The sequence below is a fragment of the Spirulina subsalsa FACHB-351 genome, from assembly GCF_026130165.1.
In the GTDB taxonomy this organism is placed as follows: Bacteria; Cyanobacteriota; Cyanobacteriia; order Cyanobacteriales; family Spirulinaceae; genus Spirulina_A; species Spirulina_A subsalsa_A.
The window spans coordinates 1-49,462 of the sequence record NZ_JAIHOM010000027.1; the positions used below are offsets into that span (position 1 = coordinate 1).

At 47.7% G+C, this 49,462-nt stretch carries 37 protein-coding genes, 1 tRNA gene and 2 pseudogenes; 17 read left to right on the plus strand and 23 right to left on the minus strand.

Translation table 11 applies throughout. The annotated features are described in order from the left end of the window. Positions 1-122, minus strand: a pseudogene (locus K4A83_RS22870) (photosystem II q(b) protein); the annotation flags it as partial. Between the two features lie 129 nt (positions 123-251). Here K4A83_RS22870 and cofG point away from each other — a divergent pair. After that, complete coding sequence (cofG, locus tag K4A83_RS07210; RefSeq protein WP_265263792.1) at positions 252-1,226, plus strand: 7,8-didemethyl-8-hydroxy-5-deazariboflavin synthase subunit CofG; 975 nt, start codon at positions 252-254, stop codon at positions 1,224-1,226. Here the strand turns inward: cofG and lnt are convergent. From lnt to larC, 4 genes are all read right to left on the minus strand, one after another. Then, positions 1,170-2,747 (minus strand): apolipoprotein N-acyltransferase, encoded by a 1,578-nt coding sequence (lnt, locus tag K4A83_RS07215; protein WP_265263793.1) that lies wholly within the window; start codon positions 2,745-2,747, stop codon positions 1,170-1,172. The two genes, cofG and lnt, sit on opposite strands and share 57 nt — an antisense overlap. Then, positions 2,747-3,160 (minus strand): ribbon-helix-helix domain-containing protein, encoded by a 414-nt coding sequence (locus K4A83_RS07220; protein WP_265263794.1) that lies wholly within the window; start codon positions 3,158-3,160, stop codon positions 2,747-2,749. Before K4A83_RS07220 ends, lnt begins: the two co-directional genes overlap by 1 nt. 203 nt (positions 3,161-3,363) lie before the next feature. Beyond that, positions 3,364-4,398, minus strand: a complete 1,035-nt coding sequence (locus tag K4A83_RS07225; protein WP_265263795.1) for an endonuclease/exonuclease/phosphatase family protein — start codon at positions 4,396-4,398, stop codon at positions 3,364-3,366. A gap of 100 nt (positions 4,399-4,498) precedes the next feature. Next, entirely contained in the window at positions 4,499-5,686 is a 1,188-nt protein-coding gene (larC, locus tag K4A83_RS07230; RefSeq protein ID WP_265263796.1) for a nickel pincer cofactor biosynthesis protein LarC, read from the minus strand. 124 nt (positions 5,687-5,810) lie between these two features. Here larC and K4A83_RS07235 point away from each other — a divergent pair, with 124 nt between their 5' ends. Both K4A83_RS07235 and K4A83_RS07240 read left to right on the plus strand, forming a co-directional pair. Next, entirely contained in the window at positions 5,811-6,464 is a 654-nt protein-coding gene (locus K4A83_RS07235) for an L-threonylcarbamoyladenylate synthase (protein ID WP_407809936.1), read from the plus strand. A 381-nt stretch (positions 6,465-6,845) separates the two neighbouring features. Continuing rightward, positions 6,846-8,033 (plus strand): HetZ-related protein, encoded by a 1,188-nt coding sequence (locus K4A83_RS07240; RefSeq protein ID WP_265263798.1) that lies wholly within the window; start codon positions 6,846-6,848, stop codon positions 8,031-8,033. A 97-nt stretch (positions 8,034-8,130) separates the two neighbouring features. Here the strand turns inward: K4A83_RS07240 and K4A83_RS07245 are convergent, their stop codons facing one another. Further along, entirely contained in the window at positions 8,131-8,661 is a 531-nt protein-coding gene (locus K4A83_RS07245; RefSeq protein ID WP_265263799.1) for a hypothetical protein, read from the minus strand. 291 nt (positions 8,662-8,952) lie between these two features. Between K4A83_RS07245 and K4A83_RS07250 the strand changes: the two genes are divergently transcribed. Then, positions 8,953-12,801: a pentapeptide repeat-containing protein gene (locus K4A83_RS07250; protein WP_265263800.1), complete on the plus strand. Its 3,849-nt coding sequence runs from the start codon at positions 8,953-8,955 to the stop codon at positions 12,799-12,801. A gap of 34 nt (positions 12,802-12,835) precedes the next feature. Here the strand turns inward: K4A83_RS07250 and K4A83_RS07255 are convergent, their stop codons facing one another. Beyond that, a complete protein-coding gene (locus K4A83_RS07255) occupies positions 12,836-13,129 on the minus strand; it encodes a hypothetical protein (protein WP_265263801.1) in 294 nt (97 codons plus the stop codon). 327 nt (positions 13,130-13,456) lie between these two features. Then, positions 13,457-13,690: pseudogene (locus tag K4A83_RS07260) on the minus strand (IS630 family transposase); the annotation flags it as partial. A gap of 229 nt (positions 13,691-13,919) precedes the next feature. On the opposite strand from K4A83_RS07260, the gene K4A83_RS07265 reads away from it, so the two are divergent. Both K4A83_RS07265 and K4A83_RS07270 read left to right on the plus strand, forming a co-directional pair. Then, the gene (locus K4A83_RS07265; RefSeq protein ID WP_265263802.1) at positions 13,920-15,089 is read left to right on the plus strand and encodes a soluble NSF attachment family protein; all 1,170 of its coding nucleotides are present in this window, start codon (positions 13,920-13,922) and stop codon (positions 15,087-15,089) included. An 8-nt stretch (positions 15,090-15,097) separates the two neighbouring features. Next, a complete protein-coding gene (locus K4A83_RS07270) occupies positions 15,098-15,679 on the plus strand; it encodes a YbjN domain-containing protein (protein WP_265263803.1) in 582 nt (193 codons plus the stop codon). 65 nt (positions 15,680-15,744) lie between these two features. On the opposite strand, the gene K4A83_RS07275 is transcribed toward K4A83_RS07270, so the two are convergent. From K4A83_RS07275 to hypE, 5 genes are all read right to left on the minus strand, one after another. Next, positions 15,745-17,004: a hypothetical protein gene (locus K4A83_RS07275; RefSeq protein ID WP_265263805.1), complete on the minus strand. Its 1,260-nt coding sequence runs from the start codon at positions 17,002-17,004 to the stop codon at positions 15,745-15,747. Between the two features lie 128 nt (positions 17,005-17,132). Next, positions 17,133-21,137, minus strand: coding sequence for a pentapeptide repeat-containing protein (locus K4A83_RS07280; protein WP_265263806.1), 4,005 nt, complete (start codon positions 21,135-21,137; stop codon positions 17,133-17,135). Positions 21,138-21,520: 383 nt separating this feature from the next. Further along, positions 21,521-22,069 (minus strand): Uma2 family endonuclease, encoded by a 549-nt coding sequence (locus K4A83_RS07285; protein ID WP_265263807.1) that lies wholly within the window; start codon positions 22,067-22,069, stop codon positions 21,521-21,523. A gap of 242 nt (positions 22,070-22,311) precedes the next feature. After that, positions 22,312-23,091 carry a peptidoglycan-binding domain-containing protein gene (locus K4A83_RS22875; protein WP_321161004.1) on the minus strand — a complete coding sequence of 260 codons (780 nt, stop codon included), beginning with the start codon at positions 23,089-23,091 and terminating at the stop codon, positions 22,312-22,314. A gap of 325 nt (positions 23,092-23,416) precedes the next feature. Then, the gene (hypE, locus tag K4A83_RS07295) at positions 23,417-24,460 is read right to left on the minus strand and encodes a hydrogenase expression/formation protein HypE (RefSeq protein ID WP_407809937.1); all 1,044 of its coding nucleotides are present in this window, start codon (positions 24,458-24,460) and stop codon (positions 23,417-23,419) included. Positions 24,461-24,621: 161 nt separating this feature from the next. Here hypE and K4A83_RS07300 point away from each other — a divergent pair, with 161 nt between their 5' ends. Further along, positions 24,622-25,863, plus strand: a complete 1,242-nt coding sequence (locus tag K4A83_RS07300) for a BaiN/RdsA family NAD(P)/FAD-dependent oxidoreductase (protein ID WP_265263809.1) — start codon at positions 24,622-24,624, stop codon at positions 25,861-25,863. A 142-nt stretch (positions 25,864-26,005) separates the two neighbouring features. Further along, positions 26,006-26,623: an RNA-guided endonuclease InsQ/TnpB family protein gene (locus tag K4A83_RS07305; RefSeq protein ID WP_407809935.1), complete on the plus strand. Its 618-nt coding sequence runs from the start codon at positions 26,006-26,008 to the stop codon at positions 26,621-26,623. A 145-nt stretch (positions 26,624-26,768) separates the two neighbouring features. Here K4A83_RS07305 and crtO read toward each other — a convergent pair whose 3' ends face one another. Further along, positions 26,769-28,451, minus strand: coding sequence for a beta-carotene ketolase CrtO (crtO, locus tag K4A83_RS07310; RefSeq protein ID WP_407809938.1), 1,683 nt, complete (start codon positions 28,449-28,451; stop codon positions 26,769-26,771). A 541-nt stretch (positions 28,452-28,992) separates the two neighbouring features. On the opposite strand from crtO, the gene K4A83_RS07315 reads away from it, so the two are divergent. After that, a complete protein-coding gene (locus K4A83_RS07315; RefSeq protein ID WP_265263811.1) occupies positions 28,993-29,319 on the plus strand; it encodes an STAS domain-containing protein in 327 nt (108 codons plus the stop codon). 17 nt (positions 29,320-29,336) lie between these two features. Here K4A83_RS07315 and K4A83_RS07320 read toward each other — a convergent pair whose 3' ends face one another. Then, complete coding sequence (locus K4A83_RS07320) at positions 29,337-30,473, minus strand: PP2C family protein-serine/threonine phosphatase (protein ID WP_265263812.1); 1,137 nt, start codon at positions 30,471-30,473, stop codon at positions 29,337-29,339. 589 nt (positions 30,474-31,062) lie between these two features. Here K4A83_RS07320 and K4A83_RS07325 point away from each other — a divergent pair. From K4A83_RS07325 to K4A83_RS07335, 3 genes are all read left to right on the plus strand, one after another. Then, positions 31,063-31,545, plus strand: a complete 483-nt coding sequence (locus K4A83_RS07325) for an ATP-binding protein (protein ID WP_407809939.1) — start codon at positions 31,063-31,065, stop codon at positions 31,543-31,545. A 20-nt stretch (positions 31,546-31,565) separates the two neighbouring features. After that, positions 31,566-32,402: a sulfurtransferase gene (locus tag K4A83_RS07330; protein WP_265263815.1), complete on the plus strand. Its 837-nt coding sequence runs from the start codon at positions 31,566-31,568 to the stop codon at positions 32,400-32,402. Between the two features lie 203 nt (positions 32,403-32,605). After that, complete coding sequence (locus tag K4A83_RS07335; RefSeq protein WP_017304645.1) at positions 32,606-33,124, plus strand: LabA-like NYN domain-containing protein; 519 nt, start codon at positions 32,606-32,608, stop codon at positions 33,122-33,124. A gap of 161 nt (positions 33,125-33,285) precedes the next feature. Here the strand turns inward: K4A83_RS07335 and K4A83_RS07340 are convergent, their stop codons facing one another. From K4A83_RS07340 to K4A83_RS07350, 3 genes are read right to left on the minus strand one after another with little or no spacing between them, the layout of a single operon-like run. Then, positions 33,286-33,882 carry a Spy/CpxP family protein refolding chaperone gene (locus tag K4A83_RS07340; protein WP_265263816.1) on the minus strand — a complete coding sequence of 199 codons (597 nt, stop codon included), beginning with the start codon at positions 33,880-33,882 and terminating at the stop codon, positions 33,286-33,288. 24 nt (positions 33,883-33,906) lie between these two features. Next, complete coding sequence (locus K4A83_RS07345; RefSeq protein ID WP_265263817.1) at positions 33,907-34,296, minus strand: hypothetical protein; 390 nt, start codon at positions 34,294-34,296, stop codon at positions 33,907-33,909. Between the two features lie 17 nt (positions 34,297-34,313). Beyond that, on the minus strand, positions 34,314-34,889 hold the full coding sequence (locus K4A83_RS07350) for a sigma-70 family RNA polymerase sigma factor (RefSeq protein ID WP_265263818.1): 576 nt from the start codon (positions 34,887-34,889) through the stop codon (positions 34,314-34,316). Between the two features lie 740 nt (positions 34,890-35,629). On the opposite strand from K4A83_RS07350, the gene K4A83_RS07355 reads away from it, so the two are divergent. The 4 genes from K4A83_RS07355 (at position 35,630) to K4A83_RS07370 (ending at position 43,220) form a co-directional block, all read left to right on the plus strand. Then, complete coding sequence (locus K4A83_RS07355; protein WP_407809940.1) at positions 35,630-36,481, plus strand: class I SAM-dependent methyltransferase; 852 nt, start codon at positions 35,630-35,632, stop codon at positions 36,479-36,481. Positions 36,482-36,573: 92 nt separating this feature from the next. After that, positions 36,574-36,646, plus strand: a tRNA-Thr gene (locus K4A83_RS07360). A 213-nt stretch (positions 36,647-36,859) separates the two neighbouring features. After that, entirely contained in the window at positions 36,860-42,334 is a 5,475-nt protein-coding gene (locus K4A83_RS07365; RefSeq protein WP_265263820.1) for a trifunctional serine/threonine-protein kinase/ATP-binding protein/sensor histidine kinase, read from the plus strand. Between the two features lie 52 nt (positions 42,335-42,386). Next, positions 42,387-43,220: a carbohydrate ABC transporter permease gene (locus tag K4A83_RS07370; RefSeq protein ID WP_265263821.1), complete on the plus strand. Its 834-nt coding sequence runs from the start codon at positions 42,387-42,389 to the stop codon at positions 43,218-43,220. Positions 43,221-43,253: 33 nt separating this feature from the next. Here the strand turns inward: K4A83_RS07370 and K4A83_RS07375 are convergent, their stop codons facing one another. Further along, positions 43,254-44,156 (minus strand): pentapeptide repeat-containing protein, encoded by a 903-nt coding sequence (locus K4A83_RS07375; RefSeq protein WP_265263822.1) that lies wholly within the window; start codon positions 44,154-44,156, stop codon positions 43,254-43,256. A 435-nt stretch (positions 44,157-44,591) separates the two neighbouring features. Between K4A83_RS07375 and K4A83_RS07380 the strand changes: the two genes are divergently transcribed. Then, on the plus strand, positions 44,592-45,512 hold the full coding sequence (locus tag K4A83_RS07380; protein ID WP_265263823.1) for an AEC family transporter: 921 nt from the start codon (positions 44,592-44,594) through the stop codon (positions 45,510-45,512). On the opposite strand, the gene K4A83_RS07385 is transcribed toward K4A83_RS07380, so the two are convergent. The 4 genes from K4A83_RS07385 to K4A83_RS07400 all read right to left on the minus strand — a co-directional run. After that, the gene (locus K4A83_RS07385) at positions 45,501-47,132 is read right to left on the minus strand and encodes a mechanosensitive ion channel family protein (RefSeq protein ID WP_265263824.1); all 1,632 of its coding nucleotides are present in this window, start codon (positions 47,130-47,132) and stop codon (positions 45,501-45,503) included. The genes K4A83_RS07380 and K4A83_RS07385 overlap by 12 nt on opposite strands. A 50-nt stretch (positions 47,133-47,182) precedes the next feature. Next, positions 47,183-47,944, minus strand: a complete 762-nt coding sequence (locus tag K4A83_RS07390) for a Uma2 family endonuclease (RefSeq protein ID WP_265263826.1) — start codon at positions 47,942-47,944, stop codon at positions 47,183-47,185. A 177-nt stretch (positions 47,945-48,121) separates the two neighbouring features. Continuing rightward, the gene (locus K4A83_RS07395) at positions 48,122-48,904 is read right to left on the minus strand and encodes a Uma2 family endonuclease (protein ID WP_265263827.1); all 783 of its coding nucleotides are present in this window, start codon (positions 48,902-48,904) and stop codon (positions 48,122-48,124) included. A gap of 78 nt (positions 48,905-48,982) precedes the next feature. Continuing rightward, positions 48,983-49,462: Uma2 family endonuclease (locus K4A83_RS07400; RefSeq protein WP_265263828.1), on the minus strand; the 480-nt coding region annotated here is incomplete at its 5' end.

Below are 49,462 nucleotides of genomic sequence, written 5' to 3' on the forward strand. Positions count from 1 at the left end.
AGAGTGGGGATCATGAGAACACCGAACCAACCGATGTAAAGACGGTTATTGGTGCTGGTTACCCACTGACAGAACCGCTCCCAAACGTTGGCGCTTTCGCGCTGTTGAATGGTGGTTGTCATGGTTTGATAATTTCTAAATCTAGATAATGGATGATGATGGGAAAGTCCTAGATTAGCTTTCCGCTAGGTTTCATTATAGGGGGTGCATTACAATTTGTAAAGTGTTTCTGAGAATTTTTTGAGGGGAGAATGGAAGAGGGGAGGAAAATTACTTATAGTCCGGCTTATACTCTAGTTCCGACTTATGAGTGTTTTAATTGCTGTGGTTATTGCAATTTCCGCGAGGATCCGGGGGTGGGGGATTGGTTGAGTTTGAGGGAGGCGGAGGGGATTTTGCGATCGCTCCAAAATTCGGGGGTGGTGGAAATCCTGATTCTCAGTGGGGAGGTTCACCCCCAAAGTTCCCGTCGTGGTGCTTGGTTTGAGCGGATTTATCAGTTATGTGAGTTGGCGTTAAGTTTGGGCTATCTCCCCCATACCAATGTGGGGCCGTTGAGTCGGTGGGAAATGGCAAGGTTACGAGAGGTCAATGTTTCCATGGGGTTAATGGTGGAACAGGTGACTCCTCGCTTGTTGGAGACGGTGCATCGACTAGCACCCAGTAAGCGGCCGGAGGTGCGGTTACAACAGTTGATTTGGGCGGGGGAGTTAAGGATTCCCTTTACCACGGGCTTATTGTTGGGGATTGGGGAGCAGGAGGAGGATTGGGCTGACAGTTTAAGGGCGATCGCGTCCATTCATGAACAATACCAACATATTCAAGAGGTGATCCTGCAACCCCACAGCCAAGGGGCAACCCAGAGTTATGAGGGGGAGGCAAGGGAGGAGGGGCAATTGTTGCGGGCCGTTGCCTTAGCCCGGGAAATTTTACCCCCAGAGATTACCCTGCAAATTCCCCCCAATTTAGTGGGGGATGGGGCAATGTTGCGGGCCTGTTTAGCGGCTGGTGCGCGGGATTTGGGGGGAATTGGCCCCAAGGATGAGGTCAATCCCGATTATCCCCATGTTCAGGTGGCGGCGTTGCAGGAGGCGATCGCACCGGATGGCTGGCAATTAGTGCCTCGTCTTCCTGTCTACCCCCAATATTTGGGTTGGTTGTCGGAACCGTTACAAGGACTGGTTAAACCATCTCCCCCCTTGAACCCCAACCATCACCACGAATAACAACGGGGTTAACCAATCCCCCCAACGGACATAAAGGGTTTGAGTTTGCCGACGGTATAGAGTGCCGATATAGGTTTCATAGCGATTGATGCCGGAAATCCAGAGGGTGCGGCCGTGGGGATCAACCCAAGCGGAATATCCGGTATTCGTAGCACGGGCGGCCCAGCGATCATTTTCAATGGCACGCATCACGTCTTGAGCATGGTGTTGGGCGGGCATTACTTCGCTATAGTGAGCATTATTAGAGGCGGTGAGGATGAATTCCCCCCCTTGTCGGGTTTGGCGGCGGAAATGGTCTTGAAAGGCGGACTCGTAACAGATGCCCACAATGGCTTGACCGAAAGGAGTTTGTACAATTTGATCCGGTTTTCCAAAGGCTAAATGAGCGTCGAGGGGAGAGAGACGGTTAATAAAGGGGCTTAAGAGGGACTCAAAAGGAATATATTCGCCCAGGGGGACTAATTTCACTTTGTCGTAGCGGTGTAAGACTTCTCCTGTGCCGCTGAGGGTAAATAAGCTGTTGGTGAGGCGATCGCCTTTTTGACCAAATCCCCCCATCCAAACTAACACGCCTTGGTTTAACACCGCTTGATAAAAGGAACGAGTCTGGCGAAACCGCTCATTCCAGATGAAGGGTAAGGCCGTTTCTGGGGTAAGCACCGCCTCCACCCCCTGACGAGTTAAATCTAAATAGCCTTGGGTGTAGCCCTCAATGGCTTTTTGCCAGCCAGCCGGATACAGTTTAATCTCGTTGGGAACGTTGCCCTGAATAATGCCAATGGTTAGGGGATTTTGGTCATTTAACGGGCGACTATAAAGGGTAAATCCCACCAGATGCAGCACCAGACAACAACTGAGCGCCCAGCCCAAAGCCTGCCAACGACGAGAGAGTAACCCCTCGGCGAGGATACCATTGACTAAAACAATGGCCGCCGTTACCATACCAGATCCCGACAGTTGCCCCAGATGAAGGATGAACAGATTATGGGGGCTTTGGGTATAGGCTAAGGACGACCACCACAAATCCCCGGAACGCCAGATGGCCTCTAAAACACACCAGAGGGCAATTCCGGTCAAAATTCGGCTCAACGGGGCTAAATAGGGCAAAATTGGGGCAAATTGGCTCATTTTTGCCGGGGGATGCACCCGGTTTAACCAGCCCATGCCCAAAGCCCAACCCGCGACGAGGGCAGCCCCCCAAGCGGTGATAAATAGCCAACACAACAGGGCAATGAGCAAACTAGCGAGCCAAGGGACTCCCATCCAAGTCATGGGGTGAATTCCGGTGATCCAAAAAAGGGCTAAACCGTGATAACCACAGCCCCAAACGAGGCCATAGAAGATGGCTTGTCGGGGAGTCCCCCGCACCACCGCCCACCACAGGGGAGCTAGGGCAATCCAAGCTAAGGGAAAGGCTTCGAGGGGGGCGGGGGTGAAGCCCATTAATAAGCCCCCACAAAGAACCCAGCCTAAATCTCCTTGTAATTTTTGTCCCCATCGGGTGAGCCTTTTACGCCACATTAACGATCCTCCCACGGTGACAACCAAGGACAAAGGTCTAACAACTCTTGGGGACTTAAACCGATTTGTTGCGCCCTGGCATCAAGGGGGATGGAGGGAAGGCGACGACTGGAGGCTGGGGGAATTTGTTTGGGGGGGGAGATGGGTTCCGGGGGTAAGACATGAACAACGGTTTGCTGTTCTAAATCGTTCACTTTGTCGTTGAGGGAGGTGATTTTACCATTGAGTTTAGTCACCGCCCGAGCTAGTTTTTCCAGTTTCTCGTCGGTGGAAGATTTTTTGGTTTTGCCCAAAAACTGCGCGATCGCCATTTTCATCACATCATTCCGGGTGAGTCCGTGGCGTTGGGCAAAATCATCCACTTCAGCGAGCCAATCCTCTGGCAACTTTACCCCAATATTTTTTAAGGTCATGGATTTAGAACAAAGGTGAACAGGAATTCAGGACTATTTTAGCGGATACATTTACGCGACATTTATCTGCAATGTCGGAGAGAGTTAACCGACCCATAGTGTATCTTTGCGATGGACTCCCATCAAGTCACCCCTTGCCCAGTCTGGAACAGAAAACCAATCCCATTCCAGCCAGTCTCTCCTTCCAGTCTAAACTCCAGTTATTAGTTAACCAGTCGGAATTTTGCCAAAACGGGAAGATGATCAGAAGCTTGTCCAATGTTCTGTAAAACCTTAGAGTTAACTAATTCCAATGAGTCGGGAGTATAAAAAATATAATCCAGTTTAACCGTTGGTTCATTAGAGGGAAATGTTTTCATCTCTGGCTCATTCATGGCTTTTTCTGGCACAACAGAGCGAATTTTAGGATGATTTAATAGGAGTTGAATCGTTGAATCAGGAGCATCTGGAGTTAAATGGGGATCACTATTAAAATCCCCCATTAATAACACCGGATAGTCTGTTTCATATTGTGCCAGTATATCAAGAACGGCTTTAGTTTGGCGGCGACGAGTGGGAATCTCAAAGGCTTCTAAATGAACATTAATCACAATAATAGGTTGTCCATTTATCTCAATTTCGGCGATTTGTGCCAGTCGATCAAGATAAAAAGCCTTGTAGAAAAAGGGACGGTTTTCCACCGGGCTTAAAACTAGGCGCTCATGATGGCGAATCGGGGATTGACTCAGAATAGTTTGACTGGAAAGAATGCGGCGAAAATGGACGCTAGGGGGCCAGTAGGGGAACGGGAGATAGTTTTTATCCCAATTAATGGCGATCGCACCATAAGCCATCCCTAACCCCTTGCTGAGAGCCTCCACTTGATGGACTTCATAGGAACGGTGAGAGGGCAGATCAATCTCCTGTAGCCCCATAATATCAATGTTTAAGGGTTTGAGCGTCCCTAGAACTCGCTTTAAATTCTCCTCAAATAGTTCTCGTGGGGGACGGGTGGCCTCATTATTAGTTAAACCTGACAAATACCCGATATTGTAGGTCATAACGCTAAAAACGGGCTGCTCTTTAGTTGGGGTAAAAACAGCATCATCCCGCACAATTTCCGCATACTTTTCTTGCGGGTAATGTGCCGCACTCGCCCAAAAAAAGAAGAGGATCAGGGCTAGGATGAAAACGCCTAAAACCAGACCCCAAATCACCAGTAATTTATCTAGCGTTTCCATTTGAGTTTTGTAATCCACAAGAGAAAGCAAAGGGAACAGGGAATAGTATACAAGGGTTACAAGGAGCTTAACGTATTATGAGAAACTGCTCTGAGAGTTGATCAATGATTGGGAACCGCTATAATCCATTCACCTTGAATTCCTGTAAAACCATCTGTTGGATAGTGGCTAAAGGTTTTTGCCGTTCTCTGGCAATTTTGGCACAATCTTCATATTCCGGCTGTATATTGATGACATCTGTTCCCTGACGGGCAATTTTGACCCGCACTTCACCATAGGGGGTTTCAACCTTGCACAATTCTCGTGCTAGAATCCGGCGAGTTTGTAGACGGGAACGAATGCCTAAAGTAGTGGTTTCTCGAAATAAAATGTCTTGACAATCCTCTACCGTTTCCGGGTGACAAATTACCGTAATAAGATGACCTGGGCGGGATTTTTTCATGCCGATGGCCTGAGTGAAGACATCTAGCGCCCCAGCTTTCAACAGTTCCTCGCTCGTGTAGGCGATCGCTTGAGGGGTGAGATCATCCACCTGAGTTTCAAGCACCGCAACGGTTTCCGCCTCCGTCTTTTCCTGACGTTCTCCAATCCAGAGGCGCAAAATATTCGGCATCGACAGATCATGATCCCCCGCCCCTAATCCCACTCGGCCTAACTGCATCGCTGGGATCGGACCAAATTGTTCCGCTAAAGTGGTGACAATAGCTGCCCCCGTGGGAGTCACTAATTCCCGTTCAATGCCATTGCTATAAACCGGAACTTGGCGCATTTGCCACAACTCCAACACCGCCGGGACAGGCACAGGCATCCGGCCATGAGCCGCTTTTACCGTTCCTCCTCCCGTCGGTAAAGCCGAACAGTAGAGCGTTTCAATCTCTAAATAATGCAAGCCCAAACAAGTCCCCACAATATCCACCAAGGCATCCGTTGCCCCCACCTCGTGGAAATGCACCTTTTCCGGGGCGACACCATGAACGATACCCTCTGCGATCGCCAACTGTCGGAAAATTTGCAAACTCCACTCCTTCACCTGGGGGGGTAACGTCGCCCCTTGAATAATTTGTTCAATCTCCGGTAAATGTCGGTGATGGTGATGATCCCTCGTCATCACCTTAACCTGAACCTTCGTCGCCCGTTGACCTTGCCGTAACACCTCTTCAGACCACAATTGACACTCTTCCGCCAATCCCAAAACCTGTAACAGTTGATTTAACTCCTGCCAAGGCAGCCCCGCATCCACCAAAGCCCCCAAACACATATCCCCAGCGATTCCCGTGGGACAGTCAAAATAAGCGATTTTCCCCATTGATTTGTCAGATCCTTACTAAAATCGGTATACGATGAATGCTTTTACAATTATTGTGCAGATTTCTTTCGTCTTAGGAAAGCTCACATTAACCATTTTCTCCCCTCCTTTCCCCCTTTATTCTATGGCTACCCTTTATAACATCCACCCTCAAAATCCCCAAAAACGCAGTCTCGAAGAAATCGTAACCGCCCTGAGAGATGGGGCAATCATGTTATATCCCACCGATACCGTTTATGCCATCGGTTGTGATATGAGCGTTAAATCGGCGGTACAACGGGTCAGACAACTCAAACAGCTTTCCAATGATAAACCCCTCACCTTCCTATGTTCCTCTCTCTCTAATATTTCCCATTATGCTTGGGTCACAGATCATGCCTATCGCATCATGAAGCGCTTGATTCCAGGGCCTTATACTTTTGTGCTACCAGCCACCAAATTAGTCCCCAAAATCGTCATGAATCCCAAGCGCAAGACCACAGGTATCCGGGTACCCCAACATCAAGTTTGTTTAGAGTTATTACAAGCCTTGGGCAACCCGATTATTTCCACCTCCGCCCATTTACCCGACGAAGACGGCGAATTTCCCACCCTTGACCTAGAACGGAGTCGCTTTTTCGATACCCTCGAACCCTTGGTAGACCTAATTATTGACGATAGTTCAGACCCCGGTCATCAAGTATCCACCATATTAGATTTGACCAGTGAGAAACCTTCTGTGGTTCGGAGAGGTCTTGGATGGGAAGCGATGGAAGAATGGTTAGTCCTAAGTGATTAATCTGGGTCAAAATGTCTCCCACAACAGAACGGAATGGGTTTACGGATGTTTTGCAGTCTGGCCTCCAGTTTCTGAACTGTCTCCATTTTGGGGATAGGAGAAGTGGCGGAACAGATTCATCGCCCCAAGGCAGATCGGCTGAAAGTTAGATGAGCATTGAGATTCGCGCTTCTTTGCCGATTGTGCCAATTGTCAGGGTGTATCACCGGATCACGCAAGCTTGAGGTTCTGACACAAGAACCCCCCAGGGTCAAAGCGTGACCGCGTAAAGTCAAAGTATCAGGAACAGGAAAACGCCAACGGTTCAAGCAATGGCTGATTTATTTCCCGAATCCTGAAACTTGATTTGTTACTCTGTCGTCTGTTTTAAGGGGCATTACCATGCAAGCACACACCTGTCACTTTGTATCACAATCTACCGATCCCACCACGACCCATCCGGAAAAGCAACAATCGCCCTTAGAGTTTGTCTTGCTCGAAGAAATTCGCGATCGCGCTGGATTATCTGGTCGTTCTGCTCACGCTGTCGCCCACCGTATCGCGGAAGAAGTGCGTCGAGTTTGCAGCAAAAGCGATCGCATCCAAGGCTCCGGGGAAGTCCGCACTCACTTACTTTATTTAGGCTACCACCGCTTAAACAAATGTCTTTCCTACTTTAAATTAGGCGCGAAACAAGGCCGCGTCGAACTGCACAGCAACCTCAGCGTCATGGTATACCGTCATATTGCCCCCACCCGCTTACAAATGGGGTTCTCCGGTCGGTATAACTTGATTGAAGACTTTTTACAGGATTTCTATGTCGAGTCCTTAAAAGCCTTCCGTCGAGAAAATGAGGTAGCTGAAGACTACCAACCCCGCACCCAATTGGAATTAGCGGAATATATGGCCTTCACCGAACAATATGCCAAACGTCGGATCACCTTACCCAACGGCTACGCTCAACAGTTAATCATCCTGAGAGCGCAAAGTTTCTCCCGTCGTCAACCCAAAGAAACCAGCGTAGACCTTGAACAAGCGGTAGAATTCGCCAAAGATGAAGACGCGCAAGCTTATCAACGCTCGGCCACCGTCCAGCAAGTGCGTTCCCAAATGGTCGCCGATACCCCAGATCCTTGGGAAAACGTCAAACGCGACCGGGTGATTGCCTCCCTGTTTGAGTACCTGAAAGACCAAGGTCACTCCGACTGTGCCGACTACTTAGCCTTGAAACTCCAAGACCTCCCGGCATCAGAAATTGACGAAATCTTAGGCCTCACCCCCCGTCAACGGGACTATCTGCAACAACGGTTTAAATACCATGTGGACAAATTCGCCAGAACCACCCACTGGAAACTGGTTCATCAGTGGTTAGATGCAGACTTAGACCAAAAATTGGGGATGACCTATGACCAGTGGCAACAATTTCAGAGTCAAATTTCTGAAGGTGATCGCGAACTCTTGGCCCTCAAACAAAATCAAGTTAGTGACGCTGAGATTCAAACCCGCTTGGGGTGTTCCGCCAAAAAATTACAAAAACGTTGGACCGCACTCTTGGACTTGGCCTCCAAAATGCGCAACGAGGCCCAATGAAGAGGACAATCCCCCCCGTGGGAAGGGGGGGACAATCAGGGGCATTCTACCCACCTTCCCTCTAGTCCTAGCCCCCCTTGGGGGTTTTTCCCGTCCATCAGGGCGTTACCACACTAAAGATAATCTGCGTAACTTGTCCTTGATTATTGCGAAACAATTCGAGGACAAATCCCCCACCCATCTCCGGGTCGGTTTCATCATACAAAATGCGCTCTCGGGTTTCTTCGGTAATCCGATTTAATCGCATTCTTCCCCGACTGAGCATCCGAGCATAATTCAACGCCTCACCACGGGAGAGGGCAACATTAGGGGTCAGAATCAATTGAGCGTATTCCGTAGACGCGCCTATATTCGTGACCGTGGCATTATTGAATAGATATTGACGGCGATAACTACAATACCCCGGTAGATTGTAAGTCTCGCAAGCATCCGACCAAGTGGGAATCAATTGTAGGGTTGTGGCATTAAAAGGGCGATCGCGAAACCGAGTTTCCGTCGGTACCGTGACAAAATGATCCCCTTCCACCACCAACAGGGGAGACGTGAACGAAGTCGCCGTAGCAGGTGGAATAAACCCCCCAATGACCAAGGCCATCACAGCAACTGAAAAAGTAGAAAGAGAAAGCATAAGAGAAAGTAGTAAAAACTCAGTAATTATCCCGATCTTAACCTTTCCTCTCGCAATTGACTGCCACAGCCCCCCCTCACCCATCCGAATATATCGACTTTTGGCGACTCCCCAAGGGGGAATATTAAGGCATACTAAAGAATAAATTAGCGCGATCCAACTATTTTTCTTTTTTAAAAACTTAATAAGTATCTTATAACTCACCCAAGGATCTCACCCAGACCTTGAAGGCTTTACACAAGACCCGGTGCAAAAACCTAGCGGCAAACCATCAAAAGCAGGACTGAACTCATGGCAACTAAAACCCAAAAGAAACAAGACCCAACCCATCAAGCCTCCCAGACTCATTTCAACCCCTCATCTAGTGTAGCCGTTCAGTCCAAACCCGAAACCCAACCCAGTGTAGCCGTCCAAATGAGCCGCGCCGCCCAATTTGGTCATAGTGTTACAGGAGTCCCCGTCCAAGCTCAATTAGTCATCGGAGAACCGGGCGACAAATACGAAAAAGAAGCCGATACCGTCGCCGCCCAAGCCGTGCGGATGAAACCCCAAAACACCCCCATCCAACGGCAAACCCAACCCGACATGAACATCTCCAGAGCCGACATGGGGGACATGGCAGACATGGGAGACTTGACCTCAGAAGGAGCAGACTTAGAAAGTCAAGGACAAGACATTGCCGCAGAAACCACCGCCGCCGCAACCGGAGAAGAGGGAGCCGCCCCCCAAGACATGGCCGAGGGAGGGATAGCCCCCGAAGAAACCGCCGAAATGCTGCCCCCAGAAACCAGTGAGCAACTCGAAGCCGCCAATATAGACCCCTCATCTTCTAGCAACGGGGAAGGCGGAGAAGGCGGGGGAGACTCCCCAGAAGCCCGCATTCAAAAAGCCATGAGTAGCGGTGGCACCCCCTTACCCGAAGACGACCAGCAGAAACTACGGGAACGTTTAAAGATCGCCAATCCTGAAGCCATTGTCATTCATACCGACCCCGAAGCAGACGAACTCTGCCAAATGATGAGCGCTCGCGCCTTCACCACCAGCAATCATATCTTCTTCGCCAACGGGGAATATGGCAACGATGAACTGCTATTCCACGAAGCCACCCACTGTATCCAACAAGGAGCCGTTACCACCACCGACAGCGAAGGAGAAACCCCACAGCCCGAAGATGGCGCAGAAACCATGACCCCTCAAGAGGGAACAGAATCCCCCCTTGAAGAAGCCGTCATGACCAAACCCCAAGAGCATCCCGTCATCCAACGGGAAGAAGCTAAGGAGGAAACACCCGCCGCCGAAGCTCCCAAAGCTGAAGAACAAGCGCCAGCCGAAGAAGAATCCGAAGAACAAAAAGAAGCCAAAGCCGAAGGAGACGCGGCTCAAGAAAAAGGGAAAGAAGACGAAGACAAAGCCAAAGAAGAAGGGGGCGGCGAAACCCAAGCCGAAGAAGAACAAGCACCCACCGGAGAAGGGGGCGAGGAGGCTGGTGAGCTACCCGAACAAGCCGAGATAACAGACGGCGGCACTGAGGTAGAAGAGGCCAACGTAGAGATGTCAGACATCCCAGAAGAAGGGGAAGTTGAGGTCGAAGTTGATGATTTTTCCCATCTGTATTTTGGACCGACCAAAGAGGCAGAACTCCCCGGGTTTGATGAAGAAATGAAAGACCATGAAATGTTCCAATCGGCTAAAGATAAAGATCCGGGGGATGCCGATTTTTGGTCACAATTTGGGGAAGGCTACGATAGTCAAGCTTTAGTTGCTGAGAAATTTAGTGAAAAGGGAGTCGGAGTAGACAAAGCCTCTCTGATTATGGGAGCCTTTGGCAGTGGCATCCTAGAAGCGGCTCTTTCGGCAGCGATTTCCGCCGGGTTGTCTGCCTTAGCTGAAAAGGGCATGGAAGCCTTTGCTAAGAAGTTCCCCAACGCGGCGGGTCCGGTGGGAGAAGCTATTGGCCCCATTATGACCATTGCCAGTTTTGCAGTGGACCCGGAAGGATGGTGGAAAGAGAACATTTTGGTCTTTGGGGATCATGCTAAAGCGATTACCGGGGCTTGGTCAGGTTTAGGAGAAGGAAGTGTTTGGAATCGTCTCGCTTCTTTCATGGAATTAATCTTAGGGGTTATGACCTTTGTGAAGCAGATTATCACAACGGTCAAAAATATTCTGGATCTGATTTCTGCGATTATGTTTATCTTGGGCTTAATTTCTATAGGGATTGGCGCAGTTTTAGCTGCTTTTGTGTTCACAGCACCCGCCGCCCCACCTTTTAAAGTTGCGGGTGCTTTTCTGAAAAAAGGTGCAGCCTTCCTACAAAAAATCACCAAAAAACTGGGACTGATTGAAACCCTGATTACCGCAGCCAGTCTACCGCCTCGTGCTTTGGCGGTACTTTTCCGCACCATTGATATTGCAACTTTTGAAGGAGATCCGGAAGAACTGTTAGAAAAACAACAAAAGCTGAAAGGTCATGTCAAAAGTTTAGTGGCGGATGGTATTTCAACTTATCAAAGTCGAGATGATATTAAAAAAGCTGTCTCGAAGAAACCTGCGCCTAAAGATCCGGAGATTGAAACCATTTTTGGCAAAGATGCCAAAAATGAGACAGATTTTCAACAAAAATCTAAAAAACTAAAAGAGTTTGAGGAGGCTAATCCCAACTTTGCCACGAAGGTGGAAGATTATGAAGAAAGCGAAACCTTTGGCAATTTGTTTGCTGAATCAGATGTTCAAAAAAATTATGGGTTAGAGAAAAAAAAGGCTTTTGAAGATTGGACGAAGCAACAAGAGTTACCCGGAGACTTAGCCAAAGGTTTTCTAGGTGAGGGCGGGGCTAGTGAAACAATTGCTAAAGCTGCTTTTATGGCCGCCGGGAAAGGGGATGATGAGTCTGAAAAATATTTTTCTACGGATGGACTCGCTGGCAAGGCTGGGGAATGGGTTGGAGGTAAGGCAGAAAATTTAGGTGGGGCGAAGGATAATTTGACCATTCAAGTTCTGCAACAACGAATTATTCAGGGGGCGGAGGAATTGCCTGCTCCTCCTGATGATGATGTGGTAAAAATTAATGAATCTGCCGCCGCCTATGAGGATTTGGAGGAAGAAAAACAAGCACTGGCGATTAATAAGGGTATTAACCAAAATCTTAAGGCGCAAGCGGCTGAATCTTCTATGGGAAGTCAGGCTTTAATCGAAGCGGTGGCTGTCAATCAAGCCCAAATTGATCAGTATCACGCGGATGTTGCGGAAAAACAAGTCCAACAAGATCAGGCGGCGGCGTTAATGGCTGAGGCGCAACAGACGGCGGCTCAGGGACAAGCACAAGCGGCGAATGTGGAGGGGATGACGAAGGGACAGCAACCCCATATTGAAGGCGGGATGAAAGAGGATGCGGCGAAGGATGTTGATGGGGGTGCGGCGGAGCCGGAAGCGGCGATTGGCGGTTCTGGTCAGAGTAAGGATGATTTGAAAGAAACGGGGGGAGCTTCGCAGAAGGGAATTGCCGGGATGCAGGCGAATAAGGGTAAGTTGGCTCAAGCGGATTCTGCGGCTACGGCTCAAGATAATGAGTTACAAGGTTTCCGGGAACAGAAAGAACAAGATGTGGCGGATGCGGAAGAGGCGAAAGGGGATTCTGATCAGTTGGATACGGAAATTGATGAGGGTTTGGATATGTTGCAGGCGCAGCAGGATGAATTACTGGCGGAGCGTCAACAGTCTATTACGAATATTCAAATGTGGATTGTGGAGCATAAGGCGAAGAAGCAGGAGATTTATGATGATTTGGAGGCCACAGAGGGGAGCATTGGGAAGGGTAAATTTGAACGGGATAGTGGGGATGAGGAAAGTGAAGATGAGGGAGATGGGCCTTTTGCGGGGGTGAAGTTAAGTGATTTAGATTTGAGCGGAACAAATTTAAGTGGGATTGATTTCACGGAGGTTGATTTAAAGGGGGCTGATTTAAGTGATACGAATTTGTCCAATGCAACGTTGACGAAAACTCAGTTACAAGGGGCGGATTTAACGGGGGCGGATTTAACGGGGGCGGATTTAACGGAAGCGGATTTAACAGGAGCAACGCTGGATAATGCGACGCTGGATAAGGCTAAAACTGAGAATGCTGTGGGTTTGAGTGTATAGTCTTAAGGAGAGCAACAGATTGACACTCTCAGGTCTAAAGACGCTGAGATTCTTGAATAGCCCAAAGATTGAGCTTCAAAGGCGTAGTCAAAACACCTCTACTGATTCCACTCAGGTCAAGCCCAAGTGTTACCGCTACCTTTCTTAGGATATTGGAAGCACCATTACAATCAGCGTTGATTAAAGAACCGTCTGCTGACTGAAACAATCCTCTTCTAATACGCTTACCTGAAGATTTCCATTCATCGGGTTTTTCACCATATACAGGAATCTCGTCAGCATCTAAAAAACTGGATTGAGAAGTATAGCTTTCTTCGGTTTCAACCAACTGAATACCGTATAAAGAACACAAAGGTTAGAAGGCATGGGAACAAAAAACTCACTAAGTCCAAACCATGCTTTTGTTTGTCTGCCTAGTGGCAATCTTATCTGTCGGTCAACTAATTTTAGACAACGGCGGGGGAAGGAAACAACCTGATACCCACTTCTTCGATAATTCGGGATTCTAGGTTTTTGTTCTAGTTCACCATTCTTGAACTTTGAAAGCAATTTAGCAAAAGAGCTAATTGATTCTCCTACAGATAGGCAAGTTTGAACAGCCGCTTCAGAAGAGAGTGCCGAAAAGTGACGGTTTTTTCCCATTTCATTAACAAGATCAAACCCAGACACAAACCGAAAACATTTCAAACAAACGTTTAACAATTTTAAAAGTCTTGCCAAAGCGATAAGCTCTTCTCAGCAAGGTTTTAAGTTGTAGCCAAATGGCTTCAACTGGATTACATTGAGGGGCATAAGGAGCAAATTTGACACAGGTCACTCGCCAATCTTCTGCTTTTTTCTCTCCGTTTTGCTCTCTCAAAAATTCCTTCATTTCTTTTCCTTGATGATATAGCTAGTCCTAATGAGACGTGAACTCTGGGCTATTGTCCTATGTCGATTCCAGGCGAGCCTTTTTTACACAACTCAAATGGGAACGCTATAGTAGTGAAACGGTCAAAAAATAGATCGAAGACCCTCATCATGCGGTAAATTAAAAGAACACGGGGAATAAATTCCCCTGAGTCGTTTTTCCTCTCAGGTCTAAAGACACTGAGTTTCCAAACTCCCACCCTTTTCTTATGAATCGTTTTTCCTCAGAACCTGCCTCGAATGAGTCTGTGATGGCTGCTTTGGTCGAATTGGATGGTCAACTGATGACTTTGGCTCCTGAAGAAGGGGGGCAACGGGCGGCGGTTTATTTACAGAAGGCTATTTTGTACCTGAGTTTGGGTGACTGGCAACAAGGGGCTGCGCAATTTGCTGAGATAGCCCAGTTGGCGGCAGCAGAGGGGGAAAGTTTGCCCCTCGCTCAAGCGTTGTATGCTCAAGGATTAGCTTTGCAAGGGTTGGCGGCGACGGATGAGGGGGGGGAATCACGCTCGGAATCGGTTTTACAACGGGCGGCGGAGTTGTTTGAGCAGTTGGGACAGCAAAATGTAGCTCAGGAGATTCGCCAGAGTTTTGCTCCCGATGGGTTGGCGTTTCAGCAGCAAGTCCGGGAGTTGAGTGCTAATCCTGAGCAGTTGCAGGCTTTTTTGGAGGATTCGCCGGATGTTGAGCGGTTTTTTGCTCAGGTAGACCGGGCGCTGGAACGTTTTGGCCGGACGATTGATGGTTTGCTGAATAATCCGTTGTTGGCGGAGATTGACCCGGAAACTCGGGTGGATTTGTTTTGTTTCCGCGCTCAGTGGTATGAGGCTAATGAGCAAGGGGAAGCGGCACAAGGGGACTGGGAAAGTGCGATCGCCTATGCCGAAGGTCTGAATCGTCCTGATCTACTCGAAAAGATACAGGCACGACAACGGGGACAAGGTGATCTCTTAGAGGATTTCCCCAGTTTTGACCCCCTTTCGGCACTGGAGGAGAGTTTACGTCAAGGTCTTTTACCTGTTAATGATGAACATTTAGAACAAGCCATGATTGCCTTACAGAATAATCAGTGGCAGCAGGTTCTGGATTTTGCCATCCTAGCTCGGAAAAAGGCTTTAGTCGCTGATAACCCAGACCGCTATACTCGGTATTTATGGGCTTGTTTGTTGATGACTTTAGCCCAGGAAGGGTTAGGGGATGATGTGGGTGCGTTGGAAAGTTTATTGATGTGTAAGGCGACGTTGGATCAGTCCTTAGCCAGTGCATCGGGTCAACAAGTGAATCAGTTTGTTGAGGGCTTAGAGCAACGTTGGGGGTGTAGTCGGTTTGAAGAAGCCAAGGCAGGGTTTAAACGAAAAATGTCGGAGAGATGTTCATAGAAAGGATTATGTCTAGCTCATTTTGGATTCAAGAAGGTTCTGATTTTTTGCAGCAGGTTTCTCAGTTGGTTCAAGAAGCAATGGGACAATTAACGGAGGATAGCTATTCCGCCAAAAACAATGTTAAGGATGGGTTAATTTTTCAGAAAGTTAAAAGTTTTTTTGAACAAAGACAGTGGAATTATCAAGTTATTCCTAATCAAAATAGTTTATATTTCACCTATCAAGCTAATGGGCAGAAATGGATGGTCTTTTTTGTTGCTCATGAACCTCAAAAACAGGCTGTAGTGTATTCGGTTTATCCCCAAAAAATACCGGAAGCACAGCACTCCAATGTGGCTGAGTTTATAACCGGACTGAATTATTATTTACTGATTGGGAATTTTGAAATGGATCTCGGGGATGGGGAGTTACGCTATCGCACTAGCCTTGATTGTAAAGAATGCCCGGTGACTTTTGCTTTATTGCAGCAAGTATTAGTGACGAATCTAAATATGATGACTCGTTATTTTGAACGGATTCAAGGGGTGATAGAGGGACGGATATCTCCTCAAGATGCGATCGCTTCGCAACACTTCGCGAACGCCTAACATCCCGGGTTCGTAGTTGCGCTTCAGCGCCAAATCGGGAGCCGGGGAGCGGGAGAATGTCAGAATTAATCATCTAGACGATATTTACCCTGTTTTTGCATCTGTTCGCGGTAAATCAAGCGGGCCTTGAGTAACTCTTCTTTCCCCCAACGTCCTTCTAACCCATTGAGAAGTTCTAGAATAGGCTGACCGGCTGTTTTGCCCAAGTAATGCTCTAGGGTTTTTTTACAGTTGAGCAAGACTTCAATGGTGGCCGGGCGATCGTCTAATCCTTCATAGGCTTGGGCTAAAACTAGAGAGGCTAGGGTAAAACGGAAATAACGTTGGGGATCTTTTGCCTCTAGGGCTTGCTGGCGTTCTTGGAGGGCTAGGTCTAAAGCTGTTTGCCACTGACCTGCTTGTAAAGCCGCCTCTGTATTTTGACAAAATTGGAGAGTAGTACCAATTTGATAGAGAGCAGAATAATTGAGTTGAGTGGCTTGTTGGGTGAGTCCTTCCGCCAACTTTTGGCTTTCCTCCAGAGTCCCTTCCCCTAAACTCAGGAGGTGGTCCACATTAACCGAGTTGAATAGCTCATCAGGAAGATTAATCAGTTGATGGATTTGAGTCCGATAGTGATTTAACAAATCTTCTAGCAGGCGATTTTCTCCCCCTTGACCAGACTGGGCGAGGTAGTCGAAGACAGGGGACAATAGCTCAGATTCGCTGTTTTCACCGGGGGAAAACTGACTCAGGACAAAACTCAGAAGATCCAGATCCTCCGTTGTTCCCGCGAGGGTGAACATCGCCTGAATATCCCGCGAGGCTTTCTCCCATTGACCCCCTTGTAAATAGAGTCGAGCGCGTTGATGGTAAAGTTCGAGGATCTGACGGACTTGAGTTTGGGGGTTTAATTGCGCGATCGCCTCCGTCAAGCTTTGCACCTCAGAAGACTGATCAATCAAACGTTTCCGCAACTGCTCCATCTGTTGTTCAGCCTGTTGTTGGAGTTGCAGATTGCCCACCTGAGCAAACAATTCAGCAGACTGTTGGAACACCTCAAGGGCGGCCGACCTTTGGTCTGGCAGAACCGCCAACATCCCCCCCTGAGCATAGCAGGCTTGCGCTTGAATTTCCTTTTGGTTGGCTTGGGCCGCCAATTGAGCGACTTGACCATAGGTAGCAGCCGCTTGGGCCCATTGATTCGCCTGAAATTGTTGATCCGCACGCTGAAGTTGTTCAAAAATCCTGATCACCCTTGGCTCAACCTCCCCAAAAGTTTTTAACTTCTCGGCTAAAGCTTGTTGCGCTTGGGTCAGGAGGGTAAAGGCATTATGAATAGTCATATAGCGTTTCCATTTGAGTTTTGTAATCCACAAGGGAATAGGGAATAGGGAATAGGTAATAGGTAATAATTCTTAATTCCCCGACTCCTGCTCCCCTGCTCCCCCGCTCCCCTGCTCCCCCTCTCCCGTTATCCATTTAACTGAGCCTCCTCCAGTTCTGTATCCTTCAGGTCTGCATCCGTTAAATCAGCATCTTGGAAGTCTGCACTACCGAGAAGGGAGTGGACTAATTTTGCACCCATGAGTAACGCATGACTAAAATCAACATCGCTTAAATCCGCATTACTCAGATCCGCCCTGGCTAAGTTAGCTCCGGCCAAATTAGCTCCTGCAAGTTCTGCATCCACCAATGTAACTCCACTCAGATCGGCTCCCTCCAAATTGGCACCATTCAAATTAGCCCCAGTCATATCCGTGCCACTCAAATCAGCCCCACTCAAATCCAGACCTGACCCAGACTCATCAGGGGTGGTGGCTTCTTCTTCTCCATCACTCCAGCCCAAGGTTTCCATAATCCCCGTGAAGAACGTACTAAATTCTTCTTCCCAGACTTGAGCCTCGGCAATAGCCGCCTCTCGGTCGGCCATCAGTTGATCCCGATTGCTTTCACTATTGCTTTGTTCCTCTTCCGCTAACACTTGACCCTCATCCAACGTAGCTAGGTCTTCTTCCGATGCAAGCTGTTGTTCCTCAAACTGGGCTTGCATTGCTTCCATTTCAGCATCATGTTGTTCGGCCTCAGCACTGGCACTATCCAGTTGACTGATCCGCTCCTCGGCTAATTCACCACTCGCCTCTGAAGCATTGCCCATATTTTCGCCCGCTTTTTGTTGACCATCTGCATTGCCACTGACATTAGTTTCTGGGTTAGAAGCACTACTGCCCTCGGTATTGACGGCATTATTCCCCCCAGTTTCCTTAACATTTTGATTGGCCCCCTGAATGGCTATCACAAAGGCAAAGGCAATATTAATGGGGATTAAAATGGGCCAATAAGCAGCCATCACCCCTAAATACTGAGCAGCTAAAGCCGTTCCCATACCCGCTTCTGCCCCTAGGGTGTCATTGACCGCTTGACGTTCGGCAATGTCGGCTTGATAGGTCGCGATCGCCTCCCGATTAGCCGCGAGAGAGTCTTGAGCCGCCTGATTCCCCGCCACATTTTCCTGAAGCAGGGCTTTTTCCTCTTCTGCGCGCTGAATAGCCGCTTCTAAAGCCAAGCGCTCTCCCTCATTCTTCACCATCCCAAACGCCGCCGCATCCACTCGTTCCGGTGCATCCATCGGGGGTTCAGGCATCTCTCCCGCCCCACCCAAAGCCTCATACAAAGCTGCCGCAGAGCGATAACCCGTTAACGCTTGTTGATCTTGGTCTGGATTTTTAGAATAGTTCGCTAACCAACTATCTTGATACTTTTGTTCATTTTGAGCGGTTTCCTCATCCGTCTCACCGCTCTCAGCGCCAATCGCAAATCCCGTTGCAGCCGCCCCTGCCATACCCCCCAAGGACTTGTCACCACCGGGCATATAATCGCTCACCACTGGGATTTGACCCAGCCAAGCATTTTCTCCACCTGATGCGAAACTTTTCTCTGCCCCGACGTCTTTTTTTTGAGTCTTTTGAGCCGCAAACTCCGTCCCAATCGCTATGGCATTACCGGTCATACTTTGGGTAGAATCCCGCAGGGCCGTTTGTTTAGCAATCAGATCATCAATACTCCCTTCACAAGTCAAAATATCTAAAGCCAACGCCTGCATATACATTAAGTTCAGGCACACTAGGAGGGATTGCAGCATAGTCAGGGCGATCGAGAGAGGCGATAGAAAGCCGTTTAACGTATCGAAGAACCCCTTAAAAGTAGTGGCCCAGGGTTTAAAGACCGTTAGTGCATACATCCAAAGTTGGTTACCGACATTGACTAAGGTCGTTCCTACACTAATTAATGACGTACCCGGTGGAATGCCCACCCCAAAAGGTAGGGGCATCAAAGCGTTTCCCACACTGATCAGGGCTGTTCCGACAAGGGCTAAGAGTTTACCAATGGCGGTAAATAAAATATCTAAAACCGTGAGAACCCCCCAAATAATCCCACAGATGAGAGCAGCAATATTGACCAAGTTCCACACAAACTGAACAACTTTCACCACCAGATTGGTAATGCCAATAATGCCTTTGAAGTAATTGGCAATCCCCTCCCAAGGGGTTTTAGCATTGAGAATCCCCCCGGCCGCCTCCCCAATCCCTTTGGCATCATCCGCCCAAGATCCCCCAGCCAGTGCGTTCGCCCAAGCCTCTGGACTTGCCCAGCCTTCTTCACTATTTCCCACCGCACTCAATACCGTAAAGGTTGCTAGGGCATTGTTCACCACTGGGAGTTTATTGCCAATCGCTCCCACCCCCAAGGCTGTCACCCCACTAATCCCTCCTTCAACCGCCCCCGTGAGTAGACCTTGACCAATGGCATCCCCAATCAATTCTCCTCGGTCTACCTCCGGTTGAGGAGCCTCGGGTTCCCCCCCATCAAGTACACTCTTAAAGAAACTGTAGTTTCCGACCTCCTCATCCCATTCAGGCACTTCATTCGGTTGGGTGGCTACCCAGCTATAGTCAAAAGGATCTTCACCCGGTTCAGGAACATCAACCTCATCCTCCAACTCATCCAGATTGGCTTCTGCGGTTTCCCCGTCTGTGGGAATCCCACTGCTGGGAATCATGGCTTCTGGATTGAGGGTAGGTGCATCCGGAATCCCCCCTAAAGTCTCCTCTGGTCCCGCCTCCGCCACCATCCCAGAGGTTTCACCTACCGCATCCTGAGCTTCACCCCCGCCATCTTTCTCGGCCGAGTCAGCCCCCTCTTCGACCGCTTCTCCTTGTTCTGACCCTTGTTCCTTGGCATTATCCGCTTGCGCCCCGGCCTGTTCTTTTTGTTTTTCCTCCGCTTCCTTGTCGGTGGCCGTTTTTTCTCCTTCCTCCCGTTGCACCAACAGCCCACTCAAAGCTTGGGGATTGACCTGAGCCATGGTCATCATCGCTTCTCCTTCACCCCCCACAGTAATGGGTTGGGTTTTTTCGTCCTCGGCGGCTTTTTCCCCACCGGGGCGAACCTCTAAAGACGTTGCTCCCTGTTGAACGGTGTGCCACGCTTCATGGAATAACAGTTCATCATCCCCCCGTTGTCCTGCCCCAAAGAAGATATGATTCTCCGTCGTAAAAGCTAAGGCTCCGAGTTCTCGACAAAGTTGATAGGATTCCTCGTCATCATGGACTTGAATATTTTCTGGATCTTCAATTCCTAAATAGTTGCGGAGGGATTCTTGTTCCTCTGGAGTGGGGGAGCCTCCACCACCACCCATGGCTTTTTGAATACGCTCTTCTAGGCTGGGTGGTTGTTCTCCTGCTTCTCCAGTCCCAGTTTCCCCCCCTTCAGTCCCCCCTGTCGGTTTTTGCTCTTCCCCTAGGGCTTCTCCCATTTGATCTTGAGTTTCTGGCGAGAAAGTCTCACCCATCATGTCTTTCTGTTCTTCAGAGGGGGCCTCTCCCTCTTTTTTGGGAGGAGGAGTTGCTTCTGCACCCCCTTCTGCCGCTCCTCCTGCACCCCCAGTTCCCCCCTCTGCTGCTTCGGCTAAACCCCCTTTCTCTCCGAGGGCTTCTGGGGCTTTCTCCCCTTCTCCTGCCATTTCAGGGGGCTTCTCTCCTCCCCCCGGAATTTCCGGGGCTTTCTCTCCTCCTCCGTCAATTTCCGGGGCTTTCTCTCCTCCCCCAGCCACATCTGGTAAGTCAGCTGCTAACTGTGTTTCTAGGTTGTTGGGCTGATCTGGGAGAGTCGTGGGGGCTGTGGGATTGGTTTTGGCTTGTACGGTGCTTTGTTCCGAGTGGTGCTTGTCTGCCACGGCTTGTGCGGCGACGCTATCGGCTTCTTGTTCATATTTATCACCGGGTTCCCCAACGACTAATTCGGCTTGCACTGGAACCCCTGTCACACTATGACCAAATTCTGTGGCGCGACTCATTTGGATAGCTAAACTGGGCTGAAGTTCAGGTTCACACTGAATGACTGAATCAGACTGCGGTATAATAGAATAACTGGAGGCTTGTTGTGATGAATCTTTTTGGGGTTGTACAGTCGTTTTCATTGATTCAGTCCTTTAATAGATTATCAGCTATAAAAAACCAATAAACATCAAGCTTAAAACTTGTCACAGGATTGATCTCACTTGAGAATGACCGTTTGCGCAAGTTTTAGAACAAGAAGGTGCTAAAAGTCCAAAGGTTGATTTATTGGTCGCAATTTATCGGTTTGACTGATACTCACTGAAAGCCCCGCCACCAAGACGTTGTTCATCATGCGGGACTTCTTGCAGGATTTAGGTGAACATCGTTGAAGGGAAAATTTTGGGGAGAATCAGTCTGGTGTCCATTGGAATAGTTTGTATTATCGCCGAGTTTTCTGGATTAGGCTATCTCCAAAGGTCGATAATTTGCAAGGTTGGGGAATGTGCAGCGACAACAGGCGAGATCAATCTAAACCTCGATAGAGTTGGTTCATCTCAAATCTTAATCCCAAACTGGTTAAAAGAACGGAATCCCCAGCTTCATAAACCACCACCTCCCAATCCTCCCCTTGGCGACGACGACATTCGACCCATTGCCGATCTTGAGCAATCAAAACATATTCCTCTAAAGTGGCGATTTTTTGATAATCTCGGAACTTCTCATCAAGGTCAAAGGCTTGGGTACTGGGGGATAGCACCTCCACAATCAGCTTAGGATAGCGCTTAAGGTAGCGATCGCCCCGATCCCGAGGATCACAAGTCACAAAAGCATCGGGATAGTAATAAAACTCATTCTGATAATTAACCCTCACATTACCCGAATAAAATCGACATTCCGAGTCTCCCAGATGATCGTCAATTATCTTCAGCAGATTAAAAGCAATACGATCATGATTATCCGTCCCCCCCGACATCGCATAGACCAAACCCCGTCTATATTCATGACGATGGGCGCTTTGAAGCTCTAAACTTAAATACTCTTCTGGGCTAACATAGTTTGGAACAGCAATCATAATAACCTCCGCTCAACGCTGCAACCTTGATCTCAATTATAGGTAGGGCTTGCTGAATAACTCTACTCGTGGGGCTAGGGAATAGGGAATAGATAATTGATAATTGTTCCCCCGCTCCCCTGCTCCCCCTCTCCCCTGCTCCCCCTCTCCCCTGCTCCCCATTCCCGATTGCCCAGCAACAAAAGCACCCCCCACAGCGAACCGTGAGGGGAAACCCAGACCTAATCTACCACTTCAGGATATTACAACCCCAGGGCAGAACGAGTTTGCGGCCCCACAATGCCATCCACCAGTAAACCCTGTTGAGATTGGAAACGACGCACAGCCGCCGCCGTATTCGAGCCATAAACCCCATCAATCGTCACAGCTAAACGGGTTTGCACTTGCCGCACCGCGTCCCCCGTTGAACCCATGCGCAACATCACGCCCCCAGTTCCCGGGCTTGTTGCACCATTCACCGAAGCTGTATAGGGGCCATAGACCCACCGACCGCTAGAAAGCTGTAACCAGTCGCCACTTTGAGCCACCACAGGCAGTAAAACCGCCCCATTGCGCACGGCAGTACAAGCACCTGTAGCAGAGGGTTGATTCCGAGCGCATAATGTTCCACCATTGGGCGTACTCACCCGACGCGCACGACCCCCACCCACGGGAGGCTGAGGCGCTTGAGCCGTCGTATAAGGACCATAAACCCAACGACCACTAGAAAGTTGTAGCCAGTCCCCACTTCTGGCCACCACAGGTAAGAGCGGCGCCCCATTGCTCACCGTCAAGCAAGGCCCAGAGGCAGAAGGCTGATTCCGAGCGCAGAGGGGGCTACCGTTGGGAGTTTGCACACGCAGGGCAAAAGCAGGCGCTGCCACCATTACACTGGTGGCTAATACCCCAGTCGCCAAAGCACCTAACCACACAGCACTAGGAATATGCCGCCAGTTGAAAAAGTTCAATGTCTCCAATTCATACTCAATCTGTTCGGTTTCTTCGTAACAAGCGTAAACGTGGCTTAAAGATAAAGTATCCATCCAAAAAAATCTCCTAAATGTAGCTGAGATATCATGTTGAGAACATCGGAGTCCGAGGGACTCGGAAGGATTGTAGGTATAAAAAAAACTTCAAAATTATCTATCCTTTACGGATCATTTTGAGACGAACGTTCTCAAACGTAGTTGCTTCTCAGTATTTCCACTACCTTCAATTCTAAAGTTTTTATCCCGAACTGTCCTCCTTTTAGAGTGAATTTTTGTGTAGTTGATCCCACCAGAAACCTCGTGACTTCCTCCCGACACTCCCCTATGACTGCGGCAGGCTACGGCAATGGGAGAGCGTGGGGCTATGGGCGCGGATGAACTAACAAATGCGCGGCAACTGTTCTCCACTCAACATATCTACAATACGGGTCGCTCCAATTCCGCTTTCTAGAGTCACTAGACCGAAAGAATCTGTTGTCTTTGCTGTCACAGTCCCAATAACAGCCGCTTGGGGATCAAATTGCTTTAAAATCCCCAGCGCCTGATCTACTCCATCAGGGGGGATAAAGGCAATAAATCGCCCCTCATTGGCCACATAGAGGGGGTCAAAGCCCAATATTTCACAGGCCCCCTGCACGTCTTCCCGCAGGGGAACAGCACGTTCTATGATGTGAATTTGCACCTTGGCACTACTGGCAATTTCATTCAGGGCGCTGGCTAGTCCTCCTCGGGTTAAGTCTCGTAAACAGTGGATTTCAACGCCAGCGTCCAGTAATTGCAAGACTTGGGGAGCAACGGATGCCGAATCACTCTCAATGGTGGTTTCAAAGGCTAATCCTTCCCGCACGGCCATGATGGCAATACCATGACGACCTAAATCTCCGCTTAACAGCACCTGATCTCCCACGGCGACGGAGAGGGGGGCGATGATTTGTTCATGTTCAATGATGCCAATGCCTGCGGTATTAATAAAAATACCGTCTCCCTTGCCCCGGTCTACTACTTTTGTGTCCCCTGTGACAATTTGGACTCCGGCTTGCTGGGCGGCCTGCTGCATGGACTGGACAACACGCCACAACAGGGTCATGTCTAGGCCTTCTTCTAAGATAAATCCAGCACTGAGATAGAGGGGACGGGCTCCACTCATGGCTAAATCATTGACGGTGCCATGAATGGCGAGAGACCCAATATCACCGCCGGGGAAAAAGAGGGGATTAATTACATAGGAGTCGGTAGTAAAGGCGATTTTCTCGCTGGGTAAGTTAAGGCGGATGGAGTCGTGGGGCGGGGTGGCAGCTTGGAAGGTGGGAGCAAACATCTGTTCTATAAGTTGGTTCATCAGTTTGCCTCCGCCGCCGTGGGCTAATAGGACTTGGGGGTATTGATCTAAGGGAATGGGACAGGAGAGGTTAAAATCGCTCATGAAATTGACGGCGGGGTAAGTAAAGGAGTGGTTGAGGGGAATCATGTTAACCTACCTAAGATGGCTTGGTTTAAGATGGAACGACCTCAGCCGAAGGTTTATATTAAAGCCTATACTGTGGCTAGCTGACTGGGCAAATACTGCAATCAAGGAGTGTTTTGATGAATGGGAGTGTCAATAATCAACTCCAGATTTTAGTGATTGGTGGCGGTGCGGCGGGTTTTTTTGGGGCGATTACGGCGGCTGGGTGTGGGGCTAAGGTGACGCTTTTGGAGGCGGGACGAGTGCCTTTGGGGAAGGTGCGGATTTCCGGTGGGGGGCGCTGTAATGTGACCCATCATTGTTTTGATGCGGCTTTGTTTTGTCAAAATTACCCTCGCGGGGGGAAGGCTCTACGGGGGGCTTTGACACGGTTTGGGGCGAAGGATACGGTGGCTTGGTTTGAGTCGCGGGGGGTCCGGTTGAAGGCGGAAGCCGATGGGCGAATGTTCCCGGTGACGGATGATTCGGGGACGATTGTGGATTGTTTACTGGAGGCGGCACGGAAGGCGGGAGTCCTGTTGCGGACGGGCTGCCCGGTGCAGGGGGTGCAACGGTTGGAGTTGGGGGGGTTTGAGGTGGGGTTGAAGTCGGGGGAGGGGTTACGGTGCGATCGCCTCCTCATCGCTACCGGAAGTCATCCCACGGGCTACCGTTGGGCCCAAAGCCTTGGCCATCAAATCATTCCCCCGGTTCCCTCTCTCTTTACCTTTAACCTCCAAGACCCTCGTTTACAAGGTTTAGCTGGATTAAGTGTCGATCCCGTCACCGTCCATTTACAAACCCCCGGCAAGCTAAAATTCAGCCAAACTGGCCCTCTCTTAATCACCCACTGGGGACTTAGTGGCCCCGCTATTCTCAAACTCTCCGCTTGGGGGGCGCGAGTATTACAAGAACATCAGTATAAACTCCCTTTACGGATTAACTGGCTCCCCGAATTTAACCCCGAAACCCTTCGTCAACACCTATTAGCGACTAAACAAGCCACCCCCAAGCGCAAAATCACCAATTCTTGTCCCGTTTCCCTCCCTAAGCGACTCTGGCAACGTTTTTTAACAACGGTGGGCATCGAAGAGCAACGCATTTGGGCGGAGTTACCCAAGACCGCCCTCAATGCCTTAGTACAGGAATTAACCGGGGGAGAATATCACATTTTGGGGAAAGGGGTTTTTAAGGAAGAATTTGTCACTTGTGGCGGGATTAAATTAGGGGAAATTAATTTTAAAACTATGGAAAGTCGTTGCTGTCCGGGGCTATATTTTGCCGGGGAGATTCTGGATATTGATGGCATTACTGGAGGGTTTAATTTCCAAAATGCCTGGACTACAGGTTGGTTAGCTGGACAAGGAATCGGGAATCCCTAAAATTCCCTGCTGTCCCATCCCTGCCCAACGGCATCCTAAATTTAAGAATTCTCCGTCTAATCGGGGTTAGACTTGCTTCCTCCCTTGCAGGGAGGGGATGAATAGCAACCAATAAACAAACTGAGCGATCGCGAATTCTCGGATGAGCAGCTACAATATTATCGGCCGTAACCTTAAACGCCAACAACAAAAACTATCCCGCAAGCAAAAGGGGAGTCAGAATAGAACTAAAGCTAAACAAAAAGTAGCTAAGGTTTATAGCAAGACGGCCCGTTGCCGTGAGGACTTTCTACACAAACTATCCCGCAAGATAGTCAACGAAAACCAAGTTATTGCTGTAGAGAATCTGAATGTAAAAGGGATGGTACGAAACCCCAAACTAGCCAAGGCGATTAGTGATGTGGGCTGGGGAATGTTTAGCACAATGCTTAAATATAAAGCGGAGTGGGAAGGAAAAACCTATATTGAGGTTGACCGTTTCTTTGCATCCTCTAAAACCTGCCACGTTTGCCTCAACCGAGTAGATAGTTTGTCGTTGGATATTCGTCAATGGCAATGTCAACATTGTGAGACTTGCCATGATCGAGATGTCAACGCAGCCCAAAATATCAGAAATGAAGCCTTGCGGATCTTGTCGTTGGGAACCAGCGATACTGCCTGGGGAGGGAGTGTAAGACAACCTGGCAAAACATCGGTTTTGTTAGATGCAGTTCCCGTTGAATCAGGAAGCCCCATCCTCGCCAACGGCAGGGTGGGGTAGTTCACAGGTATTGTTAACGATGGAGTGAGATGGACTGGAATTGAGTGGTGAGGTGGCCGATTGACCTGAGCATTAAACAAATTGAGTAGGGAATAAGAAATCGGGACGGGTTTTTAACAAAATGTTTCTCTCCCACGCAAAACATTCAAATTCCTAAAGCGGCTTGCACAAAGGACTGTAAGGAATTTCGTACCTCTCCTAACTTTTGGCCCCAAGGTTGTTGACGAGCGAGAAAAACTCGGGCGCAGTTGCGGCCGGGCATCCCGGAAATGGAGCCTCCCGGATGGGTGCCGGCCCCGGTTAAATATAAGCCCTCAATGGGGGTTTTATAGTCTGCTAACTCCGGTAAAGGTCGTAAGAATACCATTTGATCTAAGGTCATGTCCAAATGGTAATAATTGCCCTTATAAGCCCCTAAACGTTCTCCCAGTTCGGCGGGACTTTCTACACGACGGGCGAGGATGGAGGATTTTAAATTCGGGGCATAGGTGGCGAGTTTATCAATTACGCGGTCGGCTACTTGGTTTTTCAGGGTATCGGTCCATCCGGTGCCGTTTAAGCCTGTTCCGGCGGCGTTGCGGATTTGGTAGGGGGCGAAAAACTCAATCCAGAGGGTGTGATGGCCTTCGGGGGCCATAGTGGGGTCGAGGACGGTGGGACAGACCACGTAGAGGGAGGGGTCTTGGTCGGGAATTTCGCCGAATAAGCAGAGGGAGTGGGCTTGTTCTACATGATCTACGGAGTCGGCGATCAGGATGGAGCCAATCAGGTAGTTGTCTTGATGACCATAGCCCTCAAAACGGGGGGCTTGGGAGAGGGCGCAATCAATTTTGAGGATGGTTTCATTGTTGTTCACAATACGGCGGGCAATGCGTTGACGGAGTTGGGGGTCAGTGTCTTGTGGGTCAATGAGTTGGAGAAAGAGGCGTTGTGCGTCAAGGTTGGAAATGACACCTTGGGTGGCGCGGTATTCTTTGCCTCCGGCCACGGCGACTCCGACGGCTTTTCCGTTGTCGATGAGTAGGCGTTCCACGGCTTGGTCGGTGTAGATTTTCCCGCCGAGGGCTAACACTAATTTAACGAGGGCGGCGGTGAGGGCACCTGTTCCTCCTTTGGGGCGAGACATTCCGGGGGCGTGGCGCATGGCCATCATCATGGATCCGACGGCGATGCCTTTCTGGGAGGGGGGCGCGCCGATTTCGGCGGCGAGACGGGCGAGGGGGGCTTTGACGACTTCATGATCAAACCACTCGTTGAGGAGGTCGCTGGGGGAGGTGATCATGGTGCGGATAAAGTCGAGAACTTTGTTTTTGGAGCCGAGGAGGGCGCGTAGGTCTTTCAAGTTGTCTGACTCGAAGTTGCGGGCAATTTCTAAGAGGGCCATTGGGGGGGCGTTGAAGAGGGGTGCGATCGCCCGGGCTAGTTGTTGCCAATAGCGGGTAAACTCGGCGTACTGTTGGGCATCATGGTCACTATAGCGGGCAATTTCGGCACAGGTGGCGGCGACAGACTGATGGGCGAGAAAATAGTCCCCATTGGCTTGGGGGCAGAAGACGACGGGATCACAGGGTAGGTATTCTAAACCGTAGCGGGTGAGTTCTAATTCTTGCACCACTGGACCGAGGTGAATAAATTCATGGTCAATGGCACAGAGGTTAAATTTAAAGCCCGGTGCTTCCTTGGGCATCACTTCCTCGGTGGTGGCAGCCCCTCCGGGAACCGGGCGTTTTTCTAACAAGACCACCCGATATCCGGCTTTTAGTAAATAGGCCGCACAAACTAGACCATTATGACCCGCCCCAATAATCACCACATCGTAGGTTTCCATGACCTGACTTTCTGCTACAGTTGCGCTTTTCATTGACGCTTCACAGCAATGTGCTACCTAAGTAGTCTTACCCTCGCTCTGCGTCCGTTTAGAGTCTCCTAATGCCCTGTGGCGACTATGTTTCATGGTACTCAAGCCAAAAGCTTGTTGTCTTCAGGGATGTAGTTAAACATTGCCCATCGGAACTGTCGCCCCCCGGAACTGTCTAACTGCGCTCTCATCGTAGCTATTTCAACGGGTCTTGAGCCTATAGACTTCTCTATTTTAGAACAAAGCCATCCTAGTTGATAATTGTACAGGATCAACCCGGTTTTTTGGACAGTCGCCAAAACTCGGTTTCTGGGGTGCAGGTGATCATGAGACTCTATCCCTTGCCTCCTAACCAAAACCATAATAAACCCGCCACACCCCACCAGCCGACTTTAACAAGAGAGCGATCGCTTTATTACAATCGTGGATTCCTCGGGGGGTCAGAGATGATGGAAAGAGACGATCAGGCTATACTATCAGAACTGATCTAATTTCCATTTGCCCTGGAGTTATGAGTCCCAATATTAAAATTGTTCAACCGTCTGGAATTTTGGATAGCACCAAAGTGGCCGAGTTTCGCCAAGAAATCAATGAGAGTGTCAGAAATGGCGCTCAGATTATTTTGATTGATTTTAAGGATGTGACGTTTATGGATAGCTCTGGCTTAGGGGCGCTCGTTCTCGCGTTGAAAACTGTGCGGGCTGAACATAGGAAGCTATTTATCTGTTCGATTAATGAACAGATTAAGATGCTGTTTGAGTTAACCAGTATGGATCGGGTGTTTGATATTTTTGCCGATCGGGACGCTTTCCATCAGGCTACGGCTGCTGAGTCTTGAGGGTCATGCTCTCCAGCCTAAAATTTAATTTCCATCAGAGATAAATCATCCTCAAAATAGGTGAGGGCATTCATCCGTTTTATTTTTTCGATCAGCCAATCTAAATTTCGTTCAGGCTGGGCAAAGTAGGACTGTAACTGCTCAATGAAGCGGTCAATGCCCCATAGATTCCCATCGGGGGCGTTAATCTCGTAAATGCCATCGCTGAAGATGTAGAGACAGGAGTCTGGTTCAATTTGACAGGTGGCATCAGTATATTCAACATCGGGGAACATTCCGGCTGGAAAACCGGGGGTTTTGAGCTTTTGTACCAAAATTTCCCCTAGGGTCGTGCTACTGAGCAGAAGGGCTGGGGGGTGTCCGGCACTGGCATAGATTAACTGCTGCGATCGCCGATTATAAACCCCGTACCAAATGGTGAAGTATTTATCATTGCGGGCGGTCATTTGAAAGGTTTCATTCAGACCGCGCAGGACTTCACTCGGCTGATGATAATTGACCTGAATCAACCCCTTAGAACGCAGTAAATTAATAACTGCCAGGGAGGGCAAAGCTGCCCGCAAACCATGCCCCGACACATCCAACAAATAGACGGCTAAATGATCCTCATCCAGCCAAAAATAGTCAAAACTATCTCCCCCCAACTGGCTAGAAGGAATAAAACGCACATCCACCGCTAATCTCCCATCCTCAAAGGGTTCTGGTAAGAGAGAACATACATACTCTGCGGCTTCTGCTAATTCGGCTTCTAGAATGCGCTTTTGATATTGGAGATCACTACTTAACTGATGGAGACGCAAACCGGAGCGAATGCGCGCCTTGAGTTCAAACATTTCAATCGGTTTACAGAGAAAATCATCGGCCCCGGCATCCAGACCTTCTACCCGGTCTTCCACAGATCCTTTAGAAGTAAGCAAAATAAAAAAAGTCGTCGAAAGTTGGGGCGTAGCCTTAATATGACGACAGACCTCTAGACCATTCATCTGAGGCATGACCCAATCACAAATGACCATAGCCGGACAAAGTTCTTGGGCTTTGGCGAGTCCTTCCACTCCATTTCCTGCTACGGTCACTTCATACCCTTGGCGCGTTAAGGTACGTTTGAGGAGGAGTTGAATCGCAGGATCATCATCAACGATTAGAATATGCGTCATGGTACGGTGATCACTTCAGGAACGTTAGACGACAGCAGGTTCTTATAGCAATCCTATGTTAGTTTTGACGACTTGACCAAAATTCATGGGATACAAGCCCCGCCCCTTTCTCGTTTCGAGACGCTGTGGGAACGACTCGGTTTGGGGCAAACCTTTTAAGGCGGCTTGGTCTTAGCCTATGGCTTGCCCCCAGTGCTATCATACCCCCATGCTAAACATCACCAGAGAACCCCTCAAAGACAAGGAACACAACAAGGGGGCAGGGATAGGCTACCGGAAATTTGGGGTTAGAACCTCCCCCTTCTAAGGGGACTTTAGATTAGTTCACTGAATCCTATGATATATATGTTATCATAGAAGTCCATCGGAGACAGAAAATGCTAGTTCTCGAATTTAAGGTTTACGCCAAACCCAATCAATTTCAAGCCATCGATGAAGCGATTAGAATTTGTCAATTTATTCGCAACAAATCAATTGCCTGGCAAAATTAATTAGCGATGCTTCTTGGTATCAATTCCGATTGTTCTTAGAATATTTAGGAACGGTGTTTGGTAGAATTACAATTGCTGTCAATCCTGCCTATCTAGAAATGCTTCTGCTTACCCAAAGGCTTCTCTTGGCTATTCTCAAACAAGCTTACCGTCAAGTCCCCACGGAATTAAGAATCCTCAAGCGGACTCTGGCCTGGTTTAACTCCCTTTATCTCCCTGAGATTGAACAAAAAGATTGGTTACAGTGCGAACTCGCCTTAGCCGAAGGCCTGACCAATGCCATTCGTCATGCTCATCGGGACAAACCCCCAGAAACCCCGATTGATCTTGAAGTCACGGTTGATGATCAACAGATTATCCTGCGGATTTGGGATGCTGGCGCGCCCTTTTCCCTCCAGCAGTATCTGAGGGAACAAGCGGACCCCATGAATACCCATGCGGGGGGGGGACGGGGTTTAGTGATTTTACAAAAAATCGCCGATGTGTTGGAATATAATCGCACAGAAGACCAGCGTAATTGCTTGTTAATTGTGAAACAATATTCAAGGGCTAATGAAACCTGTGATGAGGAAACCTGTTAAACTGTTATGAGTTATACGTTATGAATCCAGTGGTTTCTGCTGAGTGGTTGGTGAACCAGTTGGACAATCCACAAATCGCGATCGCGGATTGTCGGTTTCAATTGGCAAACCCCCAATGGGGGCGGAATCAATATCAAGAAAGTCATATTCTTGGCGCTTATTATCTCGATCTAAATCTAGATTTATCAGCCCCGGTAGGACAGTCTATGCGGGGAACTCACGGGGGTCGTCATCCCTTGCCTGATTCAGCCTCCTTTGCCGCCAAAATGGCTCAGATGGGGGTGGAATGGGGGGAAACGTGGGTCATTGCTTATGACGACTCAGCCATGGGTTTTGCAGCCCGTCTGTGGTGGCTTTTACGCTACTTCGGTCATGAGCAGGTAGCTATTCTCGATGGGGGATGGTCAGGTTGGCTCAATCAGTCTTATCCTGTCACAGCCGATTGTCCGCCCCCCCAAACTGGGACGTTTATCCCCCAAGCGCAATCCCATTGGGTGGTGGACTATCAAACGGTACTCACTCGGAAGGATCAGCCTACTGTCACCTTAATTGACTCACGAGATGGCGATCGCTACCGAGGAGAACGGGAGCCCATCGACCCCCAAGCGGGTCACATTCCGGGTGCCGTGAACATCCCTTGGCGAGAAGTTTGTACCGCCGACGGTCATATCCGTCCCCTCGCAGAACAACAACAACGCTGGCAAACTATCGGGACTGAACAGGAGATCATAGTCTACTGTGGTTCTGGAGTTACAGCTTGTGTGAATCTCTTATCGTTAGAATTAGCGGGTATTCCCAACGCTAAACTTTATGTTGGTGGCTGGAGTGATTGGTGTTCTTATCACCTCTCGGCCTAACATCTTAACTTCTTATTAGATTCGCTCAACTAAACCCATTCCTGAGATCATTAAGATCGAGCTTATTCAGTCCCTCGTGATAGAACATTTTGGGGAGAGTTGCCCCTTGTTTTATTCACAGGTAGAACTCTGCTGTATAATGTTTCTTTTATCCCTAAAATCTAAACTCTAATCTCCTAATCTTCTTATTAGGTATTATTTTTATGCGTTTAACAGAGAATCGTCTGTCTATTTTTGTAGACGGGAATAATATGTTCTATGCTCAACAAAAGAATGGTTGGTTCTTTGACCCCAGACGAGTTTTAGAATATTTCAAAAACCGCAATAATGTCACCTTAGTAAATGCGTTTTGGTACACCGGATTAAAAGATCCCCAAGATCAGCGAGGTTTTCGGGATGCCTTAATTAGCCTAGGGTATACCGTCCGCACAAAAATTTTAAAGGAATATTATGATGACGTATCCGGTCGTTACTCCCAAAAAGCGAATTTAGATATAGAAATTGTGGTAGATATGTTTAACACCTGCGAACAGTATAATCGGGTTGTTTTATTTAGTGGTGATGGTGATTTTGAGCGAGCCATAGAGTTATTAAGGTCAAAAAACACTCATATCACTGTTGTTTCTACCGAGGGCATGATTGCCCGAGAATTACGAAATGCAACAGATTGTTATATTGATTTAAATGATATTCGTGAAGATATCGAAAAGATGGATTATTAATCCCCAACCTTGATCCGTTAAGCTTCCTATTACCGATTCCCTGACCTGTATTCATTCAGTCGAAAAAAAACATCTTGATCGCTCGTGGTTTTTCAGGATAGCGAGCGCTCAAGATGGTTTGGGATACTACTGTGGGTGATGTTGTGCCGAAACAATGGACTTTAGCGGGCTGTCTCTGAGTTATTTCTCAGATTCTGCATCCGTTGTCGCATTTGAGCCGCTTCTTCGGGGTTAATATTCCGCAATCCCGTACTTGGACGACCCATCCGAGAATTGCTATCGCGGTTCATGCGCCGTTGTTGGTGCATTTCGTTCATTTGACTGCGTTGTTCCGGGGTCAAGATATTGCGCATTTCCAACATGGATTGAAAGCGCAAGTTCCCCATTTCTTGTTGCAGGCGTTGGATTTCATTATGTTGGGCGCGTAATTCCTGTTCCGAGGCTGAACTGCTACCCATTAGTTCCCGCATCCGTTGGTGAGCCGCTTGCAGGGTTTGCCGACTTTGGTTCATTTGGGTGCTGTTGCGTTCATGAATGGCGCGCATTTGTTGCCGTTGGTTTTCATCAAGGTTGAGGGTTTCCATTAAGTGGTCATGATTGGGGCCTTTCTCTTCTCCCCAATTCCCTCGTCCCGGTCGCATTTGTTGGGCTTGTAAGCCATTGCCCGACTCGTTAAACAGGGGCTGTGCTAGGGCAATCCCTCCGGTGAGGGTGAGGAGAGCGACTGTCAAGGCGGAGACTCTTTGAATATTGTTCATTGTGATCCCTACTGATTATGTGTATTAATTGGAGGTTTCTGTTTCAAAGTTGGCGAGACTGAGCCAACTCTGATCCCAATTGCTGGTCAGGGTTTCGGAGTTAAGGGTTTCGGTGTCCCAAAGAGTGAGCATGAATTCTTCAATCTCCTGTTGTTCAGATTCAGTTAGAACCGGACTGACTCGATTTAGGTTCAGTCGGGGAACAACTATCCAAGTTAAGAGGGTACTAGCTGCAATGAGCGCACCCCCCATCACCCAAAGACGACGCGGACGATGAATCGATGAGGAACTGGGAGAGTCTATGATTTGCCGCATCAACCGTTCCTCTAAGGTGGGATCGACCTGTGGGGGAACAGGACGATATTGTTTTAAGAAGTCCACTAAGTCGCGGTTGGGGTCGTTGTTGTTGTTCATGGTTCCTCCTTCCTCTTTCACAGGGACACACCTTCAGACTGAAGCAATTGCCGCAACGCTTTACGGGCGTGAAAGAGACGAGATTTAACAGTTCCAAGGGGAATGTCTAAGATTTTCGCCACTTCCTTTTGAGGGACATCTTCGAGATCGTGCAAGACTAAAACCACTCGATGTTCGAGATCTAATTGCTTGAGGCCTCGTTGTACCAAGTCTTGGTAGTGGAGTCGCAAAAGATCCGGGGTGAGTTGGACTGGAGCCGTGCGATCGCTCAAAGCTTCCTCGGTCTGTTCTTGACGCATTACGGCAAATCTACGCCGTTGATCTTGGGCAACGTTCCAAGTAATACGATACAACCAAGTGCCGAAGGTGGAAGCCTGACGCAGTTTGGACAATCCTTTCCATGCTTTAAGAAAAACGTCTTGGGTTAGATCGTCTAACATGGCATTCCCACATAAGGAATACAGGGTAGAGCGCACACGCTTTTGATACCGTTGGTAAAGTTCCTGGAAAGAGGTGCTGTCACCTTGCTGACATCGCAGCACTAATTCGCGATCGCTCATTTGTGTGGAGTCATTGGTTAACACCTCTCGCATTTCCCTCACCAGTCAATTGTGTAGGTTTAGACCAAGGGGGTTCCGAAAAGGTTCAATTTTTCGATCCTCTTTTTTAAAGTGCTTTAGATCACTATTTACTTGTGATCTATATCACAGTCAAAAGAGCCTAAAGTTGCATTGAACCAGAGATACTAGGCACAACCGACGGTAATCAAATTCACTGGAAGATAGGATTAAGATCAGTGCGTTTTCCAGAAAAGCAGGGAACAATAGGGGTATCAGCATCAGAAAAGTAGTAGTGCAACGTTAAACAGGGACTCTCAGGGACAAGATGCTCAATCGTCCATGAACTGGTAGAGCTTAGTAGTTTAGTAAATGGGGATTTACCGAACTGCATTAGGACAAAGCTCAATATCCAAGCTCAACAGCTAAGAGAACTGTACTACTACTTTCTTTTTCTCCCCTTTTCAACAGATCAGTGGCTTGCTGGCTTTTAGGGATTAAAGAGGTTTTGCCAGATTGGCTGCTCTTGTATTCTCCTCCTGAAAACGACACAATCAACCTTAACCCCCCAATGGTTAAAACTGGGGGGTTTTTCTTTGTCGATCATGTTTTCTTGAAAGCCCCGATACTTGAGGACGTTCTGTCAGGGTCAATCTCTGATTGGCTAGACAAGAGTCTATGAGGAAAGAATCCACTCGCCTTTAGGCAGTGGATTGTCAAGGTTGTAGGATACAATGGAGAACGATTCTCAGGTTCATCTGGTGGAGTGGAGTTTGATGGCAGTTGGTCAAAATACCCTATGGGAGAGATTTCTCCAACCCGTGATCCGTCCTTTGATTAATGAGGCGGAAATTAATCAACTCTATGAGAGTATTGATTGGGACACAGAAGGCGATCGCCTACGCAACCCCAATGTCTCCTATCCAGATTATTACACCAGCCAAAACTTTCACGGCATCGCTGAAGGGTACTTGAATCCTCGCGCTGCTGTCACCTATGATCCCATTACCCAGTATGTTCTCCCCCCCAATGAACTCTGGGTACGTCAAGGGTTAATTGAACAAATTGGTGGCACTCCCCACCGCATCCTTGATTTAGGTTGCGGCACTGGTTCCACGACTCTCTTGTTGAAAAAAGCGTTTCCCCAAGCTACGGTGATTGGGGTAGATTTATCCCCCTATATGCTGGTTATGGCTGCCTATAAAGGGGAAAAAGCGGGTTTAAGGATTGATTGGCGACAAGATAAGGCAGAAAGTACCCAGTTCCCTAGTCAGTCTTTTGATTTAGTAACAGCGTCCCTTCTGTTCCACGAAACTCCCCCCGAGATTAGCCAACGGATCTTAAAAGAAGCTTTTCGTTTGCTGGTACCAAATGGACAAGTTCTGATTCTCGACGGCAATCAAAAAACCCTCCGTTTCAGCAGTTGGCTGACAGAAATTTTTGAAGAACCTTATATTCAAGACTATGCTCAAGGAAATCTAGATGCTTGGATGGGAGCGGCCGGGTTTGAAGGGGTGAGAACGGAGGATTTGTGGTTTCTCCACCAAATTACACGAGGTCTAAAACCCCATCCGGCTCGTTATCCTGAATCTCCGGTGAATTTCTCTGGGATGCCTTTTCCTGCGTAAGGGGATCTGTTCAGGAATGGCTTGCCACTGGGGGATAAGTTCGCTATAATGGGAAACGGTTTGCTACCATGCAACCGAGAGGTTGTTCCAATGCTCTCTTAGCTCAATTGGCAGAGCAACTCACTTGTAATGAGTAGGTTATCGGTTCAAGTCCGATAGAGAGCTTACTTTGTAATCGTGACCAGATATAGGCTTGAAGAATTGACTCAATCCTTAGTCATCTCAATTTACCAGAAGAATCTTTGATTTGATCAATTCCGGAACACACCCGCCCAAAAACGGCGAAATCTAAAGGATTGACCCGGAAAGCGACATAAATTTTTCACAATTGCTCTCTATCGTTAGAAGGAGAAACTCCGACAGAGCGTTTTAGCTGCCATGAAAACCTTGGTGAACACTTCTCCTTCTTCTCTACCTACCCTCTCGGGTTATACCCTCTTAAAACCCCTGTATGTGGGACGTAAAACATCGGTTTATCGAGGGATTCAAAACAGTTCGCAGCGTGGAGTGGTGGTGAAAATGCTCTGTCAAGAGTATCCCAGTTTTAGTGAATTAGTCCACTTCCTGAATCAATACAAAATAACTAAAGACTTAGCGATTCTGGGGGTAGTCCATCCCATTGCCTTAGAACCCTATGGACGAGGTTATGCTTTAGTGATGGAGGATTGTGGGAGTATATCGCTCCAGCAGTACATTCAGCAGCAAACACTGTCAGTGGAAATGGGATTGGCGATCGCACAGCAATTATGTCAGATTCTGCACCATCTTCACCAGCAGGGTATCATCCACAAAGATATTAAACCCGCCAATCTATTAATTCATCCCCACACCCATCAGATTAAGCTGATTGACTTTAGTATTGCTTCCCAACTGCCCAAAGAAGGTCAAGACATTCAAAATCCCAATCAACTAGAAGGGACTTTATCTTATATTGCCCCAGAACAAACTGGGCGGATGAATCGCGGCATTGATTACCGTACCGACTTTTACAGTTTAGGAGTCACCCTCTACCAACTGTTCACCCGACAACTCCCCTTTAACTGCCAGAACCCCTTAGAATTGGTGCATTGTCACCTTGCTCAATCTCCCCCTTCTCCCCAAGAGATTAATCCCACCATCCCCGACCCCCTCTGTGCTATTATCCTCAAACTGATGGCGAAGAATGCTGAGGATCGCTATCAAACGGTTTTGGGGTTAGAATATGATCTGACTTACTGCCTTGAACAATGGCGTAACTCCCGCAAGATTCAGCCCTTTGAACTGGGACAACGGGATAGTTGCGATCGCTTTTTAATCCCCGAAAAACTCTATGGTCGAGAAACGGCCGTAGAAACCCTTCTGAATGCCTTTGAACGAGTGGTTCACCCTTTAGAAGAGAAAAAAGCGGTGGAAATGATGCTGGTGGCTGGATTTTCTGGCATTGGCAAAACGGCATTGATTCAGGAAGTCTATAAACCCATCACTCGTCAAAAAGGCTATTTTATTCAAGGCAAATTTGACCAATTTCAACGCAATATTCCCCTCTTTGCCTTTGTCCAAGCCCTACAAGATTTAATCCGACAACTGTTAGCGGAATCCGAGGTAGAACGAGAACAATGGAAAGCAGAGATTCTGGGGGCTGTGGGAGAAAATGGACAAATTTTGCTAGATGTTATCCCAGAATTAGAGCAAATTATTGGCCCTCAACCGCCCCTTGTTGAACTGTCGGGTAGTGCGGCACAGTATCGCTTTAATTTAGTTTTTCAAGAATTTATTGCCATTTTTACCACCCCTGACCATCCCCTCGTGATCTTTTTAGATGACTTACAATGGGCAGATTCTGCTTCCTTGGCTTTGCTCAAATTGCTGATGGAAGGGAAGGGGGATTTACTATTATTAGGGGCTTACCGGGATAATGAAGTGTCTCCCAGTCACCCCTTTAGGTTACTCATCAAAAGTTTAAAAAAAGCCGAGAAAACTGTCAATCAAATTAACCTCACCCCATTAAACGCTTCAACTACCCATCAGTTGGTCGCTGAAACCCTCCATTGTTTTATGAGGCGATCGCAAGGGTTGAGTGATTTTATCTACCATAAAACTAAAGGGAATCCCTTCTTTATTACCCAACTCCTCAAAGCCTTATACAGTGAAGAAAAGATTTGGTTCAATGAGCAGCAAAGGATTTGGGAATGGGATCTCAAGCAGATTCAAGGGCAAACCTTTAGCCATGATGTGGTCAACTTTATGGCGCAACAAATTCAAAAACTGCCCGTCATGAGTCAACAAATTCTCAAATTTGCGGCTTGTATTGGCAATGAGTTTGATTTAGCTACTCTAGCCATTGTAGTTGAGCAAACCCCCGCCCAAGTGGCTCAACAGCTTTGGGATGCCCTACAAGAAGGGCTGATTTTACCTCAAAATGAGGGCTATAAGGTTTATGGAGATTTAGACGAGTTAACCACCTCTAATGAGTATTTAGAAAGCCTTACCTACCGCTTTCTCCATGATCGGATTCAACAAGCGGCTTATTCTTTAATTCCAGAAAACAAAAAGCACAGCACCCATTACAAAATGGGTAAAATTTTACTTAAAAATCTTTCAAAACAAGCCCAGCATGACTCTATTTTTGAGATTGTTAATCATCTAAACTTTGGTCAATTTCTCCCCCTTGAACAAGAGGAGCGAAATCAAATCGCCCAACTGAATTTATTCGCTGGACAGAAAGCGATGCTGTCCACAGCCTACGCTACCGCTATTCAATATTTCCAACGGGGACTAGACTATTTAGACTCTATTAATCTTCAGCAAAATAGTTGGGTAGAGCAGTATCAATTAAAACTTGATTTGTTCTATTATTTAGCGGCTGCTCAATTGAGCAATTCTCAATTAGATAAAGTTGAAAAAACCATTAAAACCTGTATTAATTTCATTATATCCCCTGTAGATCGAGCAAAATTCCATGTCTTGAGAATTGTTAGTTTTACACTGCAAGGACGTTGTGAGAAAGCTATAAAATCGGGTCTTTTAGGCTTGGAAGACTTAGGGATTACCATTGATCAAAACAATCTAAAGCAAGAAATTGAGCAAGAATTTCTAGGGATTAATTCCTTTTTAAATGATCGTACAGTAGAATCTATTTTACACTTACCCGCAGCTACCAATCCTCAAGTGATCTCTGCTATTCAATTACTCATTGCTTTAGAACCGACGATCTACATTATCGGCAACTTGGAACTTTACACCCTTGTCTCTATCAAAGCAGTTCACCTCTCAATTATCAACGGAAATACTCAAGAATCTGTTAAAGCTTATGCCAATTATGGCTTACTGTTAGGCTTACGAGATAAACAATATCAACGCGGTTATGAATTTGGAGAGTTAGCGGTTCAATTGAGCGATAAACTGGAGACTAAATCTCAAGAGTGCAAAGCTTGCTTATTACTCGGTTCTTGGATTCATCCCTGGGCAAAACCTATAGCTGGGGCAGCTGAGATCAACTACAAAGGCTTTTTAGCGGGGATGGATAGTGGCGAGATCCAGTTTGCGGCTTATAACTTGATGGGAAATATTTATAATCGCCTGTTTGCCGGGGAAAAGTTAAGCCAAATTGACCAAGATATTGAACAATATTGGCAGATTGCGGAGCAACTCAAAAACGAGTTATTATGGGTAGTGTTAGCGGGGGCAAAAGTCTTTATTTCTCAGGTCAGCCAAAGTGTAAAAGAACAAAAAGAGGATGTTTTCCTCGCTCAAGCAGAAGCCCGAATTAAAGAGGGCGAAAGTTCTGAGAGTTGGTTAGCTATTGCCCTGTATTACTTACTAAAAATGCAGGGGGCTTGTATCAGTGGAAACTTTAAACAAGGATTGGAGTACAGCCAAGCTGCGAAGAAAAATATCAATGCAGTGGTTGGTTTTACTACCTTTAGTTCTTACTATTACTACGGTTCGTTAATTCTCCTCAACTGTTATCCAGAATTATCTGCTCCTGAACAAACAGAAGCGTTAAAAACTATTGAACAAAATCAGGAACAATTAAAAATCTGGTCAGAACATTGTCCCGAAAACTTTTTACATAAGTATTTATTAGTTCAAGGGGAACAGTATCGCCTGCAAGGAAACAAAGCACAAGCCATTGATTGTTATGATCAAGCTATTGCCGAAGCAGAGCAAAATGGCTTTGTGCAGGAAGCGGCTTTAGCCCAAGAATTAGCGACCCAATTTTATCTAAGTTGGGGTAAACCAAAAATCGCCGCAACTTATTTGGAAAATGCCTATTATAGTTATGGGCGCTGGGACGCAAAAGGCAAAATCCAGCAACTGGAAAGCCAATATAGTCACTTACTCCCCCTCAATCCTACGCCCCTTGAAATTACCCCCAGTTCTACCCTCAGTTCAAGTGTTGTTCATAACATCACCACCGCTCAAGAAAATCCCCAAAATCTGTGGTTTGATTTGCCTGCTGTGATGCAGGCATCCCAAGGGATTTCTCAAGAGATTGAACTGGAAAAATTGCTGGGTAGTTTGATGCAGTTAGCCATTGCTAATGCAGGAGCCCAACGGGGTTGTTTAATACTGCGAGAAGAGGGAGAATGGTCTGTGCGGGTACAAGCGACTTGTCATGATAGTGAATTGCTTAATACTCCCCTGAGTCAATATCCTAAACTGCCTCATCGCTTGATTGAAACGGTGATTGGGAATCGGGAAGCGGTGGTTTTTGATAATCTTAGTCAAACACTTTCTTGGGGTAGCGATCGCTATGTTCGTCTAGAACGGCCTCAATCGGTTCTCTGTGCGCCCATTCTAGGTCAAGGGAAACTGATGGGGATTCTCTACCTAGAAAATAACTTAACCCGAGGGGCCTTTACTCGCGATCGCCTACAAATTTTACAATTCCTCACCAGTCAAGCGGCCATTTCCCTCGAAAATGCCCGTCTCTATGAAAAAATTCAAAACTATTCCCACACCTTAGAGGCAGAAGTCGCCCAAAAAACCCAGGCCTTACAACACAAAGCCCAAGATTTAGAAAAAACCCTGCACCAACTCCAACAAACTCAAGCCCAATTAATTCAGTCTGAGAAAATGTCCTCTCTGGGGCAGCTAGTGGCCGGAATTGCCCATGAAATCAACAATCCGATTAGTTTTATCAAGGGCAATATTACCCACCTTGAACAGTATTTAAACGACCTCTTAGAATTGGTTAGCCTCTATCAAGAACAATATCCCCACCCTGGCCCCATGATTGAAGACCACCAGGATAAAATTGAACTGGATTTTCTGGTGGAAGATAGTCCGAGAATCCTGCAATCCCTAAAAGTGGGGAGTGAACGAATTCGGCAAATTGTCCTGAATTTACGCAACTTCTCCCGTCTTGATGAAGCGGCCATCAAAACCGTGGACTTGCACAGTGGCTTAGAGAGTACCCTATTAATCTTACAAAATCGCCTCCAAGCTAGCCCCACAGAACCGGAAATTCAAGTGGTCAAAGAATATGGGGTTTTACCGGCCGTGACGTGCTACCCCAGTCAACTGAATCAAGTGTTTCTGCATATTCTCACCAATGCCATTGATGCCATGCGGGAACATTCTGCCCCTGATGCGGTGTCTCAAATTTGCCTACGCACTGCCCAAACTAGCCCCCAAGAGGTGAAAATTGCGATCGCCAATACCGGAACTTATATCCCTCCCAAGCTGCAACAACGCATTTTTGACCCCTTTTTCACCACTAAGCCCGTGGGTCATGGCACCGGGTTAGGATTATTCGTCAGTTATTCCATTATTCAGCAACATGGGGGCAGTTTAAGCGTTTCCTCCAGTCCTGAGCAAGGGACTGAATTTGTGATTAGCCTCCCCCTGAATTTTTTCGGAGAAAATTGATCGAGTCAAAGTCTCTATAATGGGGGGGTAATGGTTATCAATGCCCTATTGTATGAAGACTCAACGCCAATTTTGGGGAACAGTGCGGACTTATCTATTATTGAGCGGAATTGCGATCGCCATGCTATTCCCCCTTCTCTGGTTAGTCAGCACGGCCTTTAAATCCCCCACAGAACCCATTTTCGGCTTCCCCCCTCCACTCATCCCCCAAAACCCCACCTTACGCAATTTCCAAATCGTCTGGGAAACCTACCCCTTTGCCACCTATTTATTGAATAGTGTCGTCGTAGCTGTATTAACGGTGGGGTTAAACCTACTCTTTTGCTCCCTTGCCGCCTATCCCCTCGCACGACTGGAGTTTAAAGGACGAGATTTCATTTTTGCCCTCATTGTCTCCACCATCATGATTCCCTTCCAAATCGTCATGATTCCCCTGTTTATCCTGACGGTGCAGTTAGGACTCCGCAACAGCTACCTCGGGATTATTTTCCCCTCCATTGCCTCCGCTTTCGGAATTTTCCTACTCCGGCAAGCCTTCCAAGGTGTTCCCAAAGAATTAGAAGAAGCGGCCCGCATTGATGGAACATCAGAACTCGGTATCTGGTGGCACGTCATGATCCCAGCGGTGCGTCCTGCCCTGGTCACCCTCGCCATTTTCGTGTTTATTGGCTCTTGGAGTGATTTCCTTTGGCCCTTGATTGTCATTGATCAACCGGACTATTACACCCTCCCCTTGGGAGTCGCTACCCTGGCCGGAACCTTTGCCCTCGATTGGCGTTTAATGGCGGCCGGATCCGTGATTTCGATTATTCCGGTGTTACTGGTCTTTATCTTTGCCCAACGTTACATTATCCCCACCGAGGCCGGAAGTGGGGTTAAGGGTTGACTATTCCCTATTCCCTATTCCCCAAACCACAGCCTACAAATGAATGCGACCATCGGGGAGAATAGCGCCGGAGAGTTTCGCCCCGGTGAGTTTAATAAACAGGCGATCGCCTTTGCCCACCTTAGCATTGCGTAAATCCGCCTCCCGAAGGTCTGCCCCGCTAAAATCGGCCCCAATTAAGTTCGCGTCTTGGAGATTCGCCCCGCGCAAATTAGCCTGTAACAGATTTGCCCGGAACAAATTGGCTTGAGATAAATTGGCCGATTCAAAATTAACTCCGTGGAGAAATGTATCACTCAAATTGGCCCCGCTAAAATCCGCCCCCTGAAAATTGCGTCCTGAGAGGTCTTTTTCCGTTAAATCAGCCCCTTTAAAGTCTTGGCCACTGTAGTCAGCATAGTAGGGTCTACGGTAGTGGGGTTGAGGAGTGGGGTCATTGTGGGGGGTATGGTGCGATCGCCTCGTTTCCGAAGAAGAATCCCCATTGGAGGTGGGAGAAGTGTAGGAGGGGGTAGTGTAAGAGTGCGATCGCCGACTCTCAGAATGCTTCGTCTCGTAACAGGGATCCCAATCCGATCGAGGAGTAGAATAACGCTCATGGGGTCGAGTATAAGTCGAACGAGTAGCCGAAGAGTACCCATAGGCAGAATACCCCGAATTAGAGGCCCCATAACTCGCCCCAGAAGGACGACTATAAACCCCCGTTTTCGGTTCTACCACCGGATTAGACCGTTCAATTGACCGCAAATAGTCCCGCGCTTCATTAATCGCCTTGAGCTTCTCCACCGCCTTCTGTAACAATCTAGGATTATCATTAGGAATACGGTCAGGATGCCAAATAAAAGCCAAGTCCTTATAAGCTTGGTTCACTTCTTCCAACGATGCACCGGGTTCTAACTCCAAAACCTTGTAGTAATAATCCATATGGTTTCTCATGCCCCCCTCCTTGGCATAAACCCACTATAACCTTTTGCGGGGAACTGCACACAGCAACCCAGCCCATTCTGGATGGGTAAGATTTCTTGAACCGCCAAATTAATCACTGTAGGCATAAGCATCATTGATAAGTGACACTGGTGCAAAGCATAAGATCATCCTATAAGCGATCCCCATATTGTGACAACTTTTCGCCAAAATTACGGAAAAGTTTAATAATTGGATGACCTTTCCCCTCCTCACTCCCTCCAAGAGCTTAAATCGGAATTAAGATTCTCTCCACTTGCCAAAATCTTGATCAACAGGAACATTTACTTATTAATGCTCTTGGTATAGTAATTAGAAAGATCCTTCCCTACATCCTCTTTCCCCTCCTGTGGAAGGGGAGCTAGGAAAGGATTTCTGCTGTTTTTCTTATCCCCCACACCCTAAATTATGTTTGATTTAAGCGCCCAACTCATGCCCTTATATACCAAACTCATTGGCGGGGTATTAGTGGGCTGGCTCTTAGGTCGTATTTTACCGAAATCCACCTGTACAAACTTGGGAAAATTTCTCTTTTGGGTAGGAGTTCCTTTGGGTAATATTATCTTCCTCCGTTGGGCAGATTTATCCAATACCCTATGGATTTCTCCCCTCATTGCGCTGATGGCCATTATATCAGGAGCAACCTTAGCGGCCATCTGGTTAAAATTGCAGTCTCAAGAGTGGACTTCCCCTCGTCAAGGGAGTTTTGTTCTCACTTCTATGGTGGGCAATACCGGATATTTAGGCTATCCCATTGTTCTCACCCTTGCTGGAGAACAACATTTTGCTCTAGCCTTATTTTACGATATGTTTGGAACGGTTATTGGAGCCTATGGATTGGGAGTGATTTTAGCGGCTTATTTTGGCAAAGCCACTAAACAACATTGGCAATTGTTTGTGGAAACACTCCGTAATCCCATTTGGTGGGCGTTTGCCTTTGGTTTATTCTTCCGTCAAGTGGTGTTACCTACCCCAGTTGAAAGCACCCTGAAAGGCATTGGTTGGGGGGTAATTAGTCTCTCGTTGGTCTTAATTGGGATGCGTTTAAGTCAATTATCATCCTTCCGTCAATGGCGTTCCGTTTCCATTAGTTTGGGCATTAAAATGCTGCTGATTCCCCTAATTTTCGGGCTAATTTTAGCCGGATTGGGGATTCATGGAATGACTCAACTGGTCTTAGTCCTACAAATGGCTATGCCCCCTGCTTTCGCGACGCTGGTTTTAACGGAAACTTATGCCTTAGATTGGGAATTAACGGTCAGTGCGATCGCCATAGGTTCTATCGGGTTACTCCTAACCCTTCCGATGTGGGTGTTTTTATTCGGTTAATGGTGGGTCTTCATCGGCTATGACTTTGGGTTCTAACTCCCGCAGAATTGTATAAGTTGGCGTTAATAACTCGATCTGAGCTTCAGTGCATAAATCCTGTATATTTTGGTGCAGTTCTGAGTAAATTTTCTCCATCACGGTGGGGGCATTTGTATAGGCGTTCAATTCATATAAAACAGCGTGGGAATTCAGTTGACGTTGCAGGACAAAACTGGCGGGATCGCTCAAAATATAACGAGTCTGTGCGGCTGAATTGAGCAAGACTTTATGGATAATTTGCCAAGGGACTTCATAACTAATCTGAACGGTGGTATGTAATAGGAGGGGCTGTTTTTTCTCCCGTAAGGCGGTGCTGTAGTTAATGACAACCATCTGGTTTAAAAGATGGTGGGGCAGGGTGACAATTTCATTTTTAATGGTGCGAAGGCGAACACTAAATAGATTCTGCTCTAAAATGGTGCCTTTGAGATCCCCGATTTGTACCCGATCGCCTAGGGTATAAGGACGATTGTAGGTGAGAAAAAATCCGGCGATCGCATCCTGAATAAAATCCCGACTCCCCCATAGCCCAATCCCTAGCAACAACAGGAATACACCCATTAACAAGGGCGAGGCAATAAAGGGCAGGAAGGGATAAGCCAGAACAAAAGCAAGTGCCAGAATCCCCACTCGCGCTAACTGGTAAGTGGGGAAAGCCCAACTAGGATCAAATTGTTCCAGTTTTATCTCTTCTTGGGCGACTTTTAGCGTAAATTTATGGGCAACTCTCAGGAGGATGGCGGTGATGAATAAAACAACCCCTAAGCCAATTAGTTTTAATAATTCTGCCCAAAAAATAGGGCTAAAAATGCCTAACGTATAGCCCAAAAACTGTACGATTTGCCAACCGATGCCCTTCGTCCAAGGAAATAGGCATAAAACTAGGAGGACATAAAGAGTCAGCCAAATTAAGGATAATCCTAATTTAAGCCATTGAATGCCCCTCAAAAGCCAATTATGCACGCGCTGGGGGTTCAAGATTTGTTGATTTTGAATGGCTATCCCTAGGCGTTTTTCTTGATAGGAAAGGTTAACTTTTTTCGCGAATAAATTGACTTTTTTGTTAATTTGTGATAAACCGAGGAAGAGTAGTATGGTGGCCAGTGCTGTCCATAAACCGCTAATCACCAGATTCTGAACGCTACGTTCTTGGCGGTATTGACGAATGGCTCGGTCGAATACGACTAAGTAGGTTCGGGCTAACTGTTGCCTTGTTTGCTCTGGGGCAGTTGCATCAAGTTCGGTGAGGGTGAGTAGGACTTGATCGCCAATCGCTAGGTTAGTCATATCTCCCACTTCTTCCTGTCGGAGGGAACTGAGGGGGATAGAGAGGTCATTAGCGGCTTTAGTGAGGCGATCGCTCGTTGTGCGGGCCCGTTCCTGTACCGATAATTCCCCGATGCCCTGCTGGAGGGTAAAGAGGGTTTGATCTCCGAGGACGACAGGGGCTTTGATGGGTTCAGTTTCCGTAAAGGGAGTTTGGGTTAAACTGACCACTGGAGTCACTAAACAAAAGAGGGCTGTCAGCAGTCCCAACAGCCAGCTTTTCCAGCGTGAATTAGGTATTACAAGAGAGTTCATAGACCGTAATGGGTAAATAATAATCAACCCCAACCATTGCTAATTGTCACCTAAAGATCGTGATCAGGATTAAGTCCTGCTTCTCGCAGCAATTGTTCTAAACGTTGGTTGCGCTGTCGTTCCTGTGCCAACTGTTCAGTAACTGTTTGTTTGGCTTGCCGTTCCTGTGCCAACTGTTCAGTAACTGTTTGTTTGGCTTGCCGTTCTTGTTCTAATTGTTCAGTTATAATAGTTAACTGCTGTTGGACTTCCAGATAATCGGCAAAGGGTTGACCATCAGGACGATATAACACCAAATGATCCGACGAGAGATCAAAGCGAATGCCCAAACGAGGGGAAACCCAACCATTGATCGGTTCAATGATATCTAACCAAGCCTCAGCACGTAACCATCCCGTTAGGTTATTATTTTGGGGGTCAAAGAGATAGTATTCCTCCACCCCGTAGCGGTCATAAAACAATAATTTGCGGTTCATTTCTTTTTTAGTGTTACCCGGAGAAAGAATTTCAAAGACGACTTGCGGGGCAATATTATTCTCTTGCCACTGTTGATAAGAGCCTCTCTCTCCTTTGGGGACACCAAACGCCACCATCACATCGGGTGCTTGACGTAATTTATTATTCCCTTGTACTGGATACCACAATAAATCCCCCGCGATAAACACATTAGGATCTTGAGCCAATAACCACGCTAAATTATGGTAAATGACAGTAATCCAGCGAAATTGAAGGGTATTATCGGCCATAGGTTGTCCATCGCTTTCGGGATAAATGATTTCGCCATCGGTTGGGAGGGGGAGTTGTGTCACCATAGTTGTTATCCGGTTTACACCTAATGCTGTTGATATTAGCTCACCTTAACGCTAATCCAGCAAGGGGAGAGTATAGAGTTCTGCGGCATGATAACCATGGTTCTGGATATTTTCCTAGATTAAGAGAGATGAGCGATCGCACATTTTATGTGTTTAAAGTAGATGTTGTGCGATCGCCTATAGTTCCTCTGGGTCTAAACCGAGCGATCGCAACCTTTCCGCCAGACGTTCGGCTCGTTGTTCGGCGGTTTCGGCTCGTTGTGCCAGACGTTCAGCCCGTTGTTCAGCCATTTCGGCTCGTTGTTGGGCAGCTTCTTCAGGTAACAGGACTAAACTCCCTTGGGTATCGTAAAACCGCAGCCAAATTGCCTCCTCCCGGTCAATGGTTCCCGACCAAGTTCCCAGCCAAAACCCCAAGCTTTCACACCACAACCAACCTCGCTCATTGGCTACCAAGGGCTGATACCCTTGGGAACTTTCTAAATGCCATCCCTGCAAAGAATTGGCTACAAACGGGTCAAATACAAAGTAATCTGGGGTGCGGAATATCTGTTCATAAATATCCTTTTTGGTTTCCTGATCGACTCGGGCGGTACTCGGCGACATCAACTCAACAATCACATCTGGATAGCGACCCCCTTCCTGCCATACTACCCAACCCTGTCGTTCTGTGGTGCCATCTACATCTAATACGGCAAAGAAATCTGGGCCTCGGAAATCTCGGTTCCTTGCTTGTTCGCTGCTGTAGTAAATGAACATATTCCCGCCCGTGTAGAAATCATGGCGATCGCTCCAAGCCTGTTGCAATGACCGGATCAGGACGTTCATGGCAATGCGGTGACGGTTACTTTCCAAAGGCTCTCCATCATCAAAAATCAAATCTGTCGGCGGCATGGGGGGTTCCCATTGCGTTTCCGTAGCGGTTTCGGGGCTAGTATTGGCAGTGAGTTCAACTGACATTTTCGGTTCCCCCGTGTCTCGTATTTCTCAGTTGTTGATGATTATATCCCCATTTAAAGTAGATGTTGTGCGATCGCTTTATAGTTCCTCTGGGTCTAAACCGAGCGATCGCAACCTTTCCGCCAGACGTTCGGCTCGTTGTTCGGCGGTTTCGGCTCGTTGTTCGGCGGTTTCGGCGCGTTGTGCCAGACGTTCGGCCCGTTGTTCGGCAGCTTGAGCATTTTGGCGTTCGGCTTCTTCAGGTAACAGGACTAAACTCCCTTGAGTATCGTAAAACCGCAGCCAAACGGCCTCCTCGCGGTCAATGGTTCCTGACCAAGTTCCCAGCCAAAAGCCCAAGCTTTCACACCACAACCAACCTCGCTCATTGGCTACCAAGGGCTGATACCCTTGGGAACTTTCTAAATGCCATCCCTGCAAAGAATTGGCTGCAAACGGGTCAAATACAAAGTAATCTGGGGTGCGGAATATCTGTTCATAAATATCCTTTTTGGTTTCCTGATCGACTCGGGCGGTACTCGGCGACATCAACTCAACAATCACATCTGGATAGCGACC

Excerpts from the sequence above, each read along its gene's own strand:
- K4A83_RS07380 (WP_265263823.1), top strand. The coding sequence starts at position 44,592 with ATGTTTGATTTAAGCGCCCAACTCATGCCCTTATATACCAAACTCATT.
- K4A83_RS07280 (WP_265263806.1), bottom strand. The coding sequence starts at position 21,137 with ATGAAAACGACTGTACAACCCCAAAAAGATTCATCACAACAAGCCTCC.
- K4A83_RS07350 (WP_265263818.1), bottom strand. The coding sequence starts at position 34,889 with ATGCGAGAGGTGTTAACCAATGACTCCACACAAATGAGCGATCGCGAA.
- K4A83_RS07270 (WP_265263803.1), top strand. The coding sequence starts at position 15,098 with ATGTCTAGCTCATTTTGGATTCAAGAAGGTTCTGATTTTTTGCAGCAG.
- larC (WP_265263796.1), bottom strand. The coding sequence starts at position 5,686 with ATGGGGAAAATCGCTTATTTTGACTGTCCCACGGGAATCGCTGGGGAT.
- K4A83_RS07305 (WP_407809935.1), top strand. The coding sequence starts at position 26,006 with ATGAGCAGCTACAATATTATCGGCCGTAACCTTAAACGCCAACAACAA.
- K4A83_RS07220 (WP_265263794.1), bottom strand. The coding sequence starts at position 3,160 with ATGACCTTAAAAAATATTGGGGTAAAGTTGCCAGAGGATTGGCTCGCT.
- K4A83_RS07250 (WP_265263800.1), top strand. The coding sequence starts at position 8,953 with ATGGCAACTAAAACCCAAAAGAAACAAGACCCAACCCATCAAGCCTCC.
- lnt (WP_265263793.1), bottom strand. The coding sequence starts at position 2,747 with ATGTGGCGTAAAAGGCTCACCCGATGGGGACAAAAATTACAAGGAGAT.
- K4A83_RS07340 (WP_265263816.1), bottom strand. The coding sequence starts at position 33,882 with ATGAACAATATTCAAAGAGTCTCCGCCTTGACAGTCGCTCTCCTCACC.
- cofG (WP_265263792.1), top strand. The coding sequence starts at position 252 with ATGGAAGAGGGGAGGAAAATTACTTATAGTCCGGCTTATACTCTAGTT.
- K4A83_RS07330 (WP_265263815.1), top strand. The coding sequence starts at position 31,566 with ATGAATCCAGTGGTTTCTGCTGAGTGGTTGGTGAACCAGTTGGACAAT.
- K4A83_RS07285 (WP_265263807.1), bottom strand. The coding sequence starts at position 22,069 with ATGATTGCTGTTCCAAACTATGTTAGCCCAGAAGAGTATTTAAGTTTA.
- K4A83_RS07345 (WP_265263817.1), bottom strand. The coding sequence starts at position 34,296 with ATGAACAACAACAACGACCCCAACCGCGACTTAGTGGACTTCTTAAAA.
- K4A83_RS07315 (WP_265263811.1), top strand. The coding sequence starts at position 28,993 with ATGAGTCCCAATATTAAAATTGTTCAACCGTCTGGAATTTTGGATAGC.
- K4A83_RS07265 (WP_265263802.1), top strand. The coding sequence starts at position 13,920 with ATGAATCGTTTTTCCTCAGAACCTGCCTCGAATGAGTCTGTGATGGCT.
- K4A83_RS07385 (WP_265263824.1), bottom strand. The coding sequence starts at position 47,132 with ATGAACTCTCTTGTAATACCTAATTCACGCTGGAAAAGCTGGCTGTTG.
- K4A83_RS07365 (WP_265263820.1), top strand. The coding sequence starts at position 36,860 with ATGAAAACCTTGGTGAACACTTCTCCTTCTTCTCTACCTACCCTCTCG.
- crtO (WP_407809938.1), bottom strand. The coding sequence starts at position 28,451 with ATGGAAACCTACGATGTGGTGATTATTGGGGCGGGTCATAATGGTCTA.
- K4A83_RS07370 (WP_265263821.1), top strand. The coding sequence starts at position 42,387 with ATGAAGACTCAACGCCAATTTTGGGGAACAGTGCGGACTTATCTATTA.
- K4A83_RS07245 (WP_265263799.1), bottom strand. The coding sequence starts at position 8,661 with ATGCTTTCTCTTTCTACTTTTTCAGTTGCTGTGATGGCCTTGGTCATT.
- K4A83_RS07390 (WP_265263826.1), bottom strand. The coding sequence starts at position 47,944 with ATGGTGACACAACTCCCCCTCCCAACCGATGGCGAAATCATTTATCCC.
- K4A83_RS22875 (WP_321161004.1), bottom strand. The coding sequence starts at position 23,091 with ATGGATACTTTATCTTTAAGCCACGTTTACGCTTGTTACGAAGAAACC.
- K4A83_RS07335 (WP_017304645.1), top strand. The coding sequence starts at position 32,606 with ATGCGTTTAACAGAGAATCGTCTGTCTATTTTTGTAGACGGGAATAAT.
- K4A83_RS07320 (WP_265263812.1), bottom strand. The coding sequence starts at position 30,473 with ATGACGCATATTCTAATCGTTGATGATGATCCTGCGATTCAACTCCTC.
- K4A83_RS07325 (WP_407809939.1), top strand. The coding sequence starts at position 31,063 with ATGCTTCTGCTTACCCAAAGGCTTCTCTTGGCTATTCTCAAACAAGCT.
- K4A83_RS07355 (WP_407809940.1), top strand. The coding sequence starts at position 35,630 with ATGGCAGTTGGTCAAAATACCCTATGGGAGAGATTTCTCCAACCCGTG.
- K4A83_RS07235 (WP_407809936.1), top strand. The coding sequence starts at position 5,811 with ATGGCTACCCTTTATAACATCCACCCTCAAAATCCCCAAAAACGCAGT.
- K4A83_RS07375 (WP_265263822.1), bottom strand. The coding sequence starts at position 44,156 with ATGAGAAACCATATGGATTATTACTACAAGGTTTTGGAGTTAGAACCC.
- K4A83_RS07395 (WP_265263827.1), bottom strand. The coding sequence starts at position 48,904 with ATGTCAGTTGAACTCACTGCCAATACTAGCCCCGAAACCGCTACGGAA.
- K4A83_RS07300 (WP_265263809.1), top strand. The coding sequence starts at position 24,622 with ATGAATGGGAGTGTCAATAATCAACTCCAGATTTTAGTGATTGGTGGC.
- K4A83_RS07240 (WP_265263798.1), top strand. The coding sequence starts at position 6,846 with ATGCAAGCACACACCTGTCACTTTGTATCACAATCTACCGATCCCACC.
- hypE (WP_407809937.1), bottom strand. The coding sequence starts at position 24,460 with ATGAGCGATTTTAACCTCTCCTGTCCCATTCCCTTAGATCAATACCCC.
- K4A83_RS07275 (WP_265263805.1), bottom strand. The coding sequence starts at position 17,004 with ATGACTATTCATAATGCCTTTACCCTCCTGACCCAAGCGCAACAAGCT.